34 protein-coding genes and 1 other RNA gene (1 of these 35 running past the window's edge) are annotated in these 57,671 nt (G+C 34.3%); 13 read left to right on the top strand and 22 right to left on the bottom strand.

Going from position 1 to position 57,671, the window contains the following annotated elements; translation table 11 throughout:
- Positions 1 to 71: 71 nt before the first annotated feature.
- Positions 72 to 1,385: a hypothetical protein gene (locus FGF67_RS01700; RefSeq protein ID WP_139694736.1), complete on the bottom strand. Its 1,314-nt coding sequence runs from the start codon at positions 1,383 to 1,385 to the stop codon at positions 72 to 74.
- Between the two features lie 1,324 nt (positions 1,386 to 2,709).
- On the opposite strand from FGF67_RS01700, the gene FGF67_RS01710 reads away from it, so the two are divergent.
- From FGF67_RS01710 to FGF67_RS01740, 7 genes are all read left to right on the top strand, one after another.
- Complete coding sequence (locus tag FGF67_RS01710; protein ID WP_139694738.1) at positions 2,710 to 3,897, top strand: hypothetical protein; 1,188 nt, start codon at positions 2,710 to 2,712, stop codon at positions 3,895 to 3,897.
- Positions 3,898 to 3,901: 4 nt separating this feature from the next.
- Positions 3,902 to 4,744: a hypothetical protein gene (locus FGF67_RS01715; protein ID WP_139694739.1), complete on the top strand. Its 843-nt coding sequence runs from the start codon at positions 3,902 to 3,904 to the stop codon at positions 4,742 to 4,744.
- 221 nt (positions 4,745 to 4,965) lie between these two features.
- A complete protein-coding gene (locus FGF67_RS01720; RefSeq protein ID WP_233243981.1) occupies positions 4,966 to 5,148 on the top strand; it encodes a helix-turn-helix domain-containing protein in 183 nt (60 codons plus the stop codon).
- 2 nt (positions 5,149 to 5,150) lie between these two features.
- Complete coding sequence (locus FGF67_RS17495; RefSeq protein WP_233243982.1) at positions 5,151 to 7,058, top strand: DNA cytosine methyltransferase; 1,908 nt, start codon at positions 5,151 to 5,153, stop codon at positions 7,056 to 7,058.
- An 852-nt stretch (positions 7,059 to 7,910) separates the two neighbouring features.
- The gene (locus tag FGF67_RS01730; protein ID WP_139694741.1) at positions 7,911 to 8,522 is read left to right on the top strand and encodes a YqaA family protein; all 612 of its coding nucleotides are present in this window, start codon (positions 7,911 to 7,913) and stop codon (positions 8,520 to 8,522) included.
- 65 nt (positions 8,523 to 8,587) lie between these two features.
- Positions 8,588 to 8,890, top strand: a complete 303-nt coding sequence (locus FGF67_RS01735) for a DUF3817 domain-containing protein (RefSeq protein ID WP_139694742.1) — start codon at positions 8,588 to 8,590, stop codon at positions 8,888 to 8,890.
- A complete protein-coding gene (locus FGF67_RS01740; protein ID WP_139694743.1) occupies positions 8,877 to 10,121 on the top strand; it encodes a mechanosensitive ion channel family protein in 1,245 nt (414 codons plus the stop codon). Before FGF67_RS01735 ends, FGF67_RS01740 begins: the two co-directional genes overlap by 14 nt.
- A gap of 63 nt (positions 10,122 to 10,184) precedes the next feature.
- On the opposite strand, the gene FGF67_RS01745 is transcribed toward FGF67_RS01740, so the two are convergent.
- From FGF67_RS01745 to FGF67_RS01775, 7 genes are all read right to left on the bottom strand, one after another.
- The gene (locus tag FGF67_RS01745) at positions 10,185 to 10,958 is read right to left on the bottom strand and encodes a T9SS type A sorting domain-containing protein (protein WP_139694744.1); all 774 of its coding nucleotides are present in this window, start codon (positions 10,956 to 10,958) and stop codon (positions 10,185 to 10,187) included.
- Between the two features lie 206 nt (positions 10,959 to 11,164).
- Positions 11,165 to 12,220, bottom strand: coding sequence for a 3-isopropylmalate dehydrogenase (gene leuB, locus FGF67_RS01750; RefSeq protein ID WP_139694745.1), 1,056 nt, complete (start codon positions 12,218 to 12,220; stop codon positions 11,165 to 11,167).
- Positions 12,221 to 12,231: 11 nt separating this feature from the next.
- Positions 12,232 to 13,752, bottom strand: a complete 1,521-nt coding sequence (locus FGF67_RS01755; RefSeq protein ID WP_139694746.1) for an alpha-isopropylmalate synthase regulatory domain-containing protein — start codon at positions 13,750 to 13,752, stop codon at positions 12,232 to 12,234.
- Between the two features lie 100 nt (positions 13,753 to 13,852).
- The gene (leuD, locus tag FGF67_RS01760) at positions 13,853 to 14,452 is read right to left on the bottom strand and encodes a 3-isopropylmalate dehydratase small subunit (RefSeq protein ID WP_139694747.1); all 600 of its coding nucleotides are present in this window, start codon (positions 14,450 to 14,452) and stop codon (positions 13,853 to 13,855) included.
- Between the two features lie 10 nt (positions 14,453 to 14,462).
- Positions 14,463 to 15,863, bottom strand: coding sequence for a 3-isopropylmalate dehydratase large subunit (gene leuC, locus FGF67_RS01765; RefSeq protein WP_139694748.1), 1,401 nt, complete (start codon positions 15,861 to 15,863; stop codon positions 14,463 to 14,465).
- Between the two features lie 234 nt (positions 15,864 to 16,097).
- Positions 16,098 to 16,481 (bottom strand): acyl-CoA thioesterase, encoded by a 384-nt coding sequence (locus FGF67_RS01770; protein WP_139694749.1) that lies wholly within the window; start codon positions 16,479 to 16,481, stop codon positions 16,098 to 16,100.
- Positions 16,482 to 16,486: 5 nt separating this feature from the next.
- Positions 16,487 to 17,374, bottom strand: coding sequence for a DUF72 domain-containing protein (locus FGF67_RS01775; protein ID WP_139694750.1), 888 nt, complete (start codon positions 17,372 to 17,374; stop codon positions 16,487 to 16,489).
- 266 nt (positions 17,375 to 17,640) lie between these two features.
- Here FGF67_RS01775 and FGF67_RS01780 point away from each other — a divergent pair, with 266 nt between their 5' ends.
- A complete protein-coding gene (locus FGF67_RS01780) occupies positions 17,641 to 18,057 on the top strand; it encodes a glyoxalase (RefSeq protein WP_139694751.1) in 417 nt (138 codons plus the stop codon).
- Positions 18,058 to 18,081: 24 nt separating this feature from the next.
- Here the strand turns inward: FGF67_RS01780 and FGF67_RS01785 are convergent, their stop codons facing one another.
- A complete protein-coding gene (locus tag FGF67_RS01785; RefSeq protein WP_139694752.1) occupies positions 18,082 to 19,707 on the bottom strand; it encodes an ABC-F family ATP-binding cassette domain-containing protein in 1,626 nt (541 codons plus the stop codon).
- A 196-nt stretch (positions 19,708 to 19,903) separates the two neighbouring features.
- Between FGF67_RS01785 and FGF67_RS01790 the strand changes: the two genes are divergently transcribed.
- Complete coding sequence (locus tag FGF67_RS01790; RefSeq protein WP_139694753.1) at positions 19,904 to 21,325, top strand: TlpA family protein disulfide reductase; 1,422 nt, start codon at positions 19,904 to 19,906, stop codon at positions 21,323 to 21,325.
- Between the two features lie 2 nt (positions 21,326 to 21,327).
- Here FGF67_RS01790 and FGF67_RS01795 read toward each other — a convergent pair whose 3' ends face one another.
- Positions 21,328 to 22,131 (bottom strand): SDR family oxidoreductase, encoded by an 804-nt coding sequence (locus tag FGF67_RS01795; RefSeq protein ID WP_139695008.1) that lies wholly within the window; start codon positions 22,129 to 22,131, stop codon positions 21,328 to 21,330.
- A gap of 78 nt (positions 22,132 to 22,209) precedes the next feature.
- Positions 22,210 to 22,308: signal recognition particle sRNA small type (ffs, locus tag FGF67_RS01800), an RNA gene on the bottom strand.
- Between the two features lie 88 nt (positions 22,309 to 22,396).
- On the opposite strand from ffs, the gene FGF67_RS01805 reads away from it, so the two are divergent.
- The 3 genes from FGF67_RS01805 (at position 22,397) to FGF67_RS01815 (ending at position 25,844) form a co-directional block, all read left to right on the top strand.
- Positions 22,397 to 23,431 carry a glutaminyl-peptide cyclotransferase gene (locus tag FGF67_RS01805; protein WP_139694754.1) on the top strand — a complete coding sequence of 345 codons (1,035 nt, stop codon included), beginning with the start codon at positions 22,397 to 22,399 and terminating at the stop codon, positions 23,429 to 23,431.
- Between the two features lie 87 nt (positions 23,432 to 23,518).
- On the top strand, positions 23,519 to 24,823 hold the full coding sequence (locus tag FGF67_RS01810) for a cytochrome ubiquinol oxidase subunit I (protein WP_139694755.1): 1,305 nt from the start codon (positions 23,519 to 23,521) through the stop codon (positions 24,821 to 24,823).
- A 1-nt stretch (position 24,824) separates the two neighbouring features.
- The gene (locus FGF67_RS01815; RefSeq protein ID WP_139694756.1) at positions 24,825 to 25,844 is read left to right on the top strand and encodes a cytochrome d ubiquinol oxidase subunit II; all 1,020 of its coding nucleotides are present in this window, start codon (positions 24,825 to 24,827) and stop codon (positions 25,842 to 25,844) included.
- Positions 25,845 to 25,867: 23 nt separating this feature from the next.
- On the opposite strand, the gene FGF67_RS01820 is transcribed toward FGF67_RS01815, so the two are convergent.
- From FGF67_RS01820 to FGF67_RS01870, 11 genes are all read right to left on the bottom strand, one after another.
- Positions 25,868 to 26,845, bottom strand: a complete 978-nt coding sequence (locus FGF67_RS01820) for a PorP/SprF family type IX secretion system membrane protein (protein ID WP_139694757.1) — start codon at positions 26,843 to 26,845, stop codon at positions 25,868 to 25,870.
- A gap of 24 nt (positions 26,846 to 26,869) precedes the next feature.
- The gene (locus FGF67_RS01825) at positions 26,870 to 40,687 is read right to left on the bottom strand and encodes a T9SS type B sorting domain-containing protein (RefSeq protein WP_139694758.1); all 13,818 of its coding nucleotides are present in this window, start codon (positions 40,685 to 40,687) and stop codon (positions 26,870 to 26,872) included.
- A gap of 329 nt (positions 40,688 to 41,016) precedes the next feature.
- A complete protein-coding gene (locus tag FGF67_RS01830) occupies positions 41,017 to 43,446 on the bottom strand; it encodes a PorP/SprF family type IX secretion system membrane protein (protein WP_139694759.1) in 2,430 nt (809 codons plus the stop codon).
- 2 nt (positions 43,447 to 43,448) lie between these two features.
- On the bottom strand, positions 43,449 to 44,888 hold the full coding sequence (locus tag FGF67_RS01835; RefSeq protein WP_233243983.1) for a T9SS type B sorting domain-containing protein: 1,440 nt from the start codon (positions 44,886 to 44,888) through the stop codon (positions 43,449 to 43,451).
- Positions 44,889 to 45,040: 152 nt separating this feature from the next.
- Positions 45,041 to 46,366: a ubiquitin family protein gene (locus tag FGF67_RS01840; RefSeq protein ID WP_139694760.1), complete on the bottom strand. Its 1,326-nt coding sequence runs from the start codon at positions 46,364 to 46,366 to the stop codon at positions 45,041 to 45,043.
- A gap of 272 nt (positions 46,367 to 46,638) precedes the next feature.
- Positions 46,639 to 47,088: a hypothetical protein gene (locus FGF67_RS01845; protein ID WP_139694761.1), complete on the bottom strand. Its 450-nt coding sequence runs from the start codon at positions 47,086 to 47,088 to the stop codon at positions 46,639 to 46,641.
- Positions 47,089 to 47,276: 188 nt separating this feature from the next.
- The gene (gene ccsA, locus FGF67_RS01850; protein ID WP_139694762.1) at positions 47,277 to 50,414 is read right to left on the bottom strand and encodes a cytochrome c biogenesis protein CcsA; all 3,138 of its coding nucleotides are present in this window, start codon (positions 50,412 to 50,414) and stop codon (positions 47,277 to 47,279) included.
- A gap of 83 nt (positions 50,415 to 50,497) precedes the next feature.
- The gene (gene nrfA / locus FGF67_RS01855) at positions 50,498 to 51,994 is read right to left on the bottom strand and encodes an ammonia-forming cytochrome c nitrite reductase (RefSeq protein WP_139694763.1); all 1,497 of its coding nucleotides are present in this window, start codon (positions 51,992 to 51,994) and stop codon (positions 50,498 to 50,500) included.
- Between the two features lie 13 nt (positions 51,995 to 52,007).
- Positions 52,008 to 52,607 (bottom strand): cytochrome c nitrite reductase small subunit, encoded by a 600-nt coding sequence (gene nrfH / locus FGF67_RS01860; protein ID WP_139694764.1) that lies wholly within the window; start codon positions 52,605 to 52,607, stop codon positions 52,008 to 52,010.
- Between the two features lie 219 nt (positions 52,608 to 52,826).
- The gene (gene glgP / locus FGF67_RS01865) at positions 52,827 to 54,467 is read right to left on the bottom strand and encodes an alpha-glucan family phosphorylase (RefSeq protein ID WP_139694765.1); all 1,641 of its coding nucleotides are present in this window, start codon (positions 54,465 to 54,467) and stop codon (positions 52,827 to 52,829) included.
- A gap of 189 nt (positions 54,468 to 54,656) precedes the next feature.
- A complete protein-coding gene (locus tag FGF67_RS01870; RefSeq protein WP_139694766.1) occupies positions 54,657 to 55,829 on the bottom strand; it encodes a hypothetical protein in 1,173 nt (390 codons plus the stop codon).
- A 229-nt stretch (positions 55,830 to 56,058) separates the two neighbouring features.
- Here FGF67_RS01870 and FGF67_RS01875 point away from each other — a divergent pair, with 229 nt between their 5' ends.
- Positions 56,059 to 57,671: the 5' portion of a glycoside hydrolase family 3 C-terminal domain-containing protein gene (locus FGF67_RS01875; RefSeq protein WP_139694767.1), read on the top strand. Its footprint extends 958 nt past the window's final position; the window shows 1,613 of its 2,571 coding nt (coding positions 1–1,613); its start codon is at positions 56,059 to 56,061; its stop codon lies beyond the right edge, outside the window.

Raw genomic sequence — 57,671 nt, forward strand, 5'->3', positions numbered from 1 at the left:
GTGCAATCAATCTATACAACCAAATTAGATTACATGTATCTTTAGACTATAAAACACCAAATATGGTATATTTAAAAACAGCGTAAATCAATTTTTAACCTGTAGCCATATTTCAGGACTAGACATGAATCAGATAGATTGCCGAGTCCAATTGCTCTTCTGTGAAAGAATCTTTTATTAATAAAGCCATGTGTTTGACCGTTGATAGTGAAAATTATTCCTTCATCTTTGACATATTTTTGGGTTGGCTTTTTATTAGTAGAAAAATCTTTCTTAAAAGCATACACTTTCATTTTCATTTTTTCACCTAATACACTAATATCATGAGATGAAGGCCATTCCTCACTCTCAAGATTATTTCGTTTATCTTCTTCTAATCTTACTGATAAACCATTCAAAGTTGTTTCAGCTGAATTAGCTTGATAGCCTTCTCTTCTTTCATACAACCTTATAGGCAATGCTAATGAAGGCATTAGAAGAGATAGCCTGTTATAAGGATCCAAAGTTAAGTTCGTTCTCAACCCTTCCATTTGATATTCGTAGAGCTTTATATAAGAACCAAAAAGCATTGGGTTCTCATGAGCAATTGGGTATTTTCCTGGAAGAATAGGAAGAGATTCAGAAGTAAATTGGAAAACTTGGTTTGAATTAGATTCTTGATTTATTGGATTAACTAAATAAACATATCTTGAACTTTTGTAATTACCGTCAGGATATATTCTTTTTACGATTGTAAAACCCCATTTATCATTTGAAGAATCATTTTCATCTACAGGTAGAGAAGGGTTTCTTTTAGTTAATATTAATTGTAAATTTCTTTTTCCACAGAAACGTAGCACTCCTGTACTTCCCATATTAAACTTTCCTTGTACAAATGGTATCTTCAATTTATTCTTTTCACCTATTGATAAAAAAGTTTTAGGCATTTTATTTGGTGTCTGACCTTCACCATCATCAAATATTGAATAACAAGCATAACCTTTTTTTGCTGTATTACCAGTAGCAACAAGTCCAATTCTATTGGCAAGTTTTGTTCTTTCTGTTGGTGTTATGTTATATAACATTCCGTTATGGATATCAAAAAATTGTGACACAGCTTTTCGTATCGTCTTTGGAGCTTCAGAGCTTTCTGGATTAATACTATTGTTAAGACATTCAGAAGTAAGCACAGAATCAACAGAATTAATTAATTTTTCTACTAATGCTGCTTCAGGTCTACTTTGTTGCGCGCCAATAGTTGAGTAGTTGTTTTCTTTATCACCATACAATCTCCATGCACTATCATTATCCCAAAGTTCCTTTGATGATAAGATATTAATAACTTGTTGTTCTGAATTAGCGCTTACAAGACTTAAAGCAAAATCAATCAATTCTTTGTTATTCATACTATATTCTATTAAAAGTTAAACTTACTATTTCCCTTTTCAATGTTTTGCCTAAATGAATTTTCTACATATTTCAATTTAGATCTTAAAACATTGATCATTTTATCTATATCTTCCTTATTATATTCATAATTGTTCCTATTGGAACATTTAGAAAGGCTATCAAATGTGTCAAGAATTTTTTGCACTCTATTTGAAGCAACTTTCTCAAATCTTTGTCTTTTAGTGTTTAACTTTGTCATATTTAGGAGAATTATATTGCAAATATATAATTATATATACTATATATGACTAAATATAGTATAAAGTTATTAACATATATATATTATTTATTGTTGACCTCATAAAACTTTGATCAAAACAATAGGAGAGTGGAGCGTCCATATTTTAGGGGTTTAGTTACTCTTTTTATTGGTATTACTGCTTTTTAAGGTATTTTCTTTATCAGTCTTGGTTAGTTACAATGTTTCCTAAAATATAGCGTAACGAGCCGTTAATTGTTTCCAAAGTTTTATGTAGTCTTGATTTTTTTGTTTCTTTTTTTATCAAGAAAAAAAGATAAATAAAACCTTAAGAAGTTCTACAGTTTAATTTCTATTTTACATAATACTAGAAGTTACAATTAAAAGAATATTCTTATAGAGGATAGAATAAAGCAAGTGTACAGAAATTTTAAGCAAGGAATTGAGCAAGGGAAAATTTTGTACTGTTGCGTAATGCTAATGAGAAGTTTCTGAAAACTTTTTACAACGAGAATTTCAATTACAGACGAATTATAAATACGAAACTAAAAGCATTTGCTTTTTTTGGCGTTGGCAAGCGATGGATAATTGTGTGTAAAATTAATTGTGATAACAATTTGATTTTATAAAACAATCGAGCGTTTGATAGCGGCAATTTTACATAATGGCAAATTATAGCTACAAATGACTTTCCTTATAAATCTAAAATCATAATCAGTGAGAATCGCGTATTTCAAATTTTAATGACCCAAGTACTTATTATTAAAAAGAATTACTGCATTTTCTGGGATATTTTACATAGTATAGAATTATAGCTTACAAATGGCATACAACACCTAAACAACAAATATTGACATTTGTACTATAATGTTCTCGCGTTATGTAACTTGAGCTTTGGATAAAAGCGATAAGTTCTTACTACAGTTTCTTTAAAAATTTTACTTCAAAAGTTTCTCTTCTATGTAATGGAACACTCTTTACACGAAACGACAGTAGGAGAGTAGTGTAATGTGTGTGCAATGATTTTTAAATATAATTCTTCAATATATATTCATATCTTTAAAATCTTAAAATCAATATTAATGTCTGAAGAATTTGCAGGAAAAGGTCGAAAGAGACCGCAGTTAAATATACCTATAGACCAACTTTTAGTGGACAATGAAAATCCGAGACTTGCCGAAGAGTATTTAGGTGGTGAACAAGAGGAAATAATCAATGTATTATATGAACAATTTGATTTGGAAGAATTAGCATTTTCAATGGTATCTAACGGTTATTTTGATGAGGAGCCTATTGTGGTAGTTCCTACTGATTTGCCTAAAGAATTTGATCCTGACAATTATAAAAATACAAATGAATTGCAAGTTGCTCTTGAAGAATTATCCAATAAGGATAAAATTACATTTAGAGTTTTAGAAGGTAATAGAAGAACTGCCACAATCAAAATACTTTTAGATAATCCCTTAAGAAAAAAATTAGATGTAGATGAAGATTTTCCAAAAGTAGAAGAAAAACATATTATAGAAGATCTAAAACAAATTCCGGCAATAGTTTATTTAAATGAAGAAGATGTTTCTCCATATCTTGGAATTAGGCATATAGCAGGAAATTTAAGATGGGAAGCTTTTGCAAAGGCTGTTTACTTGCATAAGCAGATAGAATCAGAAGCTAAAAAATCAAATATTACAATTGATGAAAGTATTTCAATCATTAGAAAAAGAACTGCAGATAGAACAGATTCAATCAAAAAACAATATGCTGCTTATAAAATATTGAAAGAATTAGAGAATGATTACGATTTTAATGTTAAGCAGATTAAGAATAGATTTTCCTTAATTATTGAGATAACCAATAAACCAGATATACGTGATTATTTGGAGTTGAAACATTATAATAAAATTAATTTTGATAGTAATATAATTAACAGCGGTAATCATAAAAAATTTTTACAAGTTTTTACCTGGGTTTTTGGTAATGGAACAGATATCGAACCATTATTCAAGGATAGCAGGCTAATAGGTCGTAGGTTAGCACCAATTTTAGCAGATGAAAATTCAACAGAATATTTAATTAAACATGGTAATATAGAAGAAGCATATGAGAGGAGTGGAGGTGAAGAGAGGTTTTTTAATCAACAGATTTATGATGCACAACGAAAAATAGAAAACTCCCTTTCGATTGCATATAAGTTTAAGGGTAATCAAACATCTTTAAATCAAGTACAAAGTTTAATGGATGCAGTAAAAGCATTATTTGAAACATTGAAGTAGATTTATGAATATCCCTTTACCTGACTTTAATTCTATTAGCCAAATATGCGACTGGATTGAGTTGTACATTCTTTGTGATTCGACTCGTCTTTCCAAATCCAAATTAAACAATTTGTTAAATTCTTATGGAGTTTATGGAACAGATGTATTAATTACAGATGTTATGGCAGAACTATCAAGAAGAGAATTTATGATGGGTGAAGGTTCTGCATTTAGAATTGATAACCGCGGGGTTATTAGAAGAAATGGTTATATATGGGAAGATATTCCAGAATATGTAATGTGCTTAATTTTTTCTCTGCAAGGAGTTAAAAAAATAAAAGGTGATGATGATGGTACAAAATTATTTGAAAGAATTGGAAAAGATGTTATTGCATCATATTTAGATGGAAAAGCTATTGTTTTGGGATTTCCGAATGATACAGGATTAAATCAACAACTGATTGACTTTTCAATTGCTTCTAATGAAATAAAATCCAAAGATAGAAATCCAGCTAACACTGATAAGGATAAAGGAGTAGATATAATTGGCTGGAAATCGCATAGTGACAAAAGAAATAATCAAATTGTATTATTGATCCAAGCAGCTGCAGGATATCACTGGAATCTTAAAAAAGCTATTTCTAAAAACGCTTGGAGAGATTTTATTCTTTGGTCAGCTCCATTTAACATTGGTATTATCATTGTCAGTACACTAGATGAGATAAAATTTGAAAAGGCAAGGGATGATTATGATAATGTCTTTGATAGGATTCGAATATTTATAGCTCTTTACAAGAAAAATCACACCATAGACAATGAATTAAGACAATTAGTTCGAGAATGGTGTGTAAAAGAATTAAATTAACACATTAGGAATATTACTGACTTAATAGTAATGCTTCACTCTGATTCTCAATAATAATCTTCTTCTTAATGAGAATTATTAAAACCTATATTTTCTAAAATATTTTTAATCACAAATGATAATAACATTTGATAAGTTTTCATTGATGTTACTTATAGTCTGTAGATTTAGAGTATACAAAAAGATACTTTTAAAACATGAAAATTGAAACAAAATTCGGCTTGAAAATCAAGTATTTGAGAAATGAATTATTTATTTCCCAAGAAGAGCTCGCGCATAGAAGTGAATTACACAGAACATATATCAGTTCTGTTGAGTTAGGAAAAAGAAATATTTCCATTAGAAATATTGAAAAACTCGCAAAAGCATTGGAAGTAAATATTATTGAATTATTTAAAGATTAGAAATGGCAGGTAACGAAATTGAAACAATAAAATATTTGTTTTTGCGTAAAGACGAAATAATTTTAAATCATTTAGGAAAACTTACGGATATAGGTGCGCCAGAAAAGGATGGTAGTATTACTAATGTTGAATCTTATAAAGAGATTAATAAGATTTCTACTGAAAACTCCAGTAAGAAAGCCGATGTATATTTAAATAATAAAGGTATTTCTTTTAAACAAAAGGGCGCAAGTTTTCCATTTAATAGATTACAAAGAGCTGAACTATTAAAAGTTTTTGAATTTTTAAAATTTGAAAATCCAGAGGACCAATTGGATTCAGTAGACCAAGTTGTTGATGACTTTCATAATGGAAATTTAGCAAGAAGAGCAAGACCTTGGAAAGAACTTTTTACTGAAGAACAGTTTAAAGCTCTTACAAAATTTCTTATGATGGATGGTAGTCCAAATCATGGAATATCAAATAACAAAGCTGAATTCATATTAACATCTCCAAAAATTATAAATAAAGATGATGATATCGATGTTTACACCTTTGATGAATATTTCGAATCATTCAAAAATGAATTAGCATTTTCTATTAGAAGAGTTTGGTTTGGACAAAGTAGTGATAGTGAACATGGCAGAGCAAAGGGTTTAGTTAAAAAACCTGGAAATCAAAAATGGGTTTATGATACAATAAGTGGACAACCAGGAATATCAAAAAAAACAGGAAAAAGATGGAGAGATGAAGTTTTAGAAAAAGATAGAAAAACTGTTTACATCATTTTTGTTGAAAAAATAAAAAAAAGTAAAAAAAAAGTAAAAAATAAACTAAATTTGAATACTATAAGTAACATAAATATGAATGTAATTTCTTTTTTTGCAGGTGCAGGTGGACTTGATTTAGGTTTTCAAAGAGCTGGATTTAATGTTGATTGGGCTAATGAATATGATAAAGAAATATGGGAAACATATCAGAAAAATCATCCACATACTTTTTTAGATAAAAGGAGTATGAGAAATATTCCAATTTCTGAAATTCCCGATAAAGCTATGGGAATTATTGGTGGCCCACCTTGTCAAAGCTGGAGTGAAGCAGGCGCATTGCGAGGCATTAATGACAAAAGAGGACAACTCTTTTATAATTTCATTGAAGTTCTTGAAGAAAAGCAACCATTATTTTTTCTTGCAGAAAATGTATCTGGAATGCTTTCTCCAAGACACAAAGAAGCATTGAGTAATATTAAAGATATGTTCAAGAATGCTGGAGTTGGTTATGATTTATCTTTTGAATTATTAAATGTTGCTGATTTTGGTGTTCCTCAAGATCGACAGAGAGTATTTTTTATAGGTTTCAGAAGAGATTTGAATATTGATTTTAAGTTCCCAAAAAAGCATGCAAAAAAAGTCACGTTGGAAGAAGCCATTGGAGATTTGAAAAATACTGTTTTACCAGCACGAGAGAAGAATTATACTAATGGTGAAGATTGTAAAATTTTAAATCATGAGTACATGATTGGTAATTTTTCTACAATCTTTATGTCTCGAAATAGAGTTAGAAGTTGGGATGAACAATCATTTACAATTCAAGCAGGAGGAAGGCATGCTCCAATACACCCACAAGCGCCAAAAATGAAATTTATTGAACAGAATAAAAGAATTTTTGTTCCTGGCAAAGAACATCTTTATAGACGTTTGAGTATTAGAGAATGTGCAAGAATACAGACCTTTCCTGATGACTTTAAATTTTATTATAATAACGTTACAGCTGGTTATAAAATGATTGGTAACGCTGTTCCAGTAGAAATGGCACATATTTTAGCTAATCAAATTAAACTTCATTTAGAATCAAAAGGAATAACAGAATATATTGAGGTTAAAAGTAACAAATCTGTTACTAAACCTGAAGCTGTAGAAGCGGCCTCATAAAATTTTGGTTAAAACAATAGGCGAGTGTGACGATTATATTTTAGGGGTCAAGCAATAAAGTTTCTTATATATTTCTATTTTACATAATATTTCTACATAATTTTAATAGTTCTAGATGTTTCCTAAAATATAGTGGAGCGAGCCGTTAATTGTTTCCAAAATTATATGCAGCCTTGATTTTTTGTTTCTTTTGCATCAAGGCAAAAGATAACGCACAAAAAGAAAACTTTAATTGAAGTTCTACATAGAACAAGTGTATAGAAATTTTCTCGCAGAGAAATTTTATACTCTTGTGGCAACTTGAGGAGAATCTCGTAAAATTTTTTTTGACGTACATTTTATCAAATACGCTAATTTTAAAACAGCGCAATAAGTGAAGCTCTTATATGGCGTTGGCAAGCGATGGATAATTGTGTGTAAAATAAATTGTGCTAACAATTTGATTTTATAAAACAATCGAGCGCTTGGTAGCGGCTATTTTACATAACGGCAAATTATAGATACAAATGAACTAACACTGCGTTACAGACCGATTAAAAAAGTTTAATGACCCAAGCAGGATGTTTCTTTAGTATTTCCAAACTTTCTGGGATATTTTACATAATAGAGAATTATAGCTATCAAATGTACATTTGGGATAAACAACTATACAAACACATTTGTACTATAATTTATATTATGTAAAATAGTATTTTTTAAAACATTGATAATCAAACACCTGTATTATTTCGAAATTGGTTTTATTAATTAATAAACAGCATTTGTGTTTATAAATAACACCTACACTCTAATATTAGTAGTAAACTGAAAAAACAAATGTTATATTTGCTCTCCCAAGTTAAGCCATACATTATGCAAACAAAAACAAAACCTTCAAAATCTAAACTAAAAAGACTTCACCAGTATTACAGTTATACAGGGTTTTATAGTTTTGTTGGTAACGCTGTAAAAAAAGCGCTGCCTTATATTGTATTAGCAATTGTTAGCATTTATATTTTGAATCATTTTTTCGATATTAATACAGCTTTAGTGCGGTTAACCGAAATTTTACCCGTAGCTGGTGTTTTAAGTTTCTTTTTCGTATCTGAAACCCTTTTAGGACTTATTCCGCCAGAAATATTTATTGCATGGTCTGGTAAAATGCCAAACCCATGGGTATTCTTAGGAATTTTAGCTGTTTTATCTTATTTAGCAGGTATTTTGGCTTATTGGAAAGGGCGTTCAATTACCAAGATACCTTCAGTACATGAGTATTTAGAAGGAAAAATGGCCAAACAGTTAAAAAACTCTAGAAAATGGGGTGGTTTTCTTATTGTTGTTGGTGCTCTATTGCCGCTCCCCTTTTCTATATCATGCATAGCTGCTGGTATTATAAAGTTTCCTTTTAAAAGTGTAGTATATTTTGGCTCCCTGCGTTTGCTTCGCTTTGCTGTTTACGGACTTATCATTTTTAACGTACTGTAAAAAACTCTTAAATAAGGTACTTTTTAAACTGTTCTGATTTATTTTTGCTAAAAAATAGAATCGTAATGTTTAAATCTATTACCTTGTTTCGTATTATAGCCTTTTTAGAAGGTGTATCGTATATTTTACTACTTTTTATAGCCACACCTATTAAATATCTAGGAGATGATCCGCAGTATGTTAAACTTTTAGGCATGCCTCATGGTGTATTGTTTATGGCCTATATAGCATTTGCTGTGCTTTACAGAACGTCCTTTGCCTGGAATACAAAACAGTTTATTTCGGTATTAGTAGCCTCTATTATACCTTTTGGCACGTTCTATATTGATAAAGTATATTTAAAAAACCTTACTCATGAAGAATCTTAAAAATCTCATTTATGAGGTCTTAGTATCTGCAGGTGTTTCCGAAAATATGGCCAAATACTTGAATATGTTGGTTTTATTATTGGCTTTATTAATATTCATTTTTGTCATTGATTTTTTGATTAGAAAGCTTTTAATACAGGCCTTTACGAAATTTTCAGGGCGTACAAAAACAAACTTTGATGACTTATTAATAAAAAATAAAGTGCCAAGAAACATTGCGCATATTATCCCTTTTTTAATTGCTTTAGAATTCATGCCAGATATTTTTGATGGGCTTGAGGCATTTTATGATTTTGAGCGTTTGGTTGAAAAAGGACTACAAGTCTTTGCTATTTTAATCACGCTTTGGTTGGTACGTAGTATTCTAAATACAATAAAAGACTATCTAAAAACACGTCCACGGTTTAAAGACAAACCTATTGATAGTTATATTCAGGTATTTATGATTTTTGCTTGGATTATTGGATTTCTCTCGGCTATTGCTATTCTCACTGAAATTCCTTTCATGAAGTTTATTACTGGAATGGGTGCGGTTTCTGCGGTTGTGCTTTTGGTTTTTAAAGATACCATTTTAGGGTTTGTAGCCAGTATTCAGGTGGCTATTAATGATATGGTGCGTATTGGAGATTGGATTACCTTTGAAAAATATGGTGCCGATGGAGATGTTACAGAAATCACCCTTGCCACGGTAAAAGTGCAAAATTTTGATAAAACTATTACTACCATTCCCACATATGCCCTGATATCAGATTCGTTTAAAAATTGGCGCGGTATGTCTAATTCGGGTGGCAGACGTATAAAACGTGCTTTGTATTTAAAGCAGAGTGGAATAAAATATTTAACACTTGATGATGTTGAACGCTTAAAAAAAATTCAACTTATTTCAAGCTATTTAGAAACACGTCAGGAAGATATTGCAAAATATAATACATCTAATCATATTAATAAGGAATTACTTGTAAATGGAAGGAACCTCACTAATATTGGGGTGTTTAGAAAATATATTGATAGCTATTTAAAAAATCATTCGGCTATAAATAAAGATATGATGATTATGGCAAGGCAATTGGCGCCCACAACACAAGGGATTCCTTTAGAAATTTATGCCTTTAGTAGTGATAAACGTTGGGAAAACTATGAATATATTATGTCTGATATTTTTGATCACTTGATGGCGGCGCTGCCCTATTTTGATTTGGAAGTTTTTGAACTACCAACAACATTAAAATAAAACATAAAAAAAACCTCAAGATATGAGGTTTTTTTAAGCTATTAATAAAGGTGTTTAGAAAGATTATCTTACGAATTTCGCAAAGCCTTCTAATGTTTTATAAATGTATAAACCAGAAGCTAAACTAGAAATATCAATACTTTTAACCGCTTTACCTTCTAATACTTTAGCTCCAGTGATACTGTAAATTTGATAATCGGCAGCTTTAGGAGCGTTTAAGATGTTATTGGCTACATAAATATTAATTTTAGCTTTGTTGAATGATTTGCTACTTAATGTATTCGCTGATAATTGAATTTGATCAATACGAACTTTTGAACCATCATCTAGCACAGCAGACCCTGAATTTCTAAATATGACTTGAAATCTAACATTGCCAGTGTAATTTGCATTTGTGATTTCAAAAGTTTGAGTAGAAAATTCATCAACAGCATGAGTTGTGATAGCTAAATCATGGGCATTTATCCAATTGTGACCGCCAGCACCATTATCTGTTCCAATTCTTATTCGTAGTAAATCAATATCAGTTGATTCATTACTATAAATAATTTTAAAATGTCTATAAGTAGAGGCATCTATTTCTCCATAGGTGGTATCACCATTTTCATCTGGTGCATACATAATAGCATTTTTAGAATCTGCAGCATAAGTCATTTCCAAAATTCCATTTGGACTGTTGGCAAAAGATGATGACCAAGGACCTGAAGCGGCGCCAGCATTCCATCCATCCCAGTCAGTCTCAAAATCGTATGTCAAAGTTTGTGCATTTGTATACAGCACACTTAATGACATCAGTATTAAGATTAGGAATCCATTTTTAAGTAATTTTTTCATCATAATGTAGTTTTTAAGATTAAATGTTTAATAAATACATCATAAAATTACATGAATCGTAAGGGGTTTAATTCCTGAAAATTACCTCTGGCTTACACAGATTTATCTTTGTTTTGTAAATGCAACCATAATTTTGTGGTTTTTGAATATAAAAAAGCCTGTTGGTTATAAATTACCAACAGGCTCTTTTTAAATTTATGATTTCTTTACTAGATATTTTCAGCTAACCAGTCTCCCACTTCACTGGTGCCATAAGATACACCTCCATCAGCTAAATCTTCAGTAACAATCCCTTCGTTTAATGCTTTGTTTACCACCGTTCTAATGGCTTTCCCTTCTTCATGTAAACCAAAGTTTTCAAACATCATAGCCGCTGATAATACGGTGGCCATAGGGTTGGCTATGTTTTTTCCAGCCGCCTGTGGATAAGAACCATGAATAGGTTCAAATAAACCAATATCAGATCCTAAAGAGGCCGATGGCATTAAGCCCATAGATCCAGAAATCACAGAAGCTTCATCGGTTAAAATGTCTCCAAATAAATTTTCTGTAATTAACACATCGTAACTGTTTGGCCATTGCACTAAACGCATAGCAACGGCATCAACAAATTCATACGATACTTCAACTTCTGGATAATCTTTTTCCATAGCTTGAACCGTTTCTCTCCACAATCTAGACGTTTCTAAAACGTTAGCTTTATCCACACAACAAAGCTTCTTAGAACGCGTCATGGCTAGTTCAAAGCCTTTTTTAGCTAAGCGTTGTACTTCAGCTCTGGTATAAACACAGTTATCATAAGCGGTTTCTCCTTCTTCTCTTCTCCCCTTTTCTCCAAAGTAAATGCCACCAGTCAACTCACGTAAAAACACCAAATCTGTACCTTCAATACGTTCTTTTTTTAATGGTGATTTTTCTAATAACGATGGGAAAGTAAAAGTTGGACGTACATTAGCGAACAACCCTAATGCCTTACGCATTTTTAGTAAGCCTTGTTCTGGACGTACTTTTGCAGATGGGTCGTTATCAAAACGCGGGTGACCAATAGCACCAAATAAAACAGCATCTGAACTTTTACAAATCTCATGGGTTTCATCTGGATAAGGTTCTCCAACGGCATCAATAGCAGCTGCTCCTGTAAGGGCTGGTTTCCAATTAATGTCGTGTCCGAATTTTTTAGCAACAGCATCACTTACTTTTACTGCTTGATCTATAACCTCTGGTCCTATACCGTCACCGGCTAAAAGCGCTATATTAAATTTCATTTTTTATATGCTTAATTAATTATAATGTTTAACATTTTCTCAGTGGCCTTAATGGCTGAAACTGTTTGATCTGAATCTAAACCGCGAGTTTTAAACTCTTTTTCAGGCTGTTTCCAGGTTATAATAGTTTCACATAAGGCATCTGATCTACTTCCTGGTGGTATTCTTACTGCATAATCCACCAAATTAGGAAGGGTGATTTTTCTGTTCTTAAATACGTTTCTAATGGCATTCATAAAAGCATCAAATTGTCCGTCACCCTGTGCGTTGGCTTCAAATGTTTCTTCTTCAATAGTTAAAGAAACTGTTGTTGATGGTTTTAAACCTTTAGAATGGGTTAATACATAAGAATTGACCTTAACCTTTTCTTCATACGTTCTATCTAACACATCTGAAATGATATAAGGCAAATCTTCTTTGGTAACCACCTGTTTTTTATCCCCTAATTCAATGATGCGTTGCGTCACTTTCTTAAGATCCTCATCATTAAGCTGAAGACCTAATTGTTGTAAATTTTTCTGAATATTTGCCTTCCCTGATGCTTTCCCCAAAGCATACTGTCTCGTTCTTCCAAAGCGTTCTGGCATTAAATCACTGAAATACAGATTTTTTTTATTGTCGCCATCGGCATGAATACCAGCGGTTTGGGTAAATACATTAGCCCCAATAATAGGTTTATTGGCGGGAATCATTACCCCTGAAAAGTTTTCCACTAGTTTACTAACCGTAAACAACATTTTTTCATTAACACCAATAGTAATACGCGGCATAAAATCATTAATCACAGCAATGGTACTAGACATGGGGGCATTTCCAGCGCGTTCACCCATACCGTTAACTGTAAGATGCAAGCCATCAGCACCGGCTTTTAATGCAGCCATGACATTAGCTACCCCTAAATCATAATCATTATGCGCGTGAAAATCAAAATGTAAATTAGGATACTTATCCTTAATCTCTTTTACAAAGTCAAAAGATTCTTTAGGTGTTAAAACGCCTAGAGTATCTGGTAACATAATCCGCTTAATGGGTTGTGTAGATAAAAATTCTAGAAACTCATAAACATAAGCTTTAGAGTTACGCATACCATTGCTCCAATCTTCTAAATACACATTGGTTTCAATGCCTTGTTGTTGCGCTTGTTCTATAACTTTAGAAACCTCGATAAAGTGCTGATTTGGCGTTTTTTTAAGCTGATGAATTAAATGATTTAATGAGCCTTTTGTTAGTAGATTTTGTACCTTGGCACCAGCTTCAATCATCCAATTTATAGAGACACCTTGGTCTACAAAGGACAAAACTTCTACTTTATCAAGATAATTATGGGAGCTAGCCCAATCGGTTATATTTTTAACGGCTTGAAATTCACCTTCAGAAACACGTGCTGAAGCAATTTCAATACGATCTACTTTTAGTTCTTCAAGTAAAAGTTTTGCAATGGTTAATTTTTCAGAAGCAGAAAACGACACGCTTGAGGTTTGTTCACCATCACGCAATGTGGTATCCATTATTTCTATTTTCCTTTTACTCATTTAAAGATTTATAAATTAGCAAAAAGCATTTCATAATTAAATGGAATGCTTTTTGGCTGTTTATTATATTTTAAGATTTGTATGAAACATATAAGATTCTTTAAAAAGGCCTTGTTTCTGCAAAATCTTTTACTTCATCTTTCATGTTTTGAAGATAATCAATATCATCAAAACCATTTAACATGTTCCCTTTTTTGTATCCGTTGATTTCAAATGGTTCAGATTCACCAGTAGATAATAAGGTTACTGTTTGGTTTGGTAAGTCTACTTTAATCTCTGTTTTTGGATCTGCTTCAATAGCATCAAATAATTTCTGAGCAAAATCAGCTGAAACTTGTACAGGAAGCACCCCTATATTTAAGCAATTGTTTCTGAAAATGTCTGCAAAGAAGGATGAAATCACACAACGCAATCCAAAATCATAAACCGACCAAGCGGCATGCTCTCGTGAAGATCCAGAACCAAAGTTCTTTCCTCCAACTAAGATTTTAGATCCAGCATATTTATCATCGTTCAACGGAAAATCTGCTATTGGATTACCTTCAGAATCATATCTCCAGTCACGGAAAAAGTTGTCTCCAAATCCCTTACGCTCTGTAGCTTTTAAGAAACGAGCAGGAATAATTTGATCGGTATCTACGTTTTCAATAGGTAACGGATACGCGGTGCTTGTTAATACTTCAAATTTATCGTAAGCCATGTTCTTTTTTTTAAGCGTTAATTAATGTTCTAGGGTCGGTAACCACACCTTCTACTGCCGTAGCAGCGGCTACTAATGGAGATGCTAATAAGGTTCTTGAGCCTGGCCCTTGTCTTCCTTCAAAATTACGGTTTGATGTAGATACTGCTAATTTCCCAGCAGGCACTTTATCGTCGTTCATAGCTAAACAAGCTGAACAACCTGGTTCTCTTAATACAAATCCAGCAGCTTCTAAAATTTTATCAAGACCTTCTTCTTTGATTTGATCAACCACTTTATGCGATCCTGGCACCAACCAAGCAGTAATATTATCAGCTTTTTTACGGCCTTCAACTATAGAGCAAAAAGCTCTAAAATCTTCAATACGTCCGTTGGTACAAGATCCTAAGAATACGTAATCCACTTGCTTACCAATCATGCTATCACCTTCATTAAACTTCATATAGCCTAATGATTTTTTGTAAGTGCTAACACCACCTTGCACATCTTCAGCTAGAGGAATAGATTGTGTTACGCCAATACCCATTCCAGGATTGGTTCCGTAAGTAATCATAGGTTCTATATCGGTAGCATTGTAGTTAAATTCCACATCAAACTCTGCATCATCATCAGTTTTAAGCGTTTTCCAATAAGCCATGGCTTTATCCCAATCTGCTCCTTTTGGTGTATGCTTACGTCCTTTTATATATTCAAACGTTTTTTCATCAGGAGCAATCATACCTCCACGAGCTCCCATTTCAATAGATAGGTTACACACAGTCATACGACCTTCCATAGACATATTTTCAAAAACGTCTCCCGCATACTCAACAAAATATCCTGTGGCTCCAGAAGTAGTTTGTTGCGCAATAATATATAGCGCCACATCTTTTGGTGTTACTCCAAAACCTAATTTACCATTTACGTTGATACGCATTTTCTTTGGCTTTGGTTGCATGATACACTGTGTAGACAATACCATTTCAACCTCCGATGTTCCAATACCAAAGGCAATAGCACCAAAAGCACCATGCGTAGAGGTATGTGAATCACCACAAACAATAGTAGAACCTGGTAGTGTAATACCATTTTCTGGTCCAACAATATGAACAATACCATTATTTCTATGTCCTAAACCCCAGTGTGAAATACCATATTCAGCAGCATTATTGGCTAAAGCTTCTAATTGATTGGCTGATAACGGATCAGCAACTGGTAAATGTTGATTCCATGTTGGGGTGTTATGATCGGCGGTAGCAAATGTACGTTCGGGATACATTACCCCAATTCCTCTAGATTTCAATCCAACAAACGCGACTGGACTGGTTACTTCATGAATGAAATGACGATCGATGAAGAATACATCTGGTCCGTCTTCTATCTTTCTAACCACATGTGAATCCCATACTTTGTCAAACAATGTCTTACTCATAAGTGTTTTTAATTTTGTATTTGTAATACTCTATGACCTTGTTGTAATAAGGTCTCAGAAGTTATAAAAGTTTACAAATTTATGTTTTATTACACGTATTCAAAAGTTAAAAAGGGCTTGTTGTTAACTTTTTATAATATAACCAATGAATACATGAAAAATTAAATTTTATGCAACGGATTCGCTAGTTTGGTTATAATTTTCGAAATAATTATACCGCAAAAAAAAGTAGTTTTAAAGTCTGTCTGAGACATATTCTATCTCTGTTTTTCCGTGTGGTAATACATGGCCATCTGGGCCAATATTAACCATAACAATATTGGAGATGGTGATGATAGTTTCTCGGGTCATCATATTTCTCACTTCGCAACTTAAAGTTAGTGAAGCTCTACCAAATTTTATGGCTTTTATTCCTATCTCAATAACATCACCTTGTTTAGCAGAAGCTTTAAAGTCAATCTCACTCATATACTTAGTCACCACTTTTTGGTTTTCTAACTGTACAATACTATATAAGGCTGCTTCTTCATCAATCCATTCTAATAATCTACCTCCAAATAGGGTGCCATTAGCATTTAAATCTTCTGGTTTAATCCATTTTCTTGTGTGAAATCTCATAGGTATTATAATAAGGTTTGTTGTTTATTTTCATTGGGTATCGCTAAGTTATAACCCAATTTTGAATTTATGTTTTTAATAAAATAAGCAGAAAGTAAAGGCGATTCCTTTTCTATGTTTTGATGGATAAAAAAATCAATTTCTTTTACACCTTGCTCCTGCCATTGTTTTAAGCGCTCCACCCAATCATCTAATCTTGAATAATCTGTTTGATGATTTGCGCCAACATAGCGTATAAAAGCCGTAGCATTGGTTAATCGCATATGCATTAAATCACGCCTTCCAGCAGTATCAACAATAATATTAGCAATGTTGTTCGCTTCTAAAAGGTCATACAGTTCATTGGCTACAGCGTTGTCATTATACCAATTGGTATGTCTGAATTCAATAGCCAATGATATGTCTTTTGGCCAGTTTTCTACAAAACTGACTACCCTATCAAAATCTTTAGGAGCAAAATTGTTGTGCATTTGCAGAAATACCGTGCCTAGCTTCTCTTTCAAATTGGAGGCATTATACAAGTAGTTTTGAACCGCTTCTTTGGTTTCGTTTAAACGTTTCCAATGGCTAATTTCCTGATTTAACTTTGGAAAGAATTTAAATCCATCAGGTGTTTTATCGTACCATGTTGCAAATTGCTCTGCAGGAAAAATACGGTAAAATGTAGCATTTAACTCAATAGCATTAAACTGCATAGAATAATATTGCAATTCATCTTTGGTACCTCTTGGGTAAAACCCTTTTAGGTCTGCCTTATTCCATTTAGCACAGCCTACATAGAGTTTTGGAATTTTATCATCTTTTGTTTTATTAAGAACCACCTTGGTTTTGGGGTGGTCTTTTGGTAGGGTAAAATCAATGTTTTCAGGGTTTTCAACGCTTCCAAACTTCATATTTCAATTTTTCTTAAAAATAAAAAAAATGACCGATTGTAACAATAAAATCAACAATAACAATAAGCTTGAAAAGCAATGTAATTCTAAAATTTAAGGAGCTATATTTTTAAGTGGATGATGTAATTTCAACAAAACGTATGATTTGTTTTAAGAGTTTGAAGATTAACGTTTTATTATTTTTGTTGATAACGTGGTTAAAAACTATGTAGACTAGTAATCGTCTAGGTTTTTATATTCTATATCTTTATTAAAACCCGATAGTTATGAAACCAAGACAAACAGATTTAAAACGCATTCGTCCAGAAATTTCTTCAACAACCATTAATGAGGCTATGAGTCGTGATGAACAGTTTCAAAATACGGTGTTACGCCCTATTATTAAATTTCAAAACGATTTATTTATTGAGGTTTTTAGGAATTATATCAGAAAACATAAATCGGTTTTTTATGATTATTCTCTAGAAAAACGTATTACATATCTAGAGAATGCTATTCAAAAAGACATGAAATTAAGAAACTCTATGAAAGGTATGGTTATAGGGTTATTTACTGTAGAAGAATATTTAATGTATATTGAAAACTCTTCAGCCTTAAACAAACGTATGATGAACTTGGTAAAAGACCGATTGCTTAGTCAAATTCAACTATTTGAAAAGCCAGAGTTATTAACTGCCGTTTAGCTATTATAAAATTGGAATCAATTATTACGCCGTTACCGCATACATTTTATCACGTAACTCTTTAATTTTCTTGTCTTCCATATATTCATCAAAGCTTGTATAGCGATCAATAATACCACCAGGCGTTAATTCAATAACTCGATTGGCCACGGTTTGCGCAAATTCGTGATCATGTGTTGTAAATAATACGGTGCCTTTAAAGTTTTTTAATGAATTATTAAACGCTGTAATACTTTCAAGATCTAGATGGTTTGTTGGTTCATCTAGCATCAATACATTTGCTCTGGTCATCATCATTTTACTTAACATACAACGTACTTTTTCTCCTCCCGAAAGCACGTTTGATTTTTTAAGTGCCTCTTCCCCACTAAAAATCATCTTTCCTAAAAAACCTCTAATATATACCTCTTCCCGTTCTTCCTCTGTAGTTGCCCATTGACGTAGCCAGTCTACCAAACTTAAATCATTATTAAAATATTCACTATTGTCTAAAGGAAGGTAAGACTGTGACGTTGTAACGCCCCACGCAAATTCACCAGCATCAGCCTTTTGTTTTCCGTTAATTATCTGATAGAATGCCGTTGTGGCTCTAGAGTCTCTTGAGAAAACGACTACTTTGTCACCCTTTGCAAGGTTTAAATCAATATTTTTAAACAACACTTCTCCATCAATTGACGCCGCTAATCCCTCCACATTTAGAATTTGATCACCCGCTTCTCTATCGCGTTCAAAAATAATAGCTGGATATCTCCTACTGGTTCTTCTTATATCTGAAATATTAAGTTTCTCAATCATCTTTTTTCTACTGGTAGCTTGTTTACTCTTAGCTACGTTTGCAGAAAAACGACGAATAAATTCCTCAAGCTCTTTCTTCTTTTCTTCAGCTTTTTTGTTTTGTTGAGCGTGTTGTTTTGCCGCTAATTGAGATGACTCATACCAAAAGGTATAGTTGCCTGAATAGTGGTTAATTTTTCCAAAATCTATATCAGAAATATGTGTACAAACAGCATCAAGAAAGTGACGATCATGTGATACTACAATCACACAATTTTCATAATTAGCTAAAAAGTTTTCAAGCCATGAAATAGTTTCATAATCCAAATCGTTAGTAGGCTCATCCATTATCAATACATCTGGACTTCCAAATAAGGCTTGAGCTAATAACACCCTTACCTTTTGCTTGCCATCAAGATCAGCCATTAATGTGTAATGAAACTCTTCCTTTATACCTAGATTAGATAACATGGCAGCTGCATCACTATCTGCATTCCATCCGTTCATCTCTTCAAACTCTACCTGAAGTTCCCCAATTTTCTCAGCATTTTCATCAGTATAATTGGCATATAAAGCATCAATTTCAGTTTTAATCCTGAACAACGGTTTGTTCCCCATAATAACCGTTTCTAAAACGGTATGCTCATCATATAAGTTATGATCCTGCTCTAAAACAGACATGCGCTTTCCCGATTCTAACGATACATGTCCTGATGTTGGGTCCATTTTACCGGAAAGTATCTTTAAAAATGTAGATTTACCAGAACCATTTGCTCCAATAATACCATAACAGTTTCCATTATTAAAGGTAGTATTTACTTCGTCAAAAAGAACGCGCTTACCGAATTGTACAGAAAGATTTGATACAGATAACATAACTTAGCTTAAATTTTTTGCAAAAGTAGAAAAATGAATCCGTAAGACGAAACATAACGAACCTATTTTATAGCCATAATAGGATAAAGTGTTATTACAGGCGTTTAAGCGAATACAACTTTAACAGCCCCTTAACAGCACTTTTTGCATACAACCTATACTTTTGTGATACACCAAAGATACTCTGGAGTTATTTATGAAGTTTTATTTATCATTTATTTTGCTTTGTGTTACTTTTTTTGGTTGCAAAAAAGATAATGGAAGCGCCACGGTAGACTACGCATACATTGGAGGGGAAATTATAAACCCGAATACCAAATATGTGGTGCTATCAAAAAATGAAACTATTATTGATACTATAAATCTTGATGGAAGAAATAGATTTTTATACAAAATTAAAAATCTTAGCGACGGAATTTATAATTTCAGACATGGAGGAGAATATCAAATGGTACTTCTGGAGCCCCAAGATAGTGTATTATTTAGGCTAAACACACTTGATTTTGATGAGTCTCTTGTGTTTTCGGGCAAAGGAAGTAAAAAAAACAATTACCTTATTGAAACGTTTTTAGAGAGTGAGGCAGAAGAACAGTACATCATTAAATTATGCCAGCTTTCTGCGGAAGATTATCAAAAACATATTGATTCAATAAGAGATAGAAAAACTGAAAAGTTTAATCAATTTGTAAAAAAACACCATCCGTCTGACTTGTTCAAGGATTTCATGCAGGCCAATATCAACTATAGTTATTATTCTAGCAAAGAAGTTTATCCTTTTTTACATTACGGAAAGAACAAAGCAGAAATTTTAAAAAGTGTACCCGCTAATTTTTATGATTATAGAAAAGACATTAATTACAATGATGTGTTGTTAAGTAATTATCATAATTACATGACTTTTTTACGACATAGTGTAAGTAATTTGACCTTAGAAAAACATGACGCACATAGCACAGGAAAGCCATTTCACCGTGGTTCTACATGTTATAATTTAGATAGGCTGCACCTAATTGATAGTTTGGTAACTAATGAAGCCATAAAAAATGAATTATTGTTTAAGTTTACGATGTATTTCTTGTCAAAAAGTAATAATGAAAAAAATAATGAGGCTATTTTAGGCTCTTATATTGAAAAAAGTACAAATGAAAAAGATAAAGACCAGTTAACACGGTACGTCAACTCCATTAACAACTTGAAAGCAGGTGCCAAATTACCTGAGTTAACTTTGATTTCTTATAATAAAGCTGAGCAGGACTTACATAGTATAATCAATAAACCTTCGGTGATTAGTTTTTGGTCTACTATGCATTATGAGCACTTTAAGAAAAGTCATAAACAATTAAGAATACTCAAAGAGAAATATCCTGAATTAAAATTTATTACCATCAATATTGATGGATATGGTATTGACAAATCCAAACAAATCCTGCAGGGCTACAATTTTGATTATTCAGATGAATATCTCTTTAAAAATCCAGATAAAGCTATAGATATTCTGGCCATGTACCCTATTACAAAAACCATTATTGTTGATAGAAAAGGAAAAGTTGTAAATGGAAACTCAAATATATTTTCTATTAGTTTTGAAAAAGAAGTTTTAGGTTTGCTAAACAGATAAGCTTAAAGTTTATAATGATTCATCAATAATTTTTCATAAACTATATCCGGCAAAATACGCTTTAATACCACTGAAAATTTTTGCATAAACGCGCCTATTTTGTAATGCACTTTTGGGTTTGGGGTGTTTATTATTTTATATACCGCTTCTGCCATCATGATAGGGTTACTACCAGCATCAACATGAGTGTTCATTAAATTTAGTGTAGCACCATACGGTTTTTTATAAGGTGAATTTTCATGAAGCGGCGCATGATATCTGCCAGCTGCAATGTTGGTTGCAAAATCACCAGGTGCTACATTGGTCATTTTTATATTGAAGTCTTTAATTTCCATTCTAAAAGCTTCGGTAACGAGCTCTAAAGCCCCTTTGCTGGCGCTATAAATACCTCTGTAGGGTAAACCCATATAACCAGCTATTGAAGTAATATTTATAATCAACCCGTCTTTTTGCTGGCGCATTTGTGGCAATACAGCCTTAATAACATTGATTGGTCCGAACAGATTAGTTTCAAAATTTTTTTTTATTTCTTCTTCAGGGATTTCTTCTATAGGCCCTGTTATTCCAGCACCTGCATTGTTCACCAAAACATCTAAACGTCCTTCGTTTTCAACAATGGTTGAAACCGTTTTTTTTATGGTGGTATTATTGGCAACGTCCAAAGCTAAAATAGGGAACTTACTATCCTTGTACTTTTCAGGATTCCTACTTGTACCATAAACAACAAATCCTTTTTCCTTTAAAAATTCACCAATCGATTTTCCTATACCTGAAGAACCTCCTGTAATTAAAATAACTTTAGACATCATGTAGAAAACATTATTAAAAACGAGCGCAAATTACGAAATTGATTGAGATGAGGAAACCTAAATTTAGCGCATAAAAAAAGGCAAGCTACCTACATCACACCGCTACGACCATTTACCTTTGCTTCGTTCCCGACCTGGAGGATTCAACAGGAGCTGGTTGTGTAGGACTTGCCGGCTGCAAAGATACAATCTTTTAAAATTATCACAATGATTTTTTAAACTGATTTTTAATAAATATCTTGCTTCAAACTAAATTTAAATCATGGAAGCTCTCAAGTATTTAACAATCATATTATTAAGTATTACTCTCGTTTCTTGCGGCTCTAATAACAGTAATAAAAAAAGTGATTTTTCAATAAAAACTAATGCTAATAAAGGCCATATTTCAATTAATGAAACCTTAAATCTGTCTCTGGAAAACAAAAAAGGACATTCAATTGAATCGGTTATTTATAAACTAGACGGCAAAGAAATTAATAACTCGTTGAGTTTAGCTGACCATAAATTAGGCAAACATACTTTAGAAGCCGTGGTAACTTATAATGAAAGTAAAGAAACCGTTTCAACCAACATTACCATTCTTAATAATGAGCTTCCTAATGTGTATACGTATGAAATCATCAATACATATCCGCATGATATAACCTCTTACACCCAAGGTTTAGAATTTTATAATGATACACTATATGAGAGTACTGGACAGTATAAAGAATCTAAATTAAGAAAAGTAGATTATAAGACGGGAAAGATTATAAAAAATATTGACTTAGCAGATCAATACTTTGGGGAAGGCTTAACCATTCTTGATAACAAAATATATCAACTAACTTGGCAAGAAGGTACTGGTTTTGTGTATGATGTGAATACCTTTAATAAGCTTGGTAGTTTTAAATATGGAAATAGTAAAGAAGGTTGGGGCTTATGTCATGATGGTAACAAAATTTATAAAAGCGATGGAACCGAGAAGGTTTGGTTATTAAATCCTGAGACTCTAATTGAAGAAGATTATATTCAAGTTTACACCAATAAAGGTAAGATTGTTGGCATTAATGAACTAGAATGGGTTGAAGGTGAAATCTATGCTAATAGATATCAAAAGAACGGTGTAGCCATTATAAACCCCAAAAATGGCGCTGTTACTGGGGTAATTGATTTTTCAACCTTAAAAGACAAAGTAACACAGCATGATGGTCTTGATGTTTTAAATGGTATTGCCTATAATCCTGAAACTAAAACCATTTTCATTACGGGTAAACGCTGGGATAAATTATTTGAAGTTAAAATTATTGAGAAGTAATTTTTAACCTGATTTTATTGGATATTCCACTACCAAATTACGCTTTATAGAGTATCTTTGTGGTACACTTCTTAAAAGCCTTTTATCATGGATAATTTAGATGCCGCGAGACTTCAAATGGCATTTACCCTCATATTTCACATTGTATTTGCTTGTATAGGTATGGTCATGCCATTTTTTATGATTGTAGCACACAAAAAATGGCTAAACACAAGAAATAAAGTTTACTTAGAACTCACCAAATCTTGGCAAAAAGGTGTTGCCATTTTTTTTGTTGTTGGAGCGGTATCAGGTACCGCTTTGTCTTTTGAATTAGGGTTGTTATGGCCAGAATTCATGAAATATGCAGGTCCTATAATTGGTATGCCGTTTTCTTTAGAAGGTGCTGCATTTTTTGTTGAGGCTATTGCATTGGGTTTTTATCTTTATGGTTGGAACAAAATTCCTGAAAAATTCCATTGGTTAACCGGAGTTATTGTTGGAATATCAGGAGTAACCTCAGGTATTTTAGTGGTTTCCGCTAATGGATGGATGAATGCCCCATCTGGTTTTGATTATATTAATGGTGAATTTTTAAATATAGACCCCGTAAAAGCATTTTTCAATCCAGCTTGGTTCACTCAAGCGTTACATATGACGCTTGCCGCATTTACGGCAACTGGATTTGCAGTAGCTGGAATTCATGCCTATCAAATCTATAAACAGCGTCAAATAGAACTTCATAAAAAAGCATTTAAAATAGCCATTACTTTTGGGACGGTTGCCGCTATTTTGCAGCCTTTAAGTGGTGATTTATCGGCAAAAGATATAGCCGAGAGACAACCTGTTAAGCTCGCCGCTATGGAAGCACACTATAACACGCAAAAAGGTGCTCCCCTATATATTGGAGGTATTGTTGATGAAGAAAACGAAAAAGTAACTTATAAAATTGAAATTCCTAAAGCATTATCATTTTTAGCTTTCGGCGATTTTAATGCCGAAGTAAAAGGACTTAAGGATTTTCCCGATGATGTAAAACCACCTGTAGCTATAGTGCATTATGCCTTTCAAGTTATGGTAGGCTTAGGCACCCTTTTACTCGTTGTAGGAATCTTATTTTTTATTAGTCTTAAAAAAACAGCTTTATCGGAAAATAATAAATTTTGGATGTTATTTGCATTAATGGCTCCCATAGGATTTATAGCTCTTGAAGCAGGTTGGATAGTCACTGAAGTTGGAAGACAACCTTGGATTATTCATAACGTTATGAAGACTAAAGATGCTGTTACTCCTATGCCAGGCATGATTTATAGCTTTTATATGTATGTTATCCTGTATTCGATTCTAACTATAGCAGTAAGCTGGTTAATGGCTAGACAAATTAAATTACTTAACCAATCAAATTTAAGTTAGTATGTTATATGTTGTTCTCACGTTTTTACTAGTCTCCCTTTTGCTTTATGTAATTTTAGCAGGTGCTGATTTTGGAGCTGGTATTGTTGAACTTTTTTCTACAAAGAAAAACCAACAGCTTACTAAGAAAACCATTTATCGGGTTATGGGGCCTGTTTGGGAAGCTAACCATATATGGATTATCATATTAGTGGTTATTCTTTGGGTTGGGTTTCCTCAGTTTTACAACATTCTAGTGGTGTTTTTACATATTCCATTAACTCTGGTGTTGTTGGGTATTACACTTAGAGGTGTCGCTTTTGTTTTCAGGCATTATGATGCTTATAAAGACAAATCTCAAATCCTGTATGACTGGATGTTTAGAATAGCCAGCCTCCTTACCCCTATTTTCTTAGGCATGACGGCAGGTGCTATGCTTTCTGGAGAATTAATTATTACAAACGACTATCAAGCGTACACTTTTAAAGAACTCTACATAACACCATGGTTCAATTGGTTTGCAATATTAGTAGGCTGCTTTTTTGCAGGACTTTGTGCGTTTTTAACGTCTATATTACTTATTGGGGAATCTAACCCTGATAACCGAGCGATTTATGTTAGAAAATCACGTTACACCACCATAGCGGTTATTAGTATTGGTTTTTTAGTACTATCCTATGGCTTTATAAATAACGTTGCTTTTATAACCGATTTTATTAAAAATCCGTATACCATAGCATTAATTGGTATTTCTGCCATATTGATTATGCCTTTGCTTCAAAGTATAAAAAATGCTAAAAAGGTGTTAAGCAGAACGCTGGCTGGACTTCAGGTTGTATTGATATTACTAGCCGCTTTTATAACCCATTTTCCTGTGTTAATTCTTGGAGCTAACGCTAACATAAATATTCTTGAAACGGTAGCTTCTGAGAAGACCATTCAAGTATTAGGTATTTCACTCATTGTTGGCGGACTCATTATTCTACCTGGCTTATTTCATCTTTTAAAATCGTTTAAGATGATAAAGGTATTAGAACAGTAATTTTTTAACTTCTGTGTTTCAGTCTACTTATGTACGGCACTTTGTGTACAAGGACAGTTGCTAATACCTTGTAAGAAGTTAAGACCAATGGTTATCACATGAGTACCGGAGTTGTATCCTGCTAAATCATTTGTAGTCACCTGGTAGGCATAACCAAAATAAAAAATAGACTTTTGAAACCCTACCATAGGTCCTACGTTTAATGGTTTAAAAAATTGATCATTCAAAAAGCGGTAAGAAATACCCGCCCAGAAGTAATCTTCATTTCTATTGAATTTTCTGAATTTAAAATTCACATCGGTACTAGAACGTTTATCACTCTGAAACATTTGATAGAATATGGATGGTTCAAACTCTAAACCACTTTTCTTAGGCCCTCTAATAGTTAAACCAGAGTATATTTGGTAGTTAAGCAATAATCGAGGTTCGGCTATTCTGATGCTTTCATCTAAGTTTTTATCTAGAATATTATTAATGTTTAAACTAAAAAAGAAGCCTTTGTTACGGTAAAGGGCACCTACATCAAAGTTGTTGTTTGAGGTACGTCTATCATCTGTTACAAACGGATCTAAAGTAGGGTTTTCATACCCGCCATCAAAGTTATTAATATCTATTCTGAAGTTATTCAGGTTATACGAAATCCCGAATGATAAATATTGCTTAGAATAATAATCTAAAACCAAATGGTGTGCAAACGAAAACTTTAATCCCGTTTGAATAGTATTTCCATTTTTATCGTTATACAGGGATAAACCTACTCCTGAACGATCCGCTATTCTAACATCGCCATAAATAGATTGATTATCCGGTGCTCCTTTTATACCCACCCACTGGGTAAGGCCGTTTGCTCGTATCTTTAAATTATCACCTATACCAGCATAGGTAGGAGATACCACGAAATTATTATCTGCCAAATACTGCGTAAATACAGGTAGATTTAACTCCTGCCCATAGGCATGAGTCAGCATAAAAACTAGTAGGTATATAATGATCTTTTTCATGTGTTTTCGTCTTAAGGGAACTTATTATCTATACAGCGTAAAGTGGCCTACAAAATCTCTATCGTCTTTCGGATCATTGAGTTTAACAACATACCAATAATCACCAGTAGGCAACTCTTGGCCGTTATACTTACCATCCCACTTATCTCCTACTCGTAATGAGGCTATCTTTCTTCCGTATCTATCAAATATATCAAAGGTTAAATCCTTATACTGATCGGCACATCCTGGCCCCCACTTATCTAAATTTCCATCATCATTTGGTGTAAAATAATTTGGGATACACACATCGATATACTCAAAATATCTGGTAGCACTTACCTGACAACCATTGGCATCGGTTACGGTTACGGTATAATCACCTGAGGCATAAATATAGAAACTACTTTCTGTGCCGTAAGATTCGCCATTCAATGTAAATTCATAAGGTTCTGCCCCTCCTGTAGCAGTAGCTACTATTTGATTGATCTCACCATCGTCTATAGCTAACACTAATGGGTCATACTGCTCGATATCAAAATCAGAAGTAACTTTTTCACACCCATTAGTATGTCTTACACTAATGTAATGTCCCACACCAGCTGGTACATCTATAAATACATTGCTGCTTTGATATGGACCGCCATTTAAAGAATAATCTAAATCATTAGCATCAATACTAGCATCTGTTGATACGGTTACGGTATTGGTAGACAAATTATTGTTTACGCAACCATAAACAACCTCAACCTGAGGATCTATAAATACAGACTCTGGGAAAGTAATGTTCCATTCAGACTCACAGCCTTCGGCATCACGAACATACACGATATGATCACCTCCTGCCAAATTATCAAAATCAAATTGGGTTTGAGTCATACCGCCCGTGGTATACACCCCATTGATATCATCTAAACTAACGCTGTAAGGTAAGCTTCCTCCAGATATCTCTATGCTAAAGGCACCATCTAGGTCACCTGAACACACTTCAGGAAGTATTGAGTTTGGCACTATGCTCAGCATAACTGGTAGAGGTTCGTCAATAGTAAAATCTAATAAGATATAACAGCCTAATTCGTCTTGAACGATGATTTGATAATCACCCGCCAATAAATTATCAAAAATAGGCTCATCAAAGAATTGATCCATCTGTGGCGAAATAGCATACTTAATAATACCTGTACCGCCTGAAGCCGTTATTTCTACCATACCATCATTAGCGCCATTACAGGTCACATCTGTAATACTTAATTGCGCTGTTACCGGTGCTGAAGGTTCTGTGATTTCAACAACTTCAGAGGTAACATCACAATCACCACTCTCTACATACACTTGATAACGCCCTATTGGAAGCTCTGTAAATACGCCTGGGCTATCTTGAGTTACTGGAGTAACATCATTTCCTGAGTCGTCTTGTAAGGTATATACATAATTACCTAAACCACCTTGGGCTTCTGCAACAATAACACCTGTACTATCTCCTGCACAATTAATGGTGGCGTTGGTTTTATCTAAAGTCACTATAAGTTCAGGAAGTTCTTCAACCAAAATATCATTTGATACTACAGATGTACATCCGTTGGCATCTCTAACATAATATCGGTAAGTTCCAGGAACCACAGTGAAAGTTATATCAGTTGTAAACGTTCCTAAAGGATTGCTAAGAGAAGCATCACTACTATATTCATAAGGCCCCGTACCGCCTGTAGCACTCAATGTAAGTGAGGCTTGTGTTAAACAGGTTGGGTTCGTTGTTTTCACTAAACTAGCTACAATTTCAGAAGGTTCTGTAATGGTAACATCGGTAGTTGTAAACGAACAGTTATAACCATCGGTTACTATTACGTTATAAGTACCTGCCCCTAAATCTGTAAAGACATTAGAAATTTGAGGTCCTGATGAATTTGCTACAGGAGACACCCTATTTAAGGTATAGGTATAGTTACTACCTTGACCTCCTGTTGGTGAACTAACCGTAATACTTGCATTGGTATCTCCAAAACAAGACAACATTGTTGTGCTTGGAGTAATGATTGCAGCAATTGGTAGCGGATCTGCTAATACAACAGTTGCCGAAGCCACACAACCTTGGCTATCTCTTACGTTTACCATATAGTTACCAGCAGCTAATCCTGTGAAATTATATTGCGTTCCAAAAGCTATCAATTCACTTCCATTTAACATTAACTGATACTCATAAGCACCTGGCCAGCCACCAGAACCAATTGCTGAAATGGTACCATCGTTACCATTACAAGTAATTTCGGTATGTGATTCTGTAATTTCTAAAGGTGCATTAGGCGCTGTAATGGTTGCATTGGTTGATACTGTACAGAATGGTGCATTTGTTAACGTTGCATTAATGGTAAATGTTCCTGATGGCAATCCGTTAATAGTTAATGGACCTGCGTTAGCAGAAGTTCCTGTTTGTACAGGAGCTCCTAAAGCATCTAATACTTCATAAGTAAACGGTCCTGCGTCATTGGTTGGTGTCGGTACCTGATCTATTAACGTAAAAGTTATACTTCCATCGTTATCACTAAAACAAGTCACATCCGTAATGCTTTCAACCTCTAATTCAAAGGTATTTGGGACATTTACATAATGTGTTGTTTGCAAACTACATCCTGTATCTAAGTTTTCTACAGTAATTGTGTAGTTACCTACTATTAAACCAGTAAAGTTTCCTGTTGTGTTGGTTTGGTTGTATGATACATTAACCCCTGCAACTGTATATTGCAGGTTGGCCGAACCTCCAGTTGTTGTAGCAGAAACTGTAATATCCTCGTCATTTAAACATGTTATCGCATTATCAATGGTAATATTAATTTCCTCTAATTCCACATAAGGTGCAATAACTGCTGAAGTTGTTCCTGAACATCCATGATCATCATACACCGTAATGGTATAGTTTCCACCTAATAAATCAGCCTCCGTATATACATTGTTAGAACTTGATTGTACTAAGTTTCCATCTCTATAAAATTCATAAATAGTATAGTTATTAGAACCTCCTGTTACCCCAGACACTGTAATGGTTGCAAAATTTGCCGCATTTGTATCTGGTGTACATGCATACTCTATAACTGTTGGTGCTGGTACTACAATAACGTTTGGCTCACCTACAGTTTCTTGTTGTGTTAATGTACAGTTTCTTCCTGAAGTAACAGTTACATTATAAGTGCCTGGCGCTAACCCTGTAAATACATTTGAGGTTTGTGTGGTTACACCTCCATCTAAACTATAAGTATAAATAGGATTATCATTAGTTGCCGGTAAATTAACTGTAATCGTTCCATCTGTACTTCCGTTACAAGACACATCGGTTGGTGTGGTAGTAAACGTTACTGGTGTTGGTGCTTCTAATATAACAGGAGCTGTGTTATCACATCCTGTATCTATATCAGTTATTGTTACCGTGTAAGAACCTGCAGCAAGGCCTGAAATTACATTTCCAGAAACAATTCCTGTATTAGGACTTATAGCATAACTGTAATTTCCTGAACCACCCGTTCCTGTAACTGTAATCACACCATCATCATCAGAACAACTTGGTAATGTTGTTGCTGCAACATTTAAATCTAAAGTTGGATAAATTTCAATTGGTGTAGGCATTGTTGCTGTACATCCATTACCATCCATCACTATGACATTATACGTGCCTGGTGTTGAAACCGTAAAGGTAGGACTCGTTTGGAATCCTGTTCCTATAGAATAACTAAACGGAGCTATTCCTGTTGGACTTGTCACCGTAAATGTAAACGGATCGCCATTTAAATTACATTGGTTATCTGAAATACTTGGTACGGTCACTGTTGGTAACGGATCGGTTGTAATGGTCACATCTATCATATCGGTACAACCATTAGCATCTCTTACCCAAACATCCCAATCTGTGCTTGTTGCAGGATCTAATATTGCTGAAGCACTATTAGCGTAATTTAAATTTGTTGGAGTAGCGCTATCTACCACAAACGCATATTCGTAAGGTGATGTTCCTCCCGTAGCTTGAACGGTTACCTGTGCCCCGAAATTACAATTAGCATTTATATTATCAATTTCAGCTAAGGTTATAGTTGTTGGTTCACTAACTACTATAGTTGCTTGATCTGTACATCCTGTTGTTGCATCGGTAACCTCAATTGTATACGTATCGGCTACCAAATTTGTTAAACTTACAGTTCCTCCTGATTGACTTATAGTTCCTGTTCCAGATAACAATGTCACCGTATAAGCTGAGGCATAATTAGCTACCGTAAAATCTACCGCACCATTAGAATCGCCTGTACATAATGCATCGCTAATTAATAACCCTGATACTGTGATATTAGTTACTGGTTCAATAGTATAACTTTCTGTATAATAACATCCATTTTCATCCGTTACGGTAAAGGTATAAGTGTTTGGAGTTAACCCTGTAAATACGTTTGAAGCTTGGGGTGCAACAGTTACTGGAGAAATGATCTCATAAGTTAAGACGCCTACTCCATCTGTTGCTGTTAATATTACATCTGTTGTTGGGTCATTACATGTTATTGGATTAGAGGCGAAATCTAAATCTGTTGGAACATCTAGGGCTGGTATTACAACATCAATAGGTGCGGCAATAACACATCCATTAGCATCTTTTACCCAAGCCGTAACTGTACCTGAATTATAAGTGGTATACGTGTTAGTTGATGAGTAATTAATACCACCATCAAAACTAAAGGTATATGGTGCTGTTCCTCCATTAGCTGAAATGGTTACTAGTGCTGGCTGAGTAACATTTCCTGAACCACAGCTTAAGCTCTGAGTTAAAGCACCAGTACCACCTACTAGAGTTGGTTCAATTATGGTCACCTGTGTAATTCCAGATAAACAATCTTTACTATCTCTAACCTGAATATCATAAACGCCTTGTGCTAGTCCACTAAACACATTTGATGCTTGCCATGTTGCACCTCCATCGTTACTATATTCATAAGGTGCAATACCATTAGCGGCCGTTACAATAATACTGCCATCGGCACCACCGTTGCACGTTACATCTCTTTTTGAATACGTTAATGTTGGTGTGGTGTTTGGTGTTACCGTGATTTCATTTGAAATGGCTTCACAAGATTGTGAATCAATTACTTTGAATAGATAGGTGTCATCTGTTGTAGCTGTATAGGTTGTTCCTGCTATGGTAGACCAGCTTGATCCTCCATTAGTACTAACTTCATATGTATTATATGTTCCTGTACCCCCACTAGCTGTTAGTGAAATTTGGGCATCATTAGTACAGGTTAAATCGACATCTAAAATAGCATCTAGTAATAATGGTGGGTTTATAGTATAAGTTGTTGTAGCTGTACAGCCGTTGTCATCCTTTATATATAAATCATATGTTCCTGCTGCGCTAAGAGTAAAGTTCGGACCGGTTTGGTAAGCGCCCCCAATACTGTAGGTTGCATTACCATTAAAAGTAGTTCCAGATAAAGTTATAGAAAATGCGGTGCCATCAAAACACTGTTGAGCAGCAGGGTTAATTGTTGGTTGTGCGTCTAGAACAACCGTTACATCTACTTTTTTAATGCAACCATAAGCATCACGAACATAAACATCATATAGTCCTTCTGCTCTCTCAAATGTATTACTAGAAGCCCAATCAGTATCAGCAGGTGCATTACCATCTAATACTACTTGATATTCGTATGGCGCTGTTCCATTGCTAGCTATAGCTGTTATCAATCCTAACTCATTACAATTCTCATTTCTAGTTGATGACGCAGAAAGATTTAGTTCTATAGCTGATTCCGTAATATTGAAATCATCAGATGCTATACTACAACCTGCATTTGTAGCTCCAGTTTGTTCTGTAATTACTACCACATAATTTCCAAAATCAAGATTACCCAAATTTGAGACAGATAATGTTCCATTTGCAGGAACTGTTCCTGTTCCTGAAATCACAGGCACTAAACTTTGTAAGCTTTGAGAATCCAATACCTCATAACTAATATCTGTTGGCGTACCATACGTACTATTTATATCAAAACTTACATTGCCATTAGCACTACCAACACAAGTAATGTTATTAGGCATTAATGAACTTACGTTTAAAGTAGAGTTTGTTGGTATGGCGGTATCTGCTGTTTCATAATAGTAACACTGTGTTCCTTCGTCATATACTATAAATGTATATGTTGCTCCTGGAATTAAGTTTGTAAAAGTAGTAGATTCTGGACTATCCTCATCTTGCCAAGGCGCAGTTGTTGGTGCTGTATAGGTCATACCAGGTCCCGTATAAATTGCAAAATGATATGGTCCAGATCCTGATAGAGGCGTGCCTATTGTAACTGTGGCCGAGCCACCTGTAGAACAATCTGCTGGAGGTGAACTTACCATTATATCTAAATCATCGGGTGGTGATGCTACTAATACATCTTGAATCAATACAGAACAGCCATTTGCATCAACAATATTAATTTGATATAAACCAAAATCGACTACATCGAAGCTTACGGATGTAGATCCTGTTGCATTTAACTCTGAATTTGAATAGCTATTTGTTCCTGTAACAAAGTAATTATACGGAGCCGTACCACCTGTTACACTATCAATAATTACTGATCCCTTTGAAATACCAGCTCCTATACAAGTTATTGGTTCCGCATGATATGTTGGCACTATGGCATCTGGCTCATTAATCGTAATCGTTTCAGTATCATCACAACCTCGTGCATCCGTTACTGTAACGGTATAATCTCCTGCTGGTAATCCAGAAGTTTGTGTTCCGTAATCGGTTCCCGTATCATCATTATGAACATTGATTACAAATGGTGGAAAACCAAAATTTGTATCTATGTTCACCTGAATAGCAGCTGTTTCCTCTCCGTTACAAGATATATCCTGAGTTTGAGTAACATTTAAAATCACAGGATCTACAGTATCTGAAACCGTTATAACTCCTGTTTGTTGTGTACAACCATTAGCATCGGTAATTTCAAATTGGAAATCATCAGCTGTAGAAGTTGAAAATGAAAAGGTATTTCCTGAAACCACTGGAGCCGTTCCTGTTCCTTGAATTATCGCTACCGAATAAGGTGCGTTTCCACCAGAAATAGTTCCATCAATAGTGGCTTCTGCTGGCGCCGAACAGGTTAAATCCTTAGTTAATAAAGCATCCACAGTTATAGGTTCAAATACTTCTGTTGCTGTAGTAGCTGTTCCTGTACATCCATTAGCATCTCTTACTGTAACGGTATAACTTCCTGCTGCATTTACTGTAAATGTTGGACTAGATTGATATGAAGCACCTCCATTAATGCTATATGAATACGGAGGAACACCATCAGTTGCGGAGACTGTAAACGTAAATCCTGAGGATACATCACATTGATTGTCTACAATAGGAGCCGTTACACTTGGTAAAGTATCTGGTGTAATTGTTACTGTGGTTGGTGTTGGTTCTGTACAACCGTTAGCATCTTTTACATACACATCCCAAACTAAATTTGCTCCATTATTAGTATCAACAGTAATTACATTACTGCTTCCGTAATCAAATGCTGTTGGAGCACTTGATCCTGAAATGACAGCGGCATAGGTATAATTTGGTGTACCTCCAGAAGCCGTTACCGTAATTTGTGATTCGAAATTATTACAATGTACATTAGTGGCCGTTGCTGTTGCACTTACTGCATTGGTTGGCTCATCAATAGTCACACTTGCATCAGCAATACATCCAGTATCGGTATCGGTTACTTCAACTGTATACGTTCCAGCTATTAAGTTTGATAAAGGTATTGGATTGACCCCAGCCTGAACAGATCCTCCATTAATGGTATACGTGAAATTCGTCGCATTGAAAACTTCAAATTGTGCAGCACCATCGTTTCCACCAAAACATAATACATCACTTAATTTTAACGCCGTGATGGCAATTGGCGTTACTGGTTCGATAACAAAAGATTCGGTATAATAACATCCGTTTTCATCAGTCACTCTAAACACGTAAGTATCTGGAGCTAATCCTGGGAAGGTGTTAGATGTTTGCGGTGCTATTACTATCGGTGATATAATTTCATACGTTAACACTCCTACTCCATTGGTTGCTGTTAGTGTTACGGTAGCTGTTGTATTATCACAAGTTACCACTGTTGCTGAAAAATCTAAATCGGTAGGCGGATTTAATGCTGAAATGGTTAACGAACCACTATCTGTACATCCATTAGCATCTTGAACAGCATAATCAATGGTTTGATCTGTTCCGTTATCATTTACAATTAAAGTATTTGTTGCACTATAACCCGATCCATTAAAACTATAGGTATATGGCGCCGTTCCTGTAGTTGGAACAGCAATAGTCACTGTTGATGATTGCTTAGTATTATCAGGAGCACAACTAAAAGCCGTTGCTGAAGCACTGGCGACTAAAGTTGTAGGTTCTGTTAAAGTTACAGTTCCATTGAAAATACATTCATTGGCATCTTGAACTTGATAGGCATACGTTACATTGGCAACTAAACCAGTATATAATGAGGTGGTCGTAAATGGACTTCCATCAAAACTAAATGTATAAGGTCCAACACCACCTGATGGTACAATTTGCACCGAACCATTACTGCTACCATTACAACTCGGATTTACCGTGGTAGTAGTTGCTGTTGGGTTTTCAATAGGATTAACAGTAATCACATTTGATACGGCAGTACATCCGTTAGCATCGGTTACTTGGAATTGATAAGCTCCATCAACACCTGTGGTTAAGGTAAACGTATTTCCAGACAGATTTACAGTACCAGATCCCTGAATTAAAGTCACGGTATATGGCGCGTAACCATCAGAGATTGTTCCTGAAATTACTGCATCTGGTGATGCAGTACAATCTAATTCTTTTGTTAAGGTTGCGCTAATATTAACTTGTGCAGCAATGGTTTCAGCGGGTAATGTAAATTCACATCCATATGCATCTCTAACTGTAAACACATAACTACCAGGTGTTAAATTATTGAACACAGCACTTGATTGAAATGTGCCTCCATTAACACTGTATTCATAAGGCGTTTGCCCACCTGAAGCTAAAACTTCTAAAGTTGCTCCATTAGCCACATCATAACAGTAATCGGCATTAACAATGGATGCCGTTGGTGCCGTTGGCGTCACTAAACTTATTGTTGTTGTGGCCAGACACCCGTTTGCATCTGTTGCTCTAACAGTATAATCGCCTGCTGGTACATTGGTTAAAATACCATTGGCTGGGAATGTATTTATCACATTTAATGATGCATCTAATAATTCATAGGTATATGTAGGTGTTCCGCCTGTAGCCGAAGCTGTTACCGTTGAACCATCTAAACAGGTTACTGGCGTTGTGGTTGCTGATACGCTTAATGGCGATGGCGCTGTAATTTCAGCTTGTAATGTAGATTCACAAAGTCCATTTGAAGCCGCATCATAACGTACTACAACGTTATAAGCTCCTTCTGTTAAATTGGAAATAGTATAAGGCGAGGTTGTTGTGGTACTCCAAGTTGCTCCCCCGTCAATAGAATACTGATAGCCATTAGTTGCATCAAAGTTTTGAGCCGCAATGGTAATGCTTCCATCCCCTGCACTTGAACAGGTTACGTCACTTGTAGACACAATCTCTGCTGAAAATGCTTGTCCTGGGTCTATAATAAAAGGAAAATCAACTTGTTCAATACATGTTTTTGGTAATTGATACACGCTAATATCATCAATAAGCGCATCATTACCATAATATTGTACACTTCCTGAGCGAATCACAAAGGTTAAGCTTGTATTATTGCCAGGATTAAGTGTTAACGATCTAAAATTCCATTGTTCATTTTTGGGAACAATACCTGTATAATCTTCAGCTATTACATTTCCTGAACCATCTACTAGCTGAATTCTAAAATCGGGATCGTCTCGATCAGCTTTTACAGCTCGCATTAAGTTGGCTACATATAAATCGACCTGAATATCCTGATTAGGTATAACATCATTAATTGGTTTACTATAAAGTACACCATATGGGCCAGCAGCTGAACCAATGTTTACTAATAAAAATCTGCCATCTGGGTCTGTTCCATTGGTTGTATGATCGCTAAAATGATACCAAGCGCCCGTGTTATTTGCGTTTGGATCGTCTGATCTCCAAAAGAAACTAGCTACTGAGTACTGATTATCTTCAACAGAGCGTGTGCCGCAAGAGTATGGTCCATTTATACGTTGGTCGTTAAAACAATAAGCACTGGCAATACCAGAAGTTGTTGTTGGTGCTCCACTTCCAAAATCTTCATTTAATAAATTACTAAATGTAGGGACGGTTTCTAACTTATAGGTCACACTAATAGTATGGCTACCTTCAGATACATTTAAGAAAGTTTGTGGATCGGCTAAATTCGGATTTTCAACCCCATCAATTAAATAACCATAAGAATATGAATTTGATGAACTGTTATTAACTGTTACTGTTGTATTTCCTGTTCCGTCACAATTATAATCTACATCAGAAATGTTAATAGACGGTGCTTCTGGTTCCGGTTCTAAAACAATTCCAGGCATAGCAAACATACATTCATTGGCGTCCCTTATGTACAAAGTATACGTGCCTGGTGCTACATAAGCCTCATTATCTGAAGTCCAAGTTGATTGGTTATCGAAGCTGTATTCATAAGGTGGTGTTCCTCCTTGTGGATTGGTAATTCGAACACGCCCTTCACCATTTGGTCCACAACCTGCTAACTCTGAAACACCTCCTGAAGCCGTTACCGCATTGGGTGTTTCTGTAATTACAATATCTTCTGCCACACTAAAACACGCTTCTCCATTTAAAGCATAAGATATTAGTGTTTGGTAAGTTCCTGCGGCAAGACTATAAAAATTTGGATTTGAGGTAAACGTAGTGCCATTATCAATACTATAATTGATAGTATATCCGTTAGCATTGGTCACATTAAAGCTAATACTGCCTGAGTTGTCTCCATTACATAAAATATTAGTTTGACTCACAGAAAAATCTGGAGCTGGAATCTCATCTATTGTGATGACCGCGTCTGCAGAACAGTTATTAGAATCTACCACGGTGATATTATAAACACCTGCAGTAGAAACAACTATTTCTGGGTTGGTTTGGAAATCTGTAGTACTATTTACAAAATAGTAATAAGGTGGTGTGCCTCCTGTAGGGTATACTGTGATTTCACCATCGGTACAGGTTAAGGGTTTGGTTATTGCTGCTGTTACTTCTAATAACGGCGGTGCTATAATATCAATATCTTCCGTATAAGTACAACCATCATCTGTTGTAACATTTACGGTATAGGTTCCTGGGTTTAATCCAGAAAATGTATAATCACTAGCTAATATAGGGCCTACACTATTTACTAAAGTACCTCCTTGAGAAATACTATAATTGTATTGAGGTAAAGCATTGTTTACGGCCAACTGTATACTTCCTGTTCCATCATGACACCCTGGTTGGGTCACCGAAGTAGTCACAGAAAAGTCTCTATCTCTAACATATATACTTGGCGTTTCAAAGATACATGGGTTGGTATCTACTCCTACTTGTCTAATATAAACTGTATAATATCCTGGTGTAGTTACATCAAATGTGTTAGATGGTTGAAATGGTCCGTTGGCATCTAAGCTATATTCGTAACCAGATGGTACATTCCCTACAACCACTTGACCGGGTGTAGTACACAAAATATCTTGGGCCGAAATAGTTGGTGTTAATAAATTAGAATAAACATTAAAATAAAACTGCGCAAAACAGCCGCCTGGATAATTAATGACTATTCTAAATTGACCAGCCGTATCAGCAGTGTAATTTGGACCTGTAGCAATTTGATTCCAAGTACACCCAGGATCTTCATTAGCACAATCTTCAACGGCTACAGCAGCACAACTTGTTTCATCTAATTTTTCCCAGATAATAGAAACCGCATCACTGATTCCTGTAGTAATATTTCGGGTATCATTTCCTCCACATAAGAAAATATAGGGTAAAACCTTTCCATCATTGGGACAGATGGGTAATAAATCAGCATAAGGAATTACAGGGTTTGTTTGTGCACTACCAAACGTAATAACGTTGAACGTTTCGTTTATAGACAAACAAGTAGACTGTGTAGTATTTTGTACATAGTATGTCCCTGTTTCTGTAACTGTTATAGATTGAGTTGTTCCAATAACAGGTGTTCCTGTTGGACTAGTAGACCATGAATAACTATCATAACCACCAGCAGCAGTAAGCTCTACACTATTACCACACAACACCTCTTCTTTGGTAAAATCACAATTTGAGATGTCAACAATAAAATTGGTTGAACCAGGTACCCCTAAACATTCAGTGGTTGCAAAACTTCCTTCCTCTTCTATAATTGTAGGGTTAATCACACCTCTATAGGTTGCAAAAGCTTGATTCTTTATTTCATTAGAACAGGCTTGACTCAAATCATAACAATTTGGTACAATTTGTATAGCCAAACGAATGACAAATTTAGGATCACCAACCTCTACAGACCCATCTGGAATATTAAAAATAAGTGTTCTTGTAACGGGGTCATATGATTGTAATGTAGCACCTCCGGCATTACTTAAATCTATGTCTGTTGAAGGATCAAAAACAATATTATCTGGAAGTACATCTTTCAGGGTAAATTGGGTTACATTATCATTACCTACACTTTGATAAGTAATTTCATAAAACAGATTTTGCCCTAATACAACATCGTCACCATCTATGTCTTCTCCAGATGTATTTGAAACCTTTTTGGTTAAGTCAATATCAGGAGAAATAATATCTACAGCAAAAACACTAAAAAATGCAAATATTGGATCGGCTTGTCCTCGAGCCACCTGTAGAATAAAACTTGCCGAAGAATCATTATTTTTTATATATTCAGGTTCAGATCCCTTGATTTCTAAAAAGCCTGTATCATAACCTAAAGTATTTTCACTAAAAGGATTTCTTGGATGGGATACACCGTTTTCATTTTCTATAACCGATCCAAAAAACTTATTAGCTGTTCTAAACGGAGTGGTTACCTCTTTACCGTTAATCTCTAGCTTGGTAGCACGTTTGGTTCTATCGCCATCTAAGGCAGCATAGGCAAATTGAAGATCGATGGCTCCAACAGGAGGTGTTGAAAAACCAGTAACAGGAACCTCTTCATAATGACCGTCATAAATATGACTAAATCCATCAAACACATTAAAAGACTTCGTGTGAAGATTCGGGTCTTCGTAAATTACAAAAAGCGTCCACCCCGCTGATAAACCTGTGGAGTAATTTGAACCGAGACTTGCGGTAACATCAGCCACCGTGTAAGTACCTTCTAAATCAGACAAACCAGATAATAAATCAGTAACTTCTGCGTAACATGCATAGGGTGTATTTCCAGGTTCATTAGGTTCAGACACAATTGGATTTGAAATGGCATCATAAACAAGCTCACCAGTAATATTGGTATATGTTGAACTTCCAGGAAGTTTAAGTTTTACTTGATTGATACTTGATCGGTCACCACTTTGTAGAACAGCTCCCCAATACAGTGCAGCATAGGCCACCCTATAACATGTGGTAGCACTTCCATCTTCTTGATCATGTAATAGTAAATCGGCACTACTGGAGCTAAACGTTGACGCATCATTATCAATATCAATATACTGCATGGAGATATCTTGATTGTCTTGACTTAAATCATTAAAAGGCTGATTATCTTTTCCTAGAATACTATTACCCACCACAAGCATGCTTCCTCTTACTTCTATGTTTTTCCTTAGAGTAAAAGGCTTATAGGTTTGTGCCATACTGCCAAAAGACACAAACAATGAGAATAATACAACGTATACTAGATTGTGATAAGTAGGTTTATTCATAGTGGTTAGTTTTTAATCTTTTCCATAATAGGGCGATATGAAAAAAAATGTAATCCCCTTTTTTGACATCTAAATTGTCTACTCTGCACAAAAACTCTTACTAAAAGTCATTTCATCTGTTTTATGTGCATTTCGTCGATGTAAATATCGTAAAAAAAATTGGACTACAAACTAAAACCACGGAAATTAAGTATCATTTACCGTTAATTCTTGTATTTCAACTGTGATATTAAAATAAAAGTAAGATTAATAATGTTAAAATAAAGAGTTTCTACATGTATAGCAATGTAGAAACTCTTAATAAATAGGTTTTAAAACTCTTGAAGTACTTAGTTTTCTATTTTTACAATAGACATTTTTGCATTATAAGGTTGACTACCTTTCGCCTCATGGGCTCGCTGTGCCTGATCTAGATTATCGTATTGTTGATAATAGATATAGTATTTGCTTGTATTAACATCATAAAAGAAATCTATATTAGTTTCACCAGCCGCAACAGCTTTGGCAATAAACGCATCTCGCTTATTCACATCAGAATGGACTGCAACCACTAAATAATAGCCGCTATTAACATGTTTAACGTCTTTAACGATAACAATATTGTTTAATTCTTCACCTGAATCAAAATCAGATGCTTTTAGAGGTGTTTCACTTAGTGCGGTATTATTTTTAATTCTACTTAATGCAGCTCTGTCCTTCTTATATCTATCTTCTTCATTATCGTATAAAGCTCTCTTTATTCTGCGTTTTCTTTCAACTTCAGTAGCTTCGTTTATTTTATCAAGTTTTTCTAGTAATTCCTTTTTCGTCTTTATAATCTCTAATTGGTCATTTTTAAGAGATTCAATTTTCTCTTGAAAGGCCATATTAACTTGATCATTTTTGTTTCTTACCTTTTTAAGACGCTCATTATACAATTCTTGTAAATTATTAATTTTTTCTTCTTGAACATTAATTGCTTGATCTATTTGTAAGCTTATTGCTTTGATTTGAGCATTTTCAGCCGATACGCTCTTAAATGCTTTTGGTGCTTGATAAATGCCTTGTTCGCTTAAATCATTCTCTTCTTTTAAATCGATAAGATCTTTTTGTTTTACATCAATTCGTTCAATTAACTGCGTTATTAATTCTTGTTGTGCATCTTTGGTATCATTGGCTGATTCAGTAATATCTTTCAATTCTTCTACACCCTCTCCTTGTAATACAGGCTCCTCAACTTTATTTGCAGTTTCGGTAGCAGTATTTATTTGTGCTTGTTTTTCTTCTTCCGCTTTTTGAAGTGCTAGGGCTTCAGCTTGTCTAGCAGCTTCTTGTTGTTTCAACAGCTCTTCTTCCTTAATTCTAGCTGCCTCAGCTATTTGTGCCTGTTTTTCTTCTTCAGCCTTTTGACGTGCTAGGGCTTCAGCTTGTCTAGCAGCTTCTTGTTGTTTCAACAGCTCTTCTTCCTTAATTCTAGCTGCCTCAGCTATTTGTGCCTGTTTTTCTTCTTCAGCCTTTTGACGTGCTAGGGCTTCAGCTTGTCTAGCTGCTTCTTGTTGTTTCAACAGCTCTTCTTCTTTAATTCTAGCTGCATCAGCTATTTGTGCTTGTTTTTCTTCTTCAGCCTTTTGACGTGCTAGGACTTCTTGTTCTGCTTTCGAATCTTTTGTTTCTGTCCCCAGATGTACAGGAATGACTGCTGCTCCACCACTTTCGGTAACAACATTCTTTTTGTTTACCTCTTTAACCGATGTATTTGTTGCAGTTTTATTCTTTCTAGGGTCTGGTTTTGTGTGAACTACACGTCTATATTTCTTTTTATCTTGAATGAGCAATGCTTGTTCATCATCATCACCGCTATAATTATACCTGTTGTTATTTTTAAATTTGTAGGCTAAGGTTATGTCATGTGAATGCCCTAAAACAGATATATCTCCTATAGCTTTTTCAAAATTGTACTCTATGGCTATTTGTGAACTTATATTGAGTCCTATTCCTGCTGAGAAACCATAAAAAGTACTATATCCTACTTGCCCCCAAAGTCCTTTAGGAACGGTTAACATAGCAATACCAGAGATAACCGTTTGATTCTTTTTGAACTCAGATCGTACTAATGCCGAAAATTTGCTTTCGTCAAAAAAGCCGCGCCCTTCCATATATCCTGTGTACATGGCGTGTACTTGTAGACTTTGCTCTGGGTTCTCTTCAATGATTTTTGAAGTTGTTAGATTATACGCCACAACATTGTTTAAAGCAAGTCCAAAATCAACAAAGTCTGTACCGTAATTTATACCTGGATTTATGGCTATAACCGTATTTGAAGGTATATTATTTAAAGAAGGGTCTGGAAAATTAGTAACCACCTTGCCCTCATTAATACCACTTTTATAAAACGCTACATTTAAACCAAATGTTAAATTGTTAAACCGATTTAAAGCGGCATTATAAGCCACATTCAAGTTAGCACCAAACGTATTTAACACTCCGTAGTTTTGCTGAAACAAACTTAAACCTGCACCAATATTTTCTCTAAATCTTCCTGAGTATCCAAATAGATAGGTTTGCGGCGCATCATCAAATTGTACCCACTCCCGTTTATTGTAAAAACTTATATACTTATTTTGCTCTCTTACAAAACTAAATGTGGGGTTAATGAATTGTCTGTTGAATTTTAGTGATGTTCGTATGGGAACATGATAAGCAACCACGCCATCTTCTTGTGCAAAAAGGTTTTGAACCATGCAAAAAAATAGTATAATATGTAAAATATACTTGGTCATAACTATTTTACAATGGTTATTGATCCCCTTTTTATTATACCATCAGACGTTTCAATAACGTAATAATAAATAGGGTTAACGTTTGAAAATTCAATTTGTGACTGCGGCCAGTCATTAAGATAGTTTGTGGTTTTTAAAACAATTTCGCCCTTAGGACTTAATATGGTTACCGATGTATTTGTACCCTCTACATAGGCTTGTGGTATTATCCAGGTATCGTTTATACCATCGGCATTAGGGCTAATGAGATTAGGAATATTAGCTACATCGGGAAACGGTGTTCTTACATTAAAAACTAAATCACTAGAAGCTATACAGCCCATAGTTTGACTTACTTTTACTTTATAACTTCCTGGTTCAGAAACGGTATAAGCACTTGTTGTTGCGCCTGAAATAACGGTATTATTTAAATACCATTCAAATGTTGGATTGGTTGCAGAAGTGGTTACTATAACCGATATAGTTTCGCCTTCATGAATAATATTATCTTCCGAAACATTTAGACTACTTGAAAACCCTGTATTATCTAAATCTATAGAGGCACTTGTGCTGCAATTTCCTAAATCAATGCTTACAGAAAATACGCCAGACTCATTTGTTTCATACGTTTGATTGGTAGCGCCATCTATACGCTCACCATCCTTAAACCATTGATATCCTTCTCCATTGATTGTACTTAAAGTAGTGCCACCTTCTGAAATACAATAGGGATTTCCTTTACTAGAATTTATACTACTAGAAACACCCGAAGACGCTTCTGTAATCGTGACTCTATTTGAATAGGAATTGGATGTACAACTACCATAATTCGTTTCTACAAAATAGGTACCCGATTCTGTAACATTTAAACTTTCTCCTGATGCTACAAACTCTTTTAGAGTTGAGCTAGTTTCTTTATACCAGTTGTAGGTTAAAGAAGGATATTGTAAAGGAGAATCATTGTCTGGACCTCCTGGATTATCAATAGTTAAAATATAACTTCCTCCAGCACAAAAGCTTCCTGTTTCAATAAGATTATTTATAGAAAACGGACTGTCTTGATTTTTATAATAAGCTGCAAAATCTACTGACCCTGTGCTTGTAGCAGCTGGAGACGTACTCTTTATTCTAACTTTATATGATTCGCCTGAAACCGTAACGGGCATAGAAAAAGGGATACTCACAGGATTAGTGGTGAACTCTGCTACACCAGTAGTGTGAATGACTTCTGCATTTGCAAAACTACCATCACTATCTGATAACTCAATAATAAATTGATTTGAAGCCTCCAGCCCATCTTCAGGAGAAAACGAAAAATTAACATAATAGGTATTAAATGAAGGGCTTGCACAAGCCTGAGTAAACCCTAAATTAGGCTTGCTTATTACTAATTGCCCTTGAGAAGTACTTGTAAAAAACAAGGTTATGATGCAAATAATATGATAGAACTTAAAACTTCTCATGTCCATAATTTTGGTCAATTAGCCTTCACTTGAGATACAAGCCTATTTATAAAGTGTAAATATCACTTTATAAATAGTCCTGTTTTAATATTTAGTTTGAATAGATTGACGTGATTGAGATAGGTAGGTAATCCGTAACTAGCAAAACTTTTTTAATTATCTCTCAAATCTGAATCCACTTCATTTGAAGCTATAATTTTATTAATTCGCAACCGGTAATCAGGTCTTTTTGAGCTAGCAACATCAATAAATGTTTCTGCATCAGGCCCTTTTGAATAGACATTAAAGAAGGCATGATTACCATACCAGTTTTCAAGGTCTTCATTGTTTGAATTATTTTCAACAAATATATTTCCATTACAGTTGTTAAAATACATATCTGTAAACTTAATGCGCTCTAAGTTATGTTGATTTATAACAATCTTACTGTCAAAAATAACAGCAGGATTAAAACCAGAGATGACACTTTTATTCATGTCTAGTGATGCACTTTCTCCAACAAAAACAGCTTCGTTTACTAAGCCCATTTTTATATCTTCTTTTAAGCTTTCACTAGAATTAAGCAAGGTTAAATTTTTTGCCGAAACTGCAGTTAATTTTTTTGTAAAATCTATCTCCTCTTTTTTATTATAAGAAGATACCATTAAACATTTTGGGCCAGCACTACTTGATATGTATGGAGACCGGATAGCTAATGAATTAGCAAGTTCACATTGCGCTCCATAATTAATTTTAAAATCGTTATTATTGGATTTATAAGACACTACTTGATTTAAGCGTAAGTTACCACCCCATATTTCAAAAGAGTTTCCAGCAGAATAACTTACCATAATATGTTCTAAAACCGTTTCTTTTCCTACACCTGCTAGCAATAAACCATTAAAATATTCAGAGTTTTTTATTCTATTTCCGGCATACTCAATTCTTACATATTGTAATAAGCCCGAATTACTATTCACATCTTCACCGCCATAATTAGTATAAATATAATCGGCAGGATTTAATTGCGAATAAAAGGATGCCACTGAACCATTACCAAATTTATTTGTGGCGGCGTCTCCAAGAATAATGATGCCTCCCCAGTCACCTGCTCTTTTTACAGTTTTATTTGATGTAAAGACTATAGGGTCTGTTTCTGTTCCTGCGGCAATAATGCCAGATCCTTTGGTAATAGTTAGCGAAGCTTTTGATTTATAATCAGCAAGAATAACAGTACCTGGCTCTATAGTAAGCACAGCATTATTGGTAACAAATACATCGCCCACCAATAAATATACGTGTCGTTTTATAAGTTTTTTATCCAGGGCTATTTTTCCTGTAAGAATTTGAGTAGGCTCACCATAATCTTGTGTGTTAGGTTTAAACTCAGTCCAATTATTGAGCCAGTTATTAACTCCTATAATTCCTTTTTCTTGTTGAGCAAAAGTGTTTGAAAAAGCAAAAAGAAATATGAAAACGATTTGGGCAAAATTTTTCATAATCAACAATTTGTAGTTATTTACTAATATGGTTTAAATTAATTAATCATTCAAATGTAGATAAAAATCCATGAAATACCAATTATTTCGATAAAATACTTAATTTTTAACAATTTGTCGAAAATTTCTATCGATGAAATACATGTATTCAGAAAAAAATTATCTACAAGCTTAGAGGTATTTACAAACAAAAAGAGCATCAAATTGAAAACATTTTCAACTTAATACTCTCAATAAATAAATTATATAAATTGGCGACCTTACTTCCTACTCTATCTAAATTCATTATATTGATGCAACGATTTCATGATTTCTTCATAAAACAATATGGCTGCTATCAAATTTCTGGTATCTGAATAAGGTAAATACTGTTGGTGAAATTCTAATGTGTTTTCTAAATAACCTTCAGTATTATCAAACTGATCATCAAGCGCTTTTCTATTGTCATTTGTTTCAGGAATACCTAAGGTTGTCATAGTAATTCCAGGCTTGGTAGCAAAAGCAATGTACGGCAAAGTACTGGTAAGGACCTCGTTTCTTTCTGTATAAAGCGATACCAATTCACCTTTAGACATGCGCTCTAACTCTTCTTTATTATGATACTTTTTTATCGTTACTTTTTCGCTAATTATGCTTTTAGGTCCTTTGTCTTTTTTTTGTGCAAATGCAAAGCCAGTTACCAAAAAAAGACTAAAACTTAATAAAATAATTTTCGTTTTCATAAGTATAATTTAGGGATGTACAGCAAATTTATGTAATTAAACGAAAAAAACAAGCGTTTTGTCGAATTTTTTAAAACATTTTACAAATATGTAAGCGAATACAACATATTTAAAGACAAGAGTGCTCTTATCATTTTTAAATACCCTTCCTAAAAGCATATTAGCTCATAACTTTAAGTTGTTAAATATCAATAGTTTACACGAAAATATCGTTTTTTTAAATAGGCTAAAATAGCTACTAGACATACAATTGCGATAATTACATATATAAACTTAGGAATAGGTAAAGGATCACCAGCCGCATAGCTATGTAGACCAGATAAGTAATAATTTACACCAAAAGAGGTCATTATTATTGAACTAAAAGCAAAAACACTTGCTACATTTAAAACATATTTACTTTTTAAACTAGGTATTAGCCTTAAATGTAAAACCACGGCATATACAATAATACTTATAAGTGCCCAGGTTTCTTTAGGATCCCAAGCCCAATAACGCCCCCAAGATTCATTAGCCCAAATACCTCCTAAAAATGTTCCTACAGAAAGAACAAACAGCCCAATAGTCATGGAAATTTCATTTATATAGGTAAGCTCTTTAATACGAATATCAATTTCTTTCTTTGTTTTCTTTGTTTTAAAAATCATTAATAACAAAGCCATAAATCCTAATACAGCCGAAAGTGCTAATGGCGCATAACTGCTAACAATAGTTGCTACATGAATTTTTAACCAATACGATTTTAAAACAGGCATAAGGTTTGTGATTTCCGGGCTCAACCAATCAAGGTAACTTACAAAAAGTAAGGCACCTGAAAATAAAGTGGCTAATGGTAACGAAAAATCAGACTTCCTAAAGGTTAATAAGCCGCATAGCAAAAGTACCCAGGCCACAAAAACTAACATTTCATAACCATTACTCCAAGGCGCATGCTGTGCCACATACCATCTCAATATGATGTTGCCAGTAAAAAGCAAGAAAGTAATGAGACTAAGCAAAACCAATATTTCCCAAAAAATATTAATCCATTTCTGTTTTGAAAATATTTTTAGAATAGCTAATACTAACAATAAACCTCCTAAAGAGAAACATATTTGAAACAACCAAAAGTTCAAATTGAGTTGGTTATACCAAAGTTCAGCTTCAACACGCTTTTTGCTAGGAATAATATCTTCACCTATAACATCTTGAAATGTTTTGATGTATTCTAATTTTTCACTGGCCTCAATCCATCGTTTAGCATTGACGTCTTTAAAATATGCTGGTATTATTTGCTGAGCAAACTTTGCATCTTCTTCAGGGAAATCTTGAAAATGATGTGTTTGGCTGTGCCATTTATTATTAGCATCATTACTATTGGGAAAGACTTTAAAATAATTACCAGAAAATACATTATACAGAATGTTGAATCGTTCATCAACTTTAATAATCTCCTTGTCAAGCTCATTTCTTTCTGCTGGTTTTTTTTTATTTGCTTTTTCTACAGCCTCCCCTAATAAATATTTTCCGTTGGCATCAAGTAGGTCTGTAAATGCCACTAAACCATCTTCACTAACCTGAAGATTTTCAAAAAGCCCGCCGCCCTTTTTAACATCTACTTTTATAATGGGAATAAACTGCCAAATATTAGTAGCTGCTTGCATACCCAAAAATGCTTGATTTGCCGAATAGGTGATGTGTTTTCCGTTGTGAGTAAATTTAAAGTAAGGCTTTCGCGAAAGCTTTCTTAAAAACTCTGATGCCAAGGTATTCATTGGTTTTATTCTACCATCTAAATCTTGTACCATCAATCGTCCAAACATGTCAGCATGTTGTTCGTCTATTTCAAGTTGCTTGAGCGTTTCAATATTTATAGTAGGTGCTTCTGATTGTCCGAACGAAACCCATGTAACACATAAAAATATGAGAACTAAAGTGACTTGTTTTTGCTTTAATGCCTTAAGTTTTGAATTTATTACATGAAACCTTGAGGACTTCCCAAAAAGCGTAAAGAACATACCAACCATCATTAAAAAATAGCCTAAATAGGTAATATTAGTACCTAGAGCGTCATAATTAACGGCCAATACAGTACCTTGTTCATCTGTGTCATAACTGGCCTGAAAAAAGCGGTATCCTTTATAATCTAAAACATTATTCATAAAGATGCGGTAAGGCATTTGTTCGTCATTATCAATCACCGTTACCTCGCTAGCATAGGCTGAAGGGCTGGTAGAGCCGGGATAACGTTCTAGCTGAAAATCGTCTAGCTGAATTGCAAAAGGTGTTTTAATAGGTTCTGCGCCATATGAAAGGATTACTTTAACGCCATTAACAATAACCTCATGGTTGGTAGGCAAAAAACCTTCCTTATAAATTAGTTGTACTTCTTTTTCTTCATCGCCAACGCTTACATTTATTAGCAAGGTGTCATCTTTCTGCTTATCATTGTCTTTAGGTTTCTCTGCTCCGCTGACAAGTACCACTTTGCCTTTTGGATGATAAGACAAGGGTACAAATGAAACATCACCATCTCTGTACAGTGTTCTAAAGTTAAGAGGATACAGGCTATCTTTTTTTATGGTGCTAGCCGCTTCAGTAGCCATTACAAACGTTGCTAAATCCCTAGGAGACTTGATTTTAAATGTGTCATTATCATTCATAACATTGATGATGCCTTGTTTTTCAACACCAAAACCAAGTTTTCTATCATGCTGTCCTAAAACTTTAATGTCACCTTGTTTTAAAAAGACTGTTTCTCTACCATGTCCAAAGGAAACCACCATTTGAATGGTAGGCACTCCGTTGTCTACATCATCTTCTATTTGAGTAACAGCATCTGCTACGAATTGCTTATAAGAAATATGAACTGGTTTATCATTAAAACTAGAAACCAATTCAAAATCATTATCACTAAGTGGCGAAAAACTTAATTTTTTTCGAATGGAACGTGATGTATTTCCTTCAGTTAAATGAGCGTGCAGATAATTATCGGTTGATATAATGGTACTAGATGTTGCACCTTCTCTAATGCGCATAACCCCACTATAAGAGGCATAACGTGTTATTCCAGCTCCTATTAATACAACAATAAAAGCAAGATGAAACATGAGTAAAGCCCACTTTTCTAATCGCCAAAGTTTGTATTTAAAAATATTCATTAAAAAGCTAAGGCCTAAACCAAGCATCACTATTTCAAACCACCAAGCATCATAAATCATTTTCCAGGCAGTGGCTGTTCCAAAATCATTTTCAATAAAGGTAGCTGTAGCCATTGCAATGGCAAAGGTTACCAGCAGTAGTACAGCCAACTTTGGTGACGCGAAAAATCGGTACACTTTATTCATACATCTTTGTATTATAAACTAAAAGATACCTTAAACAATTAAGGTATCTTTTACTCATGCTTTTTTTTATTATGTAATCAAGGCTAGTTTGCAGCTGAAACCGCATTTATAGGCATTTTATCTTCACGTTCTTTTGCTGCCTCTAACCATTTAGGTAATAAATTCTTTTTAAACTCGGCTTTCTCTGCTCTTAGTTTTTCCATATCTAAGCCAATGTATTCTTGAGCTTTCTCTTTTGAAGAGATGTCTGGCATATCCACTGGTGCATTGTGCCCTAGTTCAGCTAATAATCTGGCTAATTTTACTCGTGCTTCTTGCGCAATCACCAATCCGCTACCAATAACTCTACCTATTTCTACTGGAGAATGGAATGATGCGCCATGTGCTGCCGCAGAGTAATCCCAGCGCCATTGGCCATGGCGAATATCAGTTAGTATAGGTTTCATTTGCTCTTCTGTAGCTCCTAAATCCCAGCATTTTTTAGCTTCAATATGTGCCTTTACTAATAGGTCTTCTAATTTTAAACGATTCTCGGTAGCCTTACGCTGTCTATCATAAACATTAGCAATTAATTTATTCGATTCCTCTCTATGACAAACCTGACAAGCATTTGAGGTATTATTTAAAGGCGATTGAATATGGTGATCTGTAAACTTTTGTCCACCTTCACTCTTGTAAGGCATATGACAATCTGCACATGAAACACCTCTATCTGCATGAACACCCGTGGTAAATGTTTCGTAACCTGGATGCTGTGCTTTTAGCATAGGTGCCTTACTTAACTTGTGTGTCCAATCTTTAAACTCAATATTATCGTAGTAAGCCTCCATATCTTCAACAGTCATACCATCTTTCCAAGGGAACACCAAATAAGGGGTGCCCTCTTTTCCTGGTAAATTACTATTGAAATAATACTCAACATGACATTGCGCACACACTAAAGAACGCATTTCATTATGGGTAGCTTGATTGATATCTTTACCCATAGATTCAAAGGCTTCTACCAGTGCAGGTCTGCTAATACGTAGTTTCATTGTTTCTGGGTTATGACAATCAGCACAGCCAATAGGATTTACAATTTCCTCACCTTTATCAGCCCATTTACCACTATAAAATTCTTTTATACCAATCTCATTCATTAAACGTGGAACATCTGGACTTTTACAGGTCCAACACGTAGCTGGCATTGGTCCGTCTCCTTTTCCTTTTGGACCTCCTGTTCTTAATGTATTGTGAATATCTTCAACAGCATAAGCATGTCCTCTACCTTGATTATAATCTTTAGAGAATCCGTACCCTGCAAATAATACGACTAAATTGGGGTCTTCTTCTAAAACATCTCGCATAGCAGAACCTCCTTGCATAGAAGCAAATGTTGTGTCTAATGTTTGCAAATAGGATTGATACTCTAGAGGGAAATTTTCTCCCCAGACTTCATTTCTTGGTTCGTTCTCTGCAATATTAACTTGAGGAACATATTTGTACTTCGCTTCAGATTTTCGGTTTACAATACTGGAAGCCAATAATCCTAAAAGAAATACCACAATAACGGTTACGATAAATAATACTTTGTTTTTCATCTGCTATACTTTGTTAGTCTTTAATCTGCTCTTGCATCCATTCAGGAATTACAAGTTCATCTTCTTGGTCTGTGGGTAAGGGTGCTACGTTAAATTTAATTGTTGATAAACCATGAACTTTTCCATGCGGTACTTGCTTGTGACAACTCCAACATTGGCGTCCGGTTCTATTATCTCTATGGTCTTCTATCCAACCATCATATTTTGTTTGGGTAACCTGCTGAACATGGCAGCGAATACAATTTTGTTGCACCACTTCTTGTGAGGCCTCTTTCATTTTAATCACATCAGGTTCTGCTCTCAAAGTAAAAACAGAAGCATGATACATCCCATCTTTGGCTTTGAAATAATATTTATTAAAAACATTATCGTGGGGTACGTGACAATCATTACATTTTGCCCATTCACGATGAGAACTATGCATCCAACTGTTATAAACTGGTGTCATTACATGGCAATTTACACAAGCCTGAGGATCATCAGACATATATGATAGAATCTTAGATTCTCTCGCCATGAACAAACCTAAACCAACTATAACCGCAATGAAGAAAACCGCGGTGGTTCGCCATCTGGATGTCTTTGGTGGTAATATTTCTTTTTTACGCTTCAATATTATTCGCTATAGTTTTATAAATAACAACGCGTACCTTTATCACTTGGACTCATTACCAATGACTTAAAAAACCGAATAAAAAATAGGTGGAAATTCAAGGTTAATTAGCGTTAGTTAAAGTAAAGTTAAAATAATTTATTTATTCTCACAACACATGCAAATATATTTCTTCCCTTTTTTTTGAAACATAACATTTGTCATACTTTTCTACTTTAATTAAAAAAGTTTTTTATAATAATCATCAGCCATTCTATACGTAGTAAATTCGGGAATCACATCATTCATAGCAGTAAATACAATATCTTGCCATTTATCTGGTTGATTATAGTAGGTAGGTATGACACGGTCTTCTAAAATTTTATACAAATTTTCTGTGTCTAACTTATCTTGATCCCAAATAGGCATTTTATAATCTAAAGCGGGAAGCACAAAACAATTCTCTCCATCTTTTTCAAACTCAGGAATCCACCCATCATTAGTTGACACATTTACCGAACCATTCATAGCAGCCGTCATACCACTTGTTCCAGATGCTTCACGGGTTATTCTTGGTGTATTTAACCAGACATCGGAACCACACTTTAATTTTCTAGATAAATCTATTTCATAACCAATAAGTACGGCTAAATTTGGTTCGTATTTAGAATTATGCACTAAATGATTAAATGTGTTGATGGCATCAAAATCAAACGGATAAGGTTTGCCTGCCCAGATAATTTGAATAGGTCTATCCTGATTATGTATGAGTCTTTTAAATCTATCAAAATCATGAAGTAATAAATCGGCTCTTTTATAGGCGGCAAAGCGTCTTGCCCATACTACAGTTAATACATTTGGATTAAAATCCTTGCCTGTTTGCTTTTTTACTTCAAGGAATAATTCTTGTTTTAATTCAAGTTTTCGGGCTTTATAGCTATTAGAATCTTTATTAATCCAAGCTTCCTTTATTTTGTCATCATGCCAAAATTTTTGATTCTGTGCATTTGTAATGGGAATAATATCACAAATACCGTCATAGTCTTTCCACATATCATTGGCCACTTTGGCATGTAGTTTTGATACCCCATTCGCTTTTCTTGACATCCTGAGTGCTGAAATAGTGTAATTGATCATGCCGCCGTTTACCATTTCTCTCTGTAATTCATCATCACTTAAGGTACGCCCAAAAAAGCCACATCTGTTTAAATGCCGTGCTTCTCGTTCTTCATTACCTGCCTTTTCGGGTGTATGTGTAGTAAAAACCATTTGATCTTTAGTGATTCCTCTATCTCTTAAGTAATAAAACGCAGGTAACGCATGGCCTTCATTTAAATGATAGGTGTCTGCTCCTCCCAAAGCCTCTACAACTTTAGCACCTCCAATTCCTAAAACAATACTTTGAGACACCCGTGTTACTGGATTTCGGTCATATAAATGATTAGTTATGGTTCTTGATAAATGATCATTGCCATCAACATCGGTACTTAAAAAGTACATAGGAACCGTACCAAAAATCTCAGGTTTTAAAATATAGGCTCTAACCTTTACATACGGGTTATCATGAAGCTTTACCTCTACTTCAATTCCTGTGTCTTCTAAAAAATCAAAGTGCTTTTCATTGAATTCTGTACGCAACGTTTGATCTTCATTTCTTGCCTGATCATAGTAACCATACTTCCATAGCATACCAACACCGATCATGTTTTGTTTTAACTCATAACCTGAGCGCATATGCGATCCCGCCAGAAAACCAAGACCTCCAGAATATATGTTAAAGGACTGATGAATACCAAATTCCATACTAAAATAGGCTACTTTTTTGCTATACTCAGGGTTAGGTTCATAGGGATGATACCAGGTTGTATACTCTTTATTCATGATTCAAATGTTTTATGCAGTAAACTTAGCCAAAAGAAGTTAATTGATTATATGATAAATATCATCATAACACTATTTTAATATTAAGTTTATAAGAAAAGATTTTCTATAAGACCAATGACCTTAATCTCATTCTATGAAATCAAATAGTCTTTTTTAGAAATTAACGGATAAATTTTTAGTGGTCAATTAATTCAATAGTTCCAATTCAACTAACTCACAAGCCATATCGGTACGATGAAGCCCACTAACTTTAAACAAAGCATTAAATCCGTTTGATTTATCAGGAAGTTTATCTTGAAACTCCTTAAGCCATTGATTTTTGGTAAATAGTTCTAAGGTTGCAATAACACCAATATCATTATTAGAAACAAAATAAAATCTACATGTATTATGATTTGACCAAACACATGAAACCATGGCGTATTCTACCTTACTATTTCTCTTAAATATTGTATTATAAACCTTATTTACGCCATCAAAATCATATTTAAAACCATCCTTGTAAATTGAAAATACGTTACTTTCTTTTAGAAAAAGGGATTTAGAAACATTCATAGTTTTAAATTGACCTATAAAAATAACATGGTTGTCCTGAAAATCATCAAACTTCAAATCACTTTCTAATTGAAGGTTAAACTCACTATTGTTTTTATTGAACCAATCACTAAGTATTTTTGTGCCATAAGGTGCCATTTTACTCATCAAAGTAAAATCAGTGTTTTCAATATTTTCTTCAGGGTTCTTATTCTTATATTTCAATAAATCTTCATCACTGTTTATTTCTTTAAATAGAGTTGCTTGATCTATGCCGTTGTGATTTATTTTCATAACGACATATTGATCTGAAATGACAACCATTTTTGCTGCATCTGAATTAAATATATCACCCCAAATCTTTGAAGTAGGTTGTAGTAATACATTTAAAGCGAAACCCATCAAAACAATTAACGCTACTGAAATTATTAAAATTTTAAGATAGCTTACTGGAATATCAATTGAAGTTAATAGCTTATGTCCTTTATTATATACTTTAGGCGTTATAAAACTAAGGTTATATTGTCCTTTTTTTATCTCGAAAACTAGGTCTGGTTTAATAGTTGGATCAGCATAATAGGCGCGTAATTTTTTTCTAAGCTTAAACATATGTGAACGAACTATACCATCGTTTTTATCGTCAATGTAGTTTTTAGGAAAGAGCTCATAACCAATGGTGTATTCCTTTACATCTTCATGGTTAATGGCTTTATTTACTAAATAACTAAGGAGACTAATACTTGAAGAAGATTTTACAAAAATTGGATGCCGACAAATGTCTTTTAAACAAGTTTCAATATCCTTTTTATCCACTTCAGTATTCATAATTTAAATAGTGATATTTTTACAATCTATCTTATATAATTCATAGTACTTTATATATAAATATTCCTGCTTTTAACTATTAAAACACAGTGGAATTAACTGTTTTACAGATACATTTGCTATTTAAGTCTACACCTTTTTTTAATCTTGTAATGCTTTAGTAAGTATTTATTTTTCGGAAAAGATACTTAGAATTATAAAAAACAACCATATATATAGCAAGAATAAAATGAAGTGCATTTTAAATTATCTTATTATTCTATGTTCTTTTACAAGCAACATAACCCACGCCCAAGTTTGGAAAAATCCTAATGAAAGTATTAACAACCGTGTTAATGATTTGATTTCAAAAATGACTTTGGAAGAAAAAATTGGTTATTGTGGATCAAAAATACCTGGTATTGAGCGGTTAGGAATTCCTGATTATGAATGGTATGGTGAAGCGCTTCATGGTATTATTGCATGGAATTGTACACAGTTTCCTCAAAATATAGCTATGGGAAGTACCTGGAACCCTGACCTGATGTATGAAGTAGCCACAGCCATTTCAAATGAGGCGAGAGCATTAAAAAATATAGGAGAGAAAGAGGTTATGATGTTTTCCCCTACCGTTAACATGGCTCGTGATCCTAGGTGGGGACGAAACGAAGAGTGTTATAGTGAAGATCCATTTCTTATGTCTGAAATGGCACGGATGTATGTAAGAGGCATGCAAGGTAATGATGAACACTATTTAAAAACAGTAACTACAGTAAAACACTTTGTGGCAAATAATATAGACTATAAAAGAGAACAAATACATTCTTATATCAATAAAAAAGATTTATATGAATATTACTTTCCCGCCTATAAAACCTGTATTGTTGATGAAGAGGCCACAGGAATTATGACCGCTTTAAATGGACTTAACGGTATTCCTTGTTCTGCTCATCATTGGCTTGTTAATGGGGTTTTAAGAGAAGAATGGGGCTTTAAGGGTTATGTTATTGCCGACTGGGCAGCAGTACAAGGTATCGAAACCAACATGAACTACGCCAAATCACAGCCAGAAGCAGCTGCTATGGCTATTAAGGCTGGTGTAGACCAAGAGTGTTTCAGAAATAACAAACGTTATGCCCCTATGGTTGACGCTTTAAAACCTGCTATTGAACAGGGATTAATCACAGAAGAAGAATTAGACAATACTGTAAAGAGGCTTATAAGACTTCGTTTTAAAACAGGCGATTTTGATGATGCTAAGTTAAACCCTTATTCCAAAATACCTAAAACAGTTTTAGAATGTGATGCACATAAACAACTGGCTTTAAAAGCTGCCGAGCAATCCATAGTGCTGTTGAAGAATGATAATGTTCTTCCTTTAAAGAAAGACATCGAAAGCATCGCCGTTATCGGTCCGTTTGCAAACAAATGTTGGATGGGTATTTACTCAGGGTTTCCTAAAAATAAAATTAGTCCTTTAAGTGGCATACAAAATTATGCAGATACCAAAGTAAGTTATGCTGAAGGGTGTTATGTAAACACACATTCAGATGATGACATAAAAATAGCTGAAGCTGTTACCCTAGCTAAAAAATCAAAGCAAGTAATTCTTGTTGTTGGAAATGATGAAAGTACTTCAACAGAAAATGTTGATAGAAAATCTTTAAAACTACCAGGAAATCAACATAAACTAATTAAAGCTGTTCAAAACGTAAACCCTAATGTCATTCTTGTTTTAGTGCCTAGTGGGCCCACGGCAATTGCATGGGAACAAGATTATATTCCTGGTATTATCTGTGCTTGGCCAAATGGTCAAGAGCAAGGTACAGCTTTAGCCAATGTATTATTTGGAAATGTAAACCC

This window comes from Allotamlana fucoidanivorans, from assembly GCF_006265225.1.
GTDB classification, from domain to species: domain Bacteria; phylum Bacteroidota; class Bacteroidia; order Flavobacteriales; family Flavobacteriaceae; genus Allotamlana; species Allotamlana fucoidanivorans.

Coding starts and splice junctions, on each gene's coding strand:
- leuD (WP_139694747.1), bottom strand. CDS start 14,452: ATGGCTTACGATAAATTTGAAGTATTAACAAGCACCGCGTATCCGTTA.
- FGF67_RS01810 (WP_139694755.1), top strand. CDS start 23,519: ATGGATAATTTAGATGCCGCGAGACTTCAAATGGCATTTACCCTCATA.
- FGF67_RS01770 (WP_139694749.1), bottom strand. CDS start 16,481: ATGAGATTTCACACAAGAAAATGGATTAAACCAGAAGATTTAAATGCT.
- leuB (WP_139694745.1), bottom strand. CDS start 12,220: ATGAAATTTAATATAGCGCTTTTAGCCGGTGACGGTATAGGACCAGAG.
- FGF67_RS01820 (WP_139694757.1), bottom strand. CDS start 26,845: ATGAAAAAGATCATTATATACCTACTAGTTTTTATGCTGACTCATGCC.
- FGF67_RS01845 (WP_139694761.1), bottom strand. CDS start 47,088: ATGAAAACGAAAATTATTTTATTAAGTTTTAGTCTTTTTTTGGTAACT.
- FGF67_RS01745 (WP_139694744.1), bottom strand. CDS start 10,958: ATGATGAAAAAATTACTTAAAAATGGATTCCTAATCTTAATACTGATG.
- FGF67_RS01825 (WP_139694758.1), bottom strand. CDS start 40,687: ATGAATAAACCTACTTATCACAATCTAGTATACGTTGTATTATTCTCA.
- FGF67_RS01805 (WP_139694754.1), top strand. CDS start 22,397: ATGGAAGCTCTCAAGTATTTAACAATCATATTATTAAGTATTACTCTC.
- ccsA (WP_139694762.1), bottom strand. CDS start 50,414: ATGAATAAAGTGTACCGATTTTTCGCGTCACCAAAGTTGGCTGTACTA.
- FGF67_RS01790 (WP_139694753.1), top strand. CDS start 19,904: ATGAAGTTTTATTTATCATTTATTTTGCTTTGTGTTACTTTTTTTGGT.
- FGF67_RS01735 (WP_139694742.1), top strand. CDS start 8,588: ATGTTTAAATCTATTACCTTGTTTCGTATTATAGCCTTTTTAGAAGGT.
- FGF67_RS01775 (WP_139694750.1), bottom strand. CDS start 17,374: ATGAAGTTTGGAAGCGTTGAAAACCCTGAAAACATTGATTTTACCCTA.
- FGF67_RS01835 (WP_233243983.1), bottom strand. CDS start 44,888: ATGAGAAGTTTTAAGTTCTATCATATTATTTGCATCATAACCTTGTTT.
- FGF67_RS01785 (WP_139694752.1), bottom strand. CDS start 19,707: ATGTTATCTGTATCAAATCTTTCTGTACAATTCGGTAAGCGCGTTCTT.
- FGF67_RS17495 (WP_233243982.1), top strand. CDS start 5,151: ATGGCAGGTAACGAAATTGAAACAATAAAATATTTGTTTTTGCGTAAA.
- FGF67_RS01755 (WP_139694746.1), bottom strand. CDS start 13,752: ATGAGTAAAAGGAAAATAGAAATAATGGATACCACATTGCGTGATGGT.
- FGF67_RS01870 (WP_139694766.1), bottom strand. CDS start 55,829: ATGAATACTGAAGTGGATAAAAAGGATATTGAAACTTGTTTAAAAGAC.
- FGF67_RS01815 (WP_139694756.1), top strand. CDS start 24,825: ATGTTATATGTTGTTCTCACGTTTTTACTAGTCTCCCTTTTGCTTTAT.
- FGF67_RS01740 (WP_139694743.1), top strand. CDS start 8,877: ATGAAGAATCTTAAAAATCTCATTTATGAGGTCTTAGTATCTGCAGGT.
- FGF67_RS01710 (WP_139694738.1), top strand. CDS start 2,710: ATGTCTGAAGAATTTGCAGGAAAAGGTCGAAAGAGACCGCAGTTAAAT.
- FGF67_RS01730 (WP_139694741.1), top strand. CDS start 7,911: ATGCAAACAAAAACAAAACCTTCAAAATCTAAACTAAAAAGACTTCAC.
- FGF67_RS01795 (WP_139695008.1), bottom strand. CDS start 22,131: ATGTCTAAAGTTATTTTAATTACAGGAGGTTCTTCAGGTATAGGAAAA.
- FGF67_RS01840 (WP_139694760.1), bottom strand. CDS start 46,366: ATGAAAAATTTTGCCCAAATCGTTTTCATATTTCTTTTTGCTTTTTCA.
- FGF67_RS01830 (WP_139694759.1), bottom strand. CDS start 43,446: ATGACCAAGTATATTTTACATATTATACTATTTTTTTGCATGGTTCAA.
- nrfA (WP_139694763.1), bottom strand. CDS start 51,994: ATGAAAAACAAAGTATTATTTATCGTAACCGTTATTGTGGTATTTCTT.
- FGF67_RS01700 (WP_139694736.1), bottom strand. CDS start 1,385: ATGAATAACAAAGAATTGATTGATTTTGCTTTAAGTCTTGTAAGCGCT.
- leuC (WP_139694748.1), bottom strand. CDS start 15,863: ATGAGTAAGACATTGTTTGACAAAGTATGGGATTCACATGTGGTTAGA.
- glgP (WP_139694765.1), bottom strand. CDS start 54,467: ATGAATAAAGAGTATACAACCTGGTATCATCCCTATGAACCTAACCCT.
- FGF67_RS01780 (WP_139694751.1), top strand. CDS start 17,641: ATGAAACCAAGACAAACAGATTTAAAACGCATTCGTCCAGAAATTTCT.
- FGF67_RS01715 (WP_139694739.1), top strand. CDS start 3,902: ATGAATATCCCTTTACCTGACTTTAATTCTATTAGCCAAATATGCGAC.